This is a genomic window from Bacillus sp. VA13, assembly GCF_055710085.1.
The window spans coordinates 1-57,328 of the sequence record NZ_JBVQPP010000001.1; the positions used below are offsets into that span (position 1 = coordinate 1).

Below are 57,328 nucleotides of genomic sequence, written 5' to 3' on the forward strand. Positions count from 1 at the left end.
TAAGTGTATTGCTTTCCAACAGGCTGTTCGAATCGATGTATATCCCCAGCCTTATGCCATCTAACCCATGTCTGAACCTGTGTCTTATTCTTAATATTCAATTTCTGCATGATCTCTTTCATAGGCACGCCTGCCAATCTCATTTCTACAGCCTGCTGTTTCACTTCAACCGGATAACTCACTCTTGTCCCCATAGAAAAAACACCTCCAAGTCTAATGTCGGATAACAATCATCCGTTTTCAAACTTGAAGGTGTTTTTATTTGTCTCATCTTATGGGGTCAGTCCCTTAAAGCGGGGCTGTTTTTTTATTTTGACAGCACATGCTGCAATGGTTTAATGATGTCTTCTTTCTTTTTCACACATCCCTCTATTTTCACCACGACATGACGCTCATCAACGACCATAAGGGTAGGGACGGTTTCAATCTCATCTTCCCAGCCTTCTTTGTTAGCATAGACCTTCATTTTATCTATTTGCTCGGGATAATCTTTTTCTAAATCAAGCAGTGCATCGTAATATGGCGCTTCCTGGTCAATTTGGTTCTCATCAGAAAAAAACAGGATTTGTGTATGATGAATGTTGTCAATCCGGCTTTTTTTCACCGGATTGATGGTGGAAAGCGTACAGCCCGATAAAGCAAATACTATTATCAGTATGGGGAATACCGCGCGATATCGCATCTATCTTCTCCTCTGTATAAACAATAGTAAACTAGCTTTAGTTTATCATGAGAGGCAGCGTAATCTGCTCCTTGTTACCTAATTGTTATATAATTGAAACCGTTTTTAAAGTGAGATTACATATCATATCCATCGTTTAAAATAGCAATCTGGGGGTATATAGAATTTATTGCTGCGTTCTTTCATAAAAGTTCAAAAAAACATGAAATCATGTTATGTGTTTTGGCATATGTATCGATTAACGCTGCTGTATGAAAAGAAAATATTATATGATGAAAAATGAAAAAATACGCTATATATAACGACATCCAAATTAAATGTGTTATACAGTTTGTTGTTGACATTTTAAATGTGACATATTAATATAATAGCAACAAAAGAAATTAAGCGTTTTCAAATTTCAAAGAAATGGGGAATGAGAGATGGGTACAATTGTTTGCCAAGATTGCAACGAAGCCATTCATTACTTTGAAGATGAGAAAGTGACTACATTATACGGAACATGCTGCGGACAATGTCAATGTCCTGTTGATGAAGAGTAAAAAAAGCATGCGGCTCAAGCCGCATGCTTTTTATTTATTGAATCGCTTTTTGTTCTTTGATGACCCGGATCATGTTTAAAGTTGAGTCTTCAGGTCCTTGAACAGGGAGACCTGCGTCAAGGTTCTTGAAAATGTAGCTGATGTTGTCTTCTGTAATAATTTCACCTGGAATGAAGATTGGAATACCAGGAGGATATACCATTACAAATTCAGCGATAATCCGTCCGGATGCTTCTTTTAAGGGGATGACTTCCGTATTTGCATAGAAAGCATCACGCGGAGTCATTGCCAATAAAGGAATTTCCGGGAGAAGAACTTCAGTTTGCTGATGTGTTACATCTTTTTCTGACATATGATGTGCAATCTCTGTTAAAGCCTCTACAAGCCGGTCTGCATCATTTTGGCTGTCACCAGGGGTGAAAATACACAAAATATTGTACAGATCAGAAAGCTCAACTTCAATATTAAAGGATTCACGAAGCCATTTTTCAACGTCATGACCTGTGAGTCCAAGATTTTTAACAGAGATAATCAATTTTGTCGGATCATAGCTGTAAGCTGCTTTTGAAACAAGAATCTCAGAACCGACACAATAAATGCCTTCAATCTGATTGAGGCGATCTCTCGTCTGGTTGGCAAGCTTCAGTGTCTCCTCAGCAAGCTGATGGCCTTCTGTCGCAAGGCGTTTTCTGGCAACATCCAGAGAGGCGAGAAGCAAATAAGAAGTTGACGTTGTTGTCAGCATGCTCAGAATGGATTGCACTCTGTCTTTGGATACAAGGCCCTCTCTCATGTTTAAAATAGAGCTTTGCGTCAGTGATCCACCCAGCTTGTGTACACTAGTCGCTGCTATGTCTGCTCCTGCCTGCATGGCTGAAAGCGGCAATTCATCGTGAAAGTGAATGTGAACGCCGTGTGCCTCATCAACAAGCACCGGCACATCAAACGAATGAGCGAGTTCTACGATGCTTTTTAAGTCGGCTGCAACACCGAAATATGTCGGGTTGATGACGAGAAGCCCTTTTGCATCTGGATGCTCGGTAAGCGCCCGTTTGGCAGATTCAAGTGTAATGCCGTGGGAGATGCCCAACTCATTGTCAATTTCAGGATGAATAAAGATTGGGATCGCTCCGGAAAATACAATAGCTGTCATAATTGATTTGTGCACATTTCTTGGAATAATAATTTTATCCCCAGGTCCGCAAACAGCCATCACCATTGTCATAATGGCGCCGCTTGTTCCTTGAACAGAAAAAAATGTGTGGTCTGCGCCAAATGCTTCAGCCGCCAGATCCTGTGCCTGTTTAATGATGCCTTTTGGCGCGTGCAGGTCGTCTAATGGTTCAATATTGATTAAATCTATGCTTAACGCGTTTTCACCGATAAATTGTCGGAATTCTGGGTCCATTCCTGCCCCTTTTTTATGGCCGGGAATGTGGAATTGAACAGGCTGTCTGCTTGCATGCTTTTTCAGTCCTGTGTATAAGGGTGTTTCATGTTGCGACAATTGTTTTCCCACCTTTGTAATCATACCTATGCATAATAGTGTGTATTAAAATCAGTTTCTCAACCGTTTTTTAGACGTAAAACAAATGAATTATATTATGAACTTGAAAGAATGTAAAGAACAATTTATGATCAAATGAAGATGCTTTCTCCTAAGGGAAGCAAATCTATAAGGAGTGAAGAAAATGGAATACCAATATCCGATGAATGAAGATTGGACAACCGAAGAAGCAGTGGATGTGATCGCGTTTTTCCAGCAGGTTGAGCTTGCATATGAAAAAGGTGCAGATCGTGAAGAACTGCTTAAAGCTTACCGCCGTTTCAAGGAAATTGTACCGGGAAAGGCTGAGGAAAAAAAGATATGCGGCGAGTTTGAAGAACAAAGTACATATTCTCCTTATCGCACGGTCAAACAGGCGAGGGAATCTGATCAGGCGAAGATTAAGATGTAAGAAAAGAGCCGGGGGATACTCCGGCTCTTTTTTATGCTTGTGATACTTTTTGGGTAAAACGGTACAGAAAAGCAAGCTGCTTAAAGGCATCATCGATACGCTGAAGGAATTCCTGGTTATTCATATTCAGCACTTCTTCTTTTTGAAGCTGGATGCCGCATAACAGCTCAGCTTTTTTTACAGTCTGCAAACGCTCAAACAGCGTCTTCAGCTGTTCCTTGTCCATTTCAGACTGCTTATGTACTCCCGGTTTTGTGTGATCTGCGGACCAAACGAAGCTGTCAGGGATATTCTTAGTAATGGTTTCCTGATTCGCTTCAAGCAATTTGCCGTATTCTTCTTTAATAGGGGATTCATATATAATCGCGAACCACACAAATACGTGGGTTTCCCATAAACCAATCTGAAAATGCGGCAGTTTTTTATAGCCTCTTTTGCTGTTTGCGAATGCGACCCAGCTGTCAGCAGGGGGATTGACGGATCTTCTTGCGTGCTTGGCCACATGAGGAAACATTTCATCTCCGGTTAAAGCTGATAAAGTTGGGGCAAAATGTTCGCCTAGAGCTGTTAGCTTTGGACGGACCGTCTCTTTTAATACCTCCATGCGCGCGTCTAAGCCTTCTATTGTAAATGTGTTAAAGTCTTCTTCCGTAAAACGCATTTGTGTCATGATTTTCCTCCTTCATGCTAAGTAAACATATTTTATCACAGTTCATACGAGCGTCAAAAAGATTGAGCGCGTTTGAAGAAAGGGGAAAAGAGGTAATAAACGAATAGGTAAACACACAATTTTCAGAATCATGTTACGCGTAAATAGAACAATCATACGATATAAGAAGTAATCATTGTTGAATGGCAAAATGGGATGCTTTTTTACAAACAAATGATCTCTGGAAGGGGCGAAAGACAATGAGGCAAGTTGTAAAAGAGGGATTTAAGGAAGAGAAAAACAATCGTGTAGCTGTCTGGAGACTAGAGGTTGATTATGAATTGGCAACCCTATATGAAGCAATGCAAAAAGAAAATGAAGAACAGATTGAACAAAGCAAAAACAAACTTGAGCGACTCAGAAAAGAATGGATTCGTCTTAACGGGTAAAAAGCGATAGTGAAAACGAACCGCATGAATGGTTCGTTTTTACGTGAGAAGGGATATTTTTCATTTTCCTTGCTTTTTCACCGCCGTTATCAGTATCCTATAAAATAAAGGTCTACATAGAAGAGAGGTACGCACGAATGACAAATTGGACGGAAATTGATGAGATTGCAAAGAAATGGGTAAGAGAAGCAGGCACGAGAATTAAACAATCCATGAATGAAAGCCTGACAATTGAAACGAAATCAAATCCGAATGATTTAGTCACCAATATTGATAAAGAAACGGAAAAGTTTTTCATTGAACGCATTCAAGAAACGTTTCCGGGACACCGTATACTCGGCGAAGAAGGACAAGGAGACAAACTCCACTCACTGGAGGGAGTCGTCTGGATTATCGACCCGATTGACGGGACGATGAATTTTGTGCATCAGCAAAGAAATTTTGCGATTTCAATTGGAATTTTTGAAAACGGAGAAGGAAGAATCGGTTTAATTTATGATGTGGTGCATGATGAGCTCTATCACGCATTTAGCGGCAGAGGAGCTTATATGAATGAAACGAAGCTGGCTCCTTTAAAAGAAACTGCCATTGAAGAAGCGATTCTTGCCATTAATGCGACATGGGTAACGGAAAACAGAAGAATTGATCCAAGTGTGTTAGCGCCCCTTGTAAAAAGAGTCAGAGGCACACGCTCCTACGGTTCTGCCGCTTTAGAGCTGGCAAATGTCGCGGCAGGAAGAATAGATGCTTACATCACGATGCGGCTTGCACCATGGGATTATGCAGCCGGATGTGTGCTGTTAAATGAAGTTGGGGGCATCTATACGACCATAGAGGGAGAGCCGTTTACCTTTTTAGAAAATCACAGTGTGCTGGCCGGAAATCCATCCATACATAAAACGATATTTGAAGAGTATCTTCATGCTCAAAAGTAGGCCGTTTGAACAGGATGACCTCTGCTTGTTAGAGAAGCTCGCGGAGGCTCATCCTGTATGGAAAGAGGAGGAGTTTGGGGAGAAAGATGCAGAAAGCTATATGATCTCCTACTCCATGTACAACGGGTCATGGCTTATATGGGAAAAAGACGGTCAGCCTGTTGCCGTCAGCTATCATCTCGAGTGGGCGCCTTCCAACAGAAAGCCGTGGCTTGGAACGGTGCTGATTGACCCGGCTGAAGAAAAAAAGGGGCATGCGAGGATGATCATTGAACAGATCAGCAAATTGCTCGGAGCCAAACATAAAGCGATGTTTGCGGCAGTTCCCATTGACCGGAGTGAATGGATACTGTTTTTGAGCCAATGCGGCTTTGAACAGCTGAAAACGGAGAAAGATGAGACAGGCAAATCATTTATGATCATGGTGAAGCCTTTAGCAGAAGCTGCCGTCTGATAACGGCAGCTTATTTGTTGTATGCCAGTACCATAAAAAGCCTCCCAAAAATTGAGAGGCATCTGATGATAAAAAATTATTTTTTCACCGCATGAATATAATGAATCGTTTCAAACGCTGACAAATCGTCTGTTCGATTGTTGAAGAATTGGTCATTAATATCGTCTGGTGATAGATGTTCATAGATAAGTAAACCTGATGATTCTAACTGAATTTCAATTTCTTGATAAGTGAAACACGATTTCATCGGTTCTCCGCTTGCGGCAGCCATTTTTACCATATGTTCAACTCTATTTGACGTTCCTTTTGCTGTAAAAAGTGTTTCGTCAGCATAATCAAAAACGATAGAGCTTCCTGATGGGACATGAGAAAATAAATTTCTGATCAAGCTTGCATTTTCTTCTCTCGTTAAATAATAAGACACTCCCAGAAGGCTGAAGAATGTTTTTGTGTTTTCAAATCCTTCATCTATAAGAGGCTGATACGAAAACGTTTTGGTAAAATCCATAGGAACAAAGTGAAGATGTCCCGGAATTGTCAGATTTGCATCTTTCAGCTTATTTTTTTTGAATTGCTGTGTAGCCGGATGATCAATCTCGAAAACTTGTAAGCTGTTTTCCAATTCAGGATGCCGAAAACAGAAAGTATCCAGTCCGGCCCCAAGAATGACATACTGTTTTGCCCCCAGCAACAATTCGTTGTGTAAAACTTTTTCACAATACGCAGCACGTGCTAAGGGTGTAGGCGACAGCTGGATTTGGGTAACCCATTTTAATATTTTTTCAGGATTATTCTGCAGACGTTCGGCCATCTCTTTGCTGAAAAACGATATTCCTTGAATCATATTCTCGCTGATGTTTGTAAACTCTTTTTCATTAATGAGGTCTTTTGCAATAAAATCATCAAAAATGAGAGACGTGTCATATCGGCTATGATATGAACGGGCAAAAGCTGAAACCAAAGACGTTAAGCTGGACTCATTATTCCTCATGAAATGATCCTCCCATAAAAAAATAAGATTCCCCTGGCCAGGAGAATCTTATTATACCTACAAATATATTAATAGTAAATTATAGCATAAATAAAAATTTTTGTAAATGTTTTTGCTCTTTCTTCGATCGTGTGATCTTCATTTATTTCACCTGAGCCAAGTGTCTGCCGGAAGAATCTCCCCTTAGCCCGGATTAATATTGTATACTGCAGCGTTGGCTTACTGCTGCTTTCGCATCTTTGCAGCTGAGCGGGGAAGACAGCATCGCTGCTTCCTGTACTGCACGCTTGCGGCTGTGTACTTCTCTTTTGCAAATCAGCAGCGGCTGCTGATTCTCATGGTATCATCCTTTCGGGGTGAATGATGATGCTTACAACGAAGAGAGAAAGCAAAACATGTAACGAAAAAAGCCTGAGGGATCTCAGGCTTTTTTTAACATTACAATCCAACAGCATTCCAGGCTGCTTCAACTTTAGCGGCATCAGTTGACCCGTACAGATCACGGGCAGATTGAATAAGAGCTGCCTTGGCATCTTTGAACGTCGAAGAAGGCGTGAGGTACGTTGTTAACGCACGGTAATAGATCTGCTGTGATTTAGAGACACCAAGCTTTGTTATGGTATTGTAAGCGGCTTTATTTGGAATTCCGCTGTTTATGTGTACGCCGCCATAATCGCCTTCATCTGTATTTGGGAGGTTTCTGTAATTGGCGTAATTGTCAGGCTGATCGTATTTTGTTGGATTGGACAGGCTGCGGAGAGCAGGCTGACTGACTGTAATGTCTTCACCGATATCCCAGTCTTCTGTATCGTTAAAATAACCGAATACGTCAGAGAAAGATTCGTTTAATGCCCCTGGCTGATTTTCATAAATCAGGTTGGCCGTTTCTTGAGTGACGCCATGTGTCATTTCATGTGCTGTCACATCTAATGAGCCGGAAAGCGGAGAGAAGAATGAACCGTCGCCGTCACCGTAAATCATTTGGTCTCCTGTCCATGCAGCATTATTGTACCGAGTGCCGTAGTGAACGGAAGAAACGATTTTACTGCCTTTGTTATCATAGCTGTTCCGTTTAAATGTCGAATAAAAATAATCGTACACTTTACCGAGATTATAGTGGGCGTCAACGGCTGCCCGCTGTGATGAAGATGTGAATGTATTTGTTGTACTTGAGACAAGCGTTCCCGGAAGGCGGCTTTGTCTGTTTTGCAAGTCATATGTAATGATTTGAGTGCCTGTTGGTTTTGAAAGATCTCTTAGAACGTATTTTCCGCTTTCATAAGAGATGTTCAAAGGAACAGTTGCGCCCTTTAGCGTTGTTCCGCTTCCAGTGGCAGCAGCATGTTCTACTTTGTTTTGCTGTTTTAATATACTGCCTGTTTCAGCATCCACTAAGACTTCCCAGTTGGCAGGTTCAGGTTCGATATAGCGAATCGTCACGTCGTAAGCAAGACGGTAGCTGCCGTCCTTTGTTTCTACGGCTTTTAACTCGGCTTTATTGCTGTTTTTGGCTGTTCCGTTAGAAACAGCGTCTGGTGATTTGTCGATGGCTTTGAAAGCGAGTGCCAGCGCTTTTTCAGAAGAGACTTTTTGGCTGTTTTCTGTTTTTGCAGCAGATTGATTTTGTAATTCACCATTGACCGCATAGACATTATCGGATTTATCGACGTGAACGATCACTTGTGAATCTTTAATAGGCACTCCGTTGATTACAGGCGCATATCGAAAGTGCTTGTACCCAAGGGCGTCAGTCGTGCTTTCAACAAGCTTCAACCTTTTGGCAGGATCACCTTTGAAAATGTTGCTGTTCTTTTTCAAAAACTGTTTGACGGCCTTGTCATTTGGTGCAGAGAGCTCTGATTGTGCAATTGCATTTTTGGAGAGGAAATTTGTTTGATTCTCTTTAAGCTGATGACTTTCAGCAGCCTGAACACCAGGAAGGCTGATTGACAAACTCATAAACGAAGCAGCGACAGCAACAGACAATTTCTTACCTAAACCCACAATAAATCCCCCTTTTTGAAAATACTGAAAAATCTTTATATTGTTATATTAAACTAGCATTCTGGAATACTCAACAAAAACTAACATAACTAGACAAAATTGATAGGATTGTCCTGTGTTTGTTTTTGTTAAATAATTTCAAGATGAGTCAAGTGTCATGTGATGGCTCATTGCAAGTGTTGTGTCTATTTACATATCAAAGGAAAGAAAAGAAATGTTTGTTGATTATTGAAACTTTTTGAAAAGCCGGCTGTCTAACCGGATGAGGCCTTAATAAGAAGTAAAGGATTGTTGTTCGTGTTGGAGTTATTCAGTCATTATGTATTGCATTTCGAACGTTATTTTATATTAAGCCGACAAAGCACCTTGCTGGTCCAATGGTCAATTGTTGTTCTGGCGGGCTTATATCTATTGGTGCATCATCCTAAAATAAACCGGTACCGCACAATGTTCTTGGCAGGTGTTATATTGCGAATTTTGTTGCTGACGGGGGTGTCTGTTGAACTCATTCACCAGGTGCAAGCAACAAATTTCACCAGCGCTTACATTAGAGAGGACGGAAATGAACTGCTGCCGCTGCTGCATTTTTTGTTATACGGGTATGTTCTGCTGACGGCTTTTCACTATATGCTGATGCTTCGTGATCATGGCGGAAAAGGCATGTTTTATACATTCGATCTTGCCGTTGTCAGTTTGCCGATCGTACAAATGGTATTCAGTTTCTTTTCGTATTGGAAGGAATATCCTGATGGGATCGAGCCGATTGAATTCGTGTTTCTGTTTTTCATCATCATTCTTCCTATTGTTTTGAATGTACTGTTTTTCAAACTGTATTGGAGAACAAATAAGATTTTATTAGGTTTATTTTATACGATGATTATCGCCCTGCTTGTCCTGCTGCTTGCGCCGTATCCCAGTCAAATCTCGAAAGACTATGGTGCAGTGATGCCATATACAATTTATTTGACAATGGCGGGATTTTTGATGAGTTATCACCTGCTTAATAAGTCGGGAAAGATTTATGTGCGCGTGTATAAGTGGCTGACGATGGCTGTTATTGTATTTTTTATCTTGCTCTTAAATCCAATATATAACTTAGGAACGGCTGCTTTCGCTTTATCAAAGCCAGCAAATGTCCATGATTCATTCAATTTTGTAGGAGAACACATTTCATCTGAAAAAGCGGAACAGATTCTAAAGACATTTTTTCCTGCGGATGAGACATTGTATTTGCACGATACAAACATGGATGTGCATTATTTCTACTCATTTGAAAGTATGAGCTATGAGGCAGACGTCGATGAAGTATCCCAAATGATTCGCAATTATCAGTACTTGAAAAAGCCGAAGGGGAAGACGCTGGCTGATCAGGAGTACGTACGGAAGTCCATCGCTTTCCTTGAGCAACACGGACGTGTGTTAAATAAGGATCATATTGAAACAAAGGTATCTAAAGAAGACGGCCAGACAGTCGTTCGTATATTCCTGAAAAATCAATTTCATAAAAAAGATAATGCTGATGATGGCACAGTATTTTATTGGGAAAAGGAAACCTTAATGGGCTTTAGTGAAGACCCTTCGATTTATCAGCTTGATTCTCTTCGACATGTTCATATCACAGAACAAGATATACACGATAAAGTGAAGGGAATGTTTACAGCTTTAAAAATACCGAAACAGCCTTATCAAATCACAGATATTGAAAGCGACAGCCTGCTTGGAAGCTTAGTTCGAGTTGAAACAAAAGATGGAATTGTTTTGAACTTTGAGACCGACTCCGGCTGTTTACAAAATCTTTCGCTTCCTGTGAAAAAGAATATCTCATTGACAAACGGCCGGCTGCTGCAGCAGATGTTATTGGTCTTCGGTGCTGATGTATCAGAAATCAAGAAAAAAAGTAGGCAGAGTGATAAAGTGGTATATTCTGATTCTTCTAATGCGTATGAGTTTTATGAAGATCAAGGGATGCTAAACGTTTATGTTTACAGCGATACACCCGATAATGCATTTCCGTATACGTATCGTGATGGAAAATTGGCTTATGAAAAAGTAGCTTCTGCATACCAGGATGTTATTTACAAAAAACGAATGCGTCCGATCATCGTTCAAAGAGGGAATGAATGCTATTATGCATGGCTGATCATTATTCAGCCATTTGGCTCAAATCGCCATGATGCTTATGTGGTGGATGGAGAAACACAAGAGGTGAAAAGTCTTTATGAAACATAAAGAAAAGGAGTCTGTATTTTTAGATTTATATGACCTATATAAAGAAGGAGAGCTAGAGGACGAATCAATGGAATGGATGAAACAGCATGAGCCCCTATACCAAAAGAATGCGGAATCCTTAAAGAGTGAATCTTGTTCAGAGAGAAGCCCGGGTGCTGAAGAAGAGAGCCAAATCAGACATATGAAAGTATACCTGTCTTCCATGTATATCTGTTTCATATTATTGGCCATTTGGATGACGGTGTGGTTTTACTTTTAATGAAGCGTAGGGATTCTATTGAAGATTTGTATCGACAGTATTACCAAGAAATTTTAAATTATTTATATAGAAGGACTCATCACCTTGAAACAGCCAAGGACTTAGCGCAGGACACGTTTTTGAAGGCTCTTAACGGCTTGGCTTCGTTTAGGGGACATTCTTCCATCAGAACGTGGCTTTACACCATTGCACATCACACCTTTGTCAATTGGTACCGCAGGGATGTCAAATACCAATTTACTGATATCAGCAAGAATGAAGGATTAACGCAAACAACTTATGAGCAGCCTGAACAGTATCTGTCGCGGACGGTAAAAAGTGAAACCCTAAGGCAGGAACTCCTCCAGTTAAAGGATCAGCATCAATCCGTTTTGATTTTAAGAGAATTCCAAGAGCTTTCTTATGAAGAAATCGCTGAGATATTAGGATGGAGTCTTTCAAAGGTGAAAACCACACTTCACCGGGCCAGATTAGAGCTAAAGAAAAGCATGACGAAAAGAAGAGAGGAGGAGCGGATATGACCTGCTTTCTAGTAAGAGACCTGCTTCCTCTGTATCTTGAAGGTGATTGTAAAAGAGAAACGGAACACGTCATTAAAGAGCATATAAAGACCTGCAGCAGCTGCAGAGAAATGTATGACATGATGGCTGAGCCTTTTGAATTGGAGGGCGGACAGGCCGTTGTGGAGGCTTTTCTGCTGGAAGAAGAAATGCGGTTTAAACAGAGGTACTACGGTTTGCTAATCGTTAAAGCTGCCTGCTGGTTTGGAGCGGCGGTTGCCGTGATGCTCATCATCAAACTGCTGATATAAAGAAAAGCGCTTGTCCGGTTCCGGCAAGCGCCTTTTTAGTTTAAGCTTGAGGATGAATCATGTCGTAGATTGCGGTAAGCTGTTCTTGTGACAGAGCACTGAATAATTTTTCAAAAACGTCAGCTTCCAGAGGTGTTGCCCCTGCTTGTACCGCTGCATCTATATCATAGCTGTACACACCGTCTTGTAATACAATTGCTGCTTGAAGAATGTGAATCTTTAAAGAAACAGCGGAGAAAAATTGTTCAAGTGCGAGTGCTTCTTTTTCTGTGAAGCCAAGTTCAATTGCTTTTTCTGTATCAAATGTGTAATGTCCATCTTCGACATACACACATTGTGAAACAACGCTGAAAAATTCTGATGTCGACTCCCAGAGAGTTGCGATTACTTGAGCCTCTTCTTTTGTCATTCCTAACTCGACAGCTTTTTCACTGTCAAAATAATACACACCGTCTTGTTCGTATATACATTGATTTAATAAATCAATGTATATATTGAGATCTTCATTTGTGATTGTCTGATGCTGCACATGAACATTGGAGTTATCAACCATTGTTTTTGCGCTGGCTGCATCAGGGCCGAACGTTAATAGAGCAGCTGAGGTCATTGCGGCAGTCGTTAGCATCGCTTTTTTTACAAATGTTTTCTTCATGTTTCTTCTCTCCCTTTTATGAATTGTGCTACGAATTCCATTATAGGGATAGAGTGGCGTCGGAAAAATAGGTTTTATGGTATTTTATGTATATCGTTGCCGAACTACTTTTTGCCGGTCACATGTGTCATTGTTAGAACGATTGTCTATGTATGAATGCTGTTTTGCACCTTCCCGACTAAGAAACAGGGGAGATAAGACTTAATGAAATGAAAAACACCGCTTCTTTGCGGTGTTTTTTTGATTACAATGTCTTCAGCGGGGCAATGCTTTTAATCAAGCAAGCCTTGCTCGCGCATTTTCTTTTTTAATGTAAATCCGCCGCCCATTACGGCACAAACAAGCACAATGCTGGCGATAATGCCTGCAGCGCTTTTTTCAGCGATAAAGACGCCGATCAGCATAATACTGAAAACTGCTGCAAATGCAAATAATAGTAAAAGCCAATTCATTTTTTTCATGTTTTCCATCCCCTTTTACGACTTATATTAAGTTTACAGAAAAACGTGACGCTTTTAAAGAGGATGTGTGGTATAATATGAAAGTTATTTAATTTTATTAGGAGATGAAAAAGTGAAACTTCGAAATGATCTTCGCAACATCGCGATTATTGCCCACGTTGACCATGGGAAAACGACTCTAGTCGATCAGCTTTTACATCAGGCTGGTACGTTCCGTGCCAACGAACAGGTTGCTGAACGCGCAATGGACTCTAATGATCTTGAACGCGAACGCGGCATTACAATTTTGGCGAAAAATACTGCGATTAACTATAAAGATACACGCATTAATATTTTGGATACCCCTGGACACGCAGACTTTGGGGGAGAAGTAGAACGAATTATGAAAATGGTTGACGGTGTACTGCTTGTCGTTGACGCATATGAAGGCTGTATGCCTCAAACACGTTTCGTTCTGAAAAAAGCTCTTGAACAAAATCTGAACCCGGTTGTTGTTGTAAACAAAATTGACCGTGACTTTGCCCGTCCTGAGGAAGTTATCGATGAGGTTCTTGATCTGTTCATTGAGCTTGATGCCAATGAAGAGCAGCTCGAGTTCCCAGTGGTATATGCTTCCGCGATTAATGGAACTGCGAGTCTTGATCCGAAACAGCAGGATGAAAACATGGAAGCTTTATATGAAACCATCATTAAGCATGTTCCGGCACCTGTTGATAATGAAGAGGAGCCGCTTCAATTCCAAGTTGCCCTTCTTGACTACAACGACTATGTAGGCCGTATCGGAATCGGACGCGTATTCCGCGGCACGATGAAAGTCGGTCAACAGGTTTCTCTTATGAAGCTTGACGGAACGGCTAAGTCATTCCGTGTAACAAAGATTTTCGGTTTCCAAGGCTTAAAGCGTGTGGAAATTGAAGAAGCAAAAGCAGGAGACCTCGTAGCGGTTTCCGGCATGGAAGATATTAACGTTGGTGAAACGGTCTGTCCTGTAGACCATCAAGATCCTCTTCCAGTGCTTCGCATTGATGAACCGACACTTCAAATGACATTTGTCGTGAATAACAGTCCGTTTGCAGGCCGTGAAGGCAAATATGTAACAGCCCGCAAAATCGAAGAGCGTCTTCAGTCTCAGCTTCAAACGGATGTGAGCTTGCGTGTTGAGCCAACCGCTTCTCCTGATGCTTGGGTTGTTTCCGGACGCGGTGAACTTCACTTGTCAATTTTAATTGAAAATATGCGCCGTGAAGGCTATGAGCTTCAAGTTTCAAAACCTGAAGTTATCATCAAAGAAATCGACGGCGTACGCTGTGAGCCTGTTGAGCGTGTACAAATCGATGTTCCGGAAGAGCATACAGGCTCAGTGATGGAATCAATGGGTGCCCGCAAAGGCGAAATGATTGATATGATCAACAATGGAAACGGCCAAGTCCGTCTCATCTTTACAGTTCCTTCCCGCGGATTGATCGGGTACTCCACAGAGTTCCTATCATTAACACGCGGATTCGGTATTCTGAACCATACCTTTGACAGCTACCAGCCGATGCAGGCGGGCCAAGTCGGCGGACGCCGCCAGGGTGTGCTTGTATCAATGGAAAACGGAAAAGCGACATCTTATGGTATTCAAGGAATTGAAGACCGCGGTGTCATCTTCGTTGAGCCGGGTACTGAAGTATACGAAGGAATGATCGTTGGAGAGCATAACCGTGACAACGACCTTGTTGTTAACGTCAGCAAAATGAAACAGCAGACGAACGTCCGCTCTGCGACAAAGGATCAGACAACTACAATTAAAAAAGCGCGCATCATGTCTCTTGAGGAATCTCTAGAGTACTTAAACGAAGATGAATACTGTGAAGTAACGCCTGAATCCATCCGTTTAAGAAAGAAAATCCTCAATAAAAACGAACGTGAAAAAGCGGCTAAAAAGAAAAAAACAGCAGGATTGTCTTAATCTCTTGCAGAATTTGAAAAGATAGAACCCGCACTTTGCAGGGGAGGGAATCTTTTTGAATGATGTAAGCGAACGCCTGTCGTTCTTCGCCGCTCTATATCAAGTAGACCGGCAGCCTGCGGCAGGCATGTGGCTGCTGTACGGCACGATTTTTGTGTTGGCTGTTATTGTATTTAAGCTTGGATTTGCTAAACGGCTTCCGGTATTAAAATCAGCAGTGGTGTATGTATTTCTGGCTTTGGGCTGCACTGTTTTGACCTTTTTAGGAGTGTTTTTGCCCGTGGCAGAGGGGTTGGTCGTCGCTGCGATGATTTTAATCATTTACAAAATTCGGCTGTATCAGTCGAAAAAGGGACAGTCTGCAAAATCATAAAAAGACTCAGCTGAGAAGCTGAGTCTTTTTTGTGTGTGTATGGTAAAGCGGCTGCTTTATTTTTTGACTTTTTCTTTTTTTTGCTGTCCCGGGTGAAAAGTGAATTTTCCCGTTTTCAGCCGTTCTTCTGTTTTTTGGGCAATCCGGTCGTGGCATTCCTGGCACATATATGTATGGATTGGGCGGTTTCGAAGCCGTTTCGCGATCAGGGTATCATCATCAATTGTTTCAATTTTATCGCAAATAGAACATTGGACCCTCATCATATCACCTCTTTCACTAATATGTATTATAGCACGGATCAGAAGCTGTCCAAAATAAGAAAAAGCTAAAGCGCGAGGCTATAGCTTAATCATTGTTATTCTTTTTCATATGATGATCAGATTGATCGTTTTGCTCCTTTTCCATTTCCTGCTGCTGCTTTCTGTTTAATTGGTCATTTTGCTGCTTTGTTTGCGGCTCGTCTTCATTGTCAATCACATCGTTAGGAACTTCTGGAAGCACTCGGCCGACAATCGCAGCTAATTCATCTAGTATGCCTGTTACCGGACGGCCTTTACTGATTTCTCTGCTCATTTCATTCAGGCGGCTGACCGTATCTGGGTCAGCAATGACAACTGCGTTGGCACCATATCGATCATTTTTTAAAGCCTGTGCCACAGAATATTTAATCGTTTCCACTTTGCTTCTATCCAAAGTATCATCGACATCAATTCCAACAACGGCATAACCTCCAAGCACAACGGCTGTTGCATCCTTGACATCGGGATTTTTTTCAGCAACGCTGACAAGATGCTTGGCAATATCCGTTCTTGTTCCATTGTCTTTTGTCTCCTGAGTTGTGTCCTTTACGTGAATCGGTTTGGTTTCCTGCTGTCTTGTTGATTCTTTTTCAACATTCTGATCCTGTTTTCCTTGTTGGTAGGCACATGCGGACAGGATAAGCGTCAGCTGTATGAGAATGAAAAGAATTCGCACTTGCGGGTTCCCTCCTTGAAATGCATTCATTAATTTTATTGTTGAATTAACCTTCTATCTTTATGCACAAAAACATATATTTTAGCAGGCATTCACCTTTTTTCATCGTAAGAGAAGCAGGAAGAACTTTGACCCTTATATCAGGAGGCTGAGACTTGAGTAAAATTTATGTGTTAGATACGAATGTGTTATTACAGGATCCTAACGCGATATTTTCTTTTGAAGAAAATGAGGTTGTCATCCCTGCTGTCGTATTAGAAGAGGTTGATTCAAAGAAACGGTATATGGACGAAGTTGGGAGGAATGCAAGGCACGTATCTAAGCTGATTGATGCGCTAAGACAAAAGGGCAGGCTGCATGAGCATGTTCCGCTCGACACGGGCGGCACACTGAGAATTGAACTGAATCATCGTTCGTTTCACCAGCTGCAAGAGATCTTTATTGAAAAGACGAACGATAATCGCATATTAGCCGTTGCGAAAAACTTAAGCCTCGAGGAAGAAACGAAGGAGAATGGCAGACCGGTTATCCTCGTCAGCAAGGATGTACTTGTCAGAGTGAAAGCGGACGCAATCGGACTGCTTGCCGAAGATTTCTTAAATGACCGGGTCGTGGACAATGATGAAATGTACAGCGGCTATAAGGATTTATATATCAGCCAGCAGCTGTTCAACTCTTTTTATGGTAAAAATCAAATTTCAGTAAATGATATAAAACAGCACGCGTTTTATCCGAATCAATTCGCATTAATGAAGGATGAGCTGGGAGGATCCTCCTCTGCAGTCGGAATTGCAGATAAAACCGGAACGGTATTAAAAAGACTCGTATTTGATGATGAACATATATGGGGAATCAGGCCGAAAAATGTTCAGCAGACAATGGCATTAGAGCTTTTGCTGCGTGAAGATATTCCGCTTGTCACCCTGATCGGAAAAGCGGGAACCGGCAAGACGCTTTTAGCATTGGCAGCGGGACTATTACAGACAGAAGACTTAGGAATATACAAAAAGCTGGTCGTGGCGAGACCGATTGTTCCTGTTGGCAAAGACATCGGGTACTTGCCGGGCGAAAAAGAGGAAAAGCTAAAGCCTTGGATGCAGCCGATTTTTGACAACTTGGAGTTTCTGTTTAATGCGAAAAAACCGGGGGAGCTTGAGGCCATTCTGGCGGGTATTGGCTCAATTCAGGTAGAGGCGCTGACTTATATCAGGGGGAGAAGCATTCCAGATCAATTTATTATTATTGATGAAGCGCAAAATTTGACCAGGCATGAGGTAAAAACACTGCTGACGAGAGTCGGTGAGGGGAGTAAAATTGTCTTAATGGGCGATCCTGAACAAATTGATCACCCATATTTAGACAGTCTGAACAATGGTTTGGCCTATGTGGTTGAGCGGTTTAAAGGACAACCCATCTCAGGCAGCGTGAAGCTGTTAAAAGGTGAGAGATCAGGCCTCGCCCAGCTTGCAGCTGACTTGCTGTAATACTAAATGATTTCGATTTCTTTTATATCGGTGATGGGCTGTTTGTGATCAACTGGATCTTCAAAGTAAATATGAACGGGGCCGCCTTCTTGAATCGGCTTGCCTGCCTCACTGAAATGAACAATACTGTTCAGAGCGGTTTCCAGAGGAACGGCGGCCTTTCCCGAACTTGTGACAAATACGCATTGTGTCGCAGAGCTGGGCGGCTCGGCATTTTTCAGCACAGTCCCAAGTTTCATTGCAAAGCTGCCGTTCATCAGTTTTTGCTTCTCGTATTGTTTTTCCGTCTTTAATGTCGGCGGCGCAATCCGGCCCTCTCTGATGACGCGTTCAGGATCAAGATCGGATTCATCCCCGGCTGATTGTAAATGTGAGTCTTGACTTGCCCCTTTGCGGTCAAACGAAAATTTGCGATCATCAAAAATCCATACGCTTGGATCAATGGTGATCGGATATGTAACATTGCCTTTTACTTGTATAACGCTCATGATATAACCCCCTTCTCTCAAAATTATAAAAGTTTTCGCATGAATTGTCACTTTGTGTACAAATTATGTATATTGAAATGCTCAGGGAGCGAGGGTGGTTGCATGGTATGCCGGCATAATGACGAGCTTGAAGCCTTAGTAAAAGAGGCGAAAAAGGTGACGGATAAGGGGGAGGTAGCCAGCTATATTCCTGCCTTGGCAAAAGCCGATAAACACGATCTGTCAGTGGCGATTTATTATTCCAATAATATTTGTCTGTCAGCAGGTGACGTAGAAAAAACATTTACACTTCAAAGTATATCGAAAGTCCTCTCACTTGCTTTGGTATTAATGGAACACGGCAAAGATAAGGTCTTCAGCTATGTTGGACAGGAGCCGACCGGTGATCCGTTTAACTCAATTATCAAGCTGGAAACAGTGAATCCGAGTAAGCCGTTAAACCCTATGATCAATGCCGGGGCTTTGGTAGTGACAAGCTTGATTAGAGGGAAAACGGTGAAAGAGAGACTTGATTATTTACTTTCTTTTATCAGAAGACTGACAAACAACCAAGAGATTACTTACTGCCGGGAAGTGGCTCAATCCGAATACAGCACATCAATGATTAATCGGGCAATGTGTTATTATATGAAGCAGTACGGCATTTTTGAGGATGATGTAGAAGCGGTAATGGATTTATACACGAAGCAATGCGCGATAGAGATGAACAGTCTGGATTTGGCGAAAATCGGATCTGTATTTGCGCTGAACGGCAGACAACCTGAGACTGGAGAGCAAATCATCCCAAAAGATGTCGCCAGGATTTGCAAAACATTTATGGTGACGTGCGGAATGTACAATGCAAGCGGGGAATTTGCAATTAAGGTCGGAATTCCTGCAAAAAGCGGCGTATCCGGAGGGATTATGGGCCTTTCACCCTACGATTTCGGGATCGGCATTTTTGGCCCGGCATTGGACGAAAAAGGGAACAGCATTGCAGGTGTAAAGCTTTTGGAAATAATGTCTGAGATGTACAGGCTGAGTATTTTTTAATTTATGTCATCTGCTTAAATCCTCTTGCATTTTCTGCTGATACCCTTTATGATAAATAGAAGAATTAGGTACTCGCCTGGGGAACGGAGGGATACTTTTGGCTTCAGAGATGATAGTTGACCATCGGCAAAAAGCTTTTGAACTCTTAAAAGTAGACGCTGAGAAGATTTTGAAGCTGATCCGAGTACAAATGGATAACTTAACGATGCCTCAATGTCCTCTATATGAAGAGGTTTTAGATACTCAAATGTTCGGGCTTTCGAGGGAAATCGATTTTGCTGTCCGCCTGGGATTGGTTGATGAAAAAGACGGTAAAGACCTTTTATACACATTGGAGCGCGAATTGTCTGCTTTGCATGACGCGTTTACAGGTAAATAAATGATAAAACTCAAACTTATTAACAGTTTGGGTTTTTTTATAACCGCTAATTTTCTCTCATTAAAGACGGTCTTTTTTTACACATTCCTTCCGAATCGTATAGAGATTCTTCGTCTCGTTTGATAAATTGTAGTAAAATAAAAAAGATAAATACATAAAAACCATAGATAATGGAAGTTAGAAGCAGGGAAGAGGATGTTATGTTAAAAAAAATGCTCAAATCTTATGATTACTCACTGATATTCGCAATTGTTTTACTATGCGGATTCGGTTTAGTGATGGTATACAGCTCAAGCATGATTACGGCTGTCTCTCGATACGGGGTAAGCAGTAATTTTTTCTTCATGCGGCAGCTATTTGCTTTAATTGCGGGTGGCGCTCTTTTTATTCTCATGGCTTTGTTTCCTTACAAAGCACTGGCCCATCAAAAGTTTCAGAAGACGATACTGCTTGTTTCTGTTTTTGCGCTTATCTCGCTGTTTGTATTCGGGCATGTCGCCGGAAACGCGCAAAGCTGGTTTAAAATCGGCGGAATGAGTATCCAGCCGGGGGAATTTGTTAAACTGGTCGTGATTTTATATCTTGCAGCCGTATATGCCAAAAAACAAAGCTATATCGACCATCTGTTAACGGGAGTAGCCCCTCCGGTTGTCATGACGCTTGTGATTTGCGGGTTAATTGCCATGCAGCCAGATTTTGGTACAGCCATGATTATCGGCCTAATTGCGACGTGCATGATCTTGTGCTCCGGTTTCAGTGGAAAGACGCTGGTGAAGCTTGTTTTGCTGGGCGGTATTGTTTTAATTTTAGTCAGCCCGATTATTTATTTAAATCAGGACAAAATTTTAACTGAAGGCCGTTTGGCACGTTTTGAGAGTCTTGAAGACCCATTTAAGTATGCAAATTCATCAGGTTTACAAGTGATCAATTCTTATTATGCGATCGGCTCAGGCGGCATTTTCGGTCTGGGGCTCGGTGAAAGTATCCAAAAATACGGATATCTGCCTGAATCACACACTGACTTTATTATGGCTGTCATTGCTGAAGAACTAGGTATTTTTGGGGTATTGTTTGTGATTTTTCTATTGGGCTTTATCGTAATAAAAGGGTTTTATATAGCCAGAAAATGCGAGGACCCGTTTGGGAGTCTTCTAGCGATCGGCATTTCGAGCATGATTGCCATACAATCGTTTATTAACCTTGGCGGAGTCAGCGGATTAATTCCGATTACAGGGGTTACGCTGCCATTTATCAGTTACGGGGGCTCTTCTCTAGTACTGCTGCTAGCGAGTATGGGGATATTAGCGAATATCAGCATGTTTGTGAAATATTCAGAGAATAAGAAAAAGAGAGAGCCCTTGGCGCCGAAGGGAATGAAAAAGAAACAGCTCAAAAAAACTGTTTATCTGTAAAAAACAAGTGTGTACAGGGGAAGGGTATTCCGCTATGATAGATTATATTCCATTCGGGTAAGGGGGAGAAACGTTTGTCACAGCAATCGATACAAAAAGTATTAGTAGCAAACAGGGGAGAAATTGCAATCCGAATATTCCGGGCGTGTACCGAGTTGAATATTCGTACAGTTGCGGTCTATTCAAAAGAAGATTCCGGTTCCTACCATCGGTACAAAGCGGATGAAGCATACCTGGTCGGTGAAGGGAAAAAACCGATTGATGCTTATCTGGATATTGAAGGTATCATAGATATTGCGAAAAGAAACAAAGTCGATGCGATTCATCCGGGATACGGTTTCTTATCTGAAAATATCCATTTCGCGAAACGATGTGAAGAAGAAGGCATCGTGTTCATTGGTCCAAAGTCCGAACATCTAGATATGTTTGGTGACAAGGTAAAAGCGCGTGAGCAGGCAGAAAAAGCTGGAATCCCTGTGATTCCCGGAAGCGACGGCCCTGCAGAAACGCTTGAAGCAGTCGAACAGTTTGGACAAACTAATGGTTATCCGATTATCATTAAAGCTTCACTGGGCGGCGGCGGCCGTGGTATGCGGATTGTCAGATCTGAAAGTGAAGTCAAAGAAGCATATGAGCGTGCAAAATCAGAGGCAAAAGCAGCCTTTGGCAATGATGAAGTGTATGTAGAAAAATTGATTGAAAATCCGAAACATATTGAGGTTCAGGTGATTGGTGACAAGCAGGGCAATGTCGTCCACCTTTTTGAGAGGGACTGTTCTGTTCAAAGACGCCATCAAAAAGTCATTGAAGTGGCGCCGAGTGTCTCCCTGTCACCTGAATTAAGAAACCAAATTTGTGAAGCGGCAGTTGCGCTTGCGAAAAATGTAAACTATATAAACGCTGGTACGGTCGAGTTTCTTGTTGCAAACAACGAATTCTACTTTATTGAAGTAAACCCTCGCGTACAAGTTGAACACACGATTACAGAAATGATTACAGGTGTCGATATCGTTCAAACACAGATCCTTGTTGCCCAAGGGCACAGCCTTCACAGCAAAAAAGTAAATATTCCTGAGCAAAAGGACATTTCTACAATCGGCTATGCCATTCAGTCACGGGTTACGACTGAGGATCCGCAAAATGATTTCATGCCTGATACAGGAAAAATCATGGCTTACCGCTCAGGCGGCGGTTTTGGTGTCCGTCTTGATACCGGAAACAGCTTTCAAGGCGCCGTGATCACGCCATATTATGATTCACTTCTCGTTAAGCTTTCAACTTGGGCTTTAACGTTTGAACAGGCGGCGGCCAAAATGGTCCGAAACCTTCAGGAGTTTAGAATCAGAGGCATTAAAACAAACATTCCGTTCCTTGAGAACGTTGCAAAGCATGAGAAGTTCCTGACAGGGCAATATGATACGTCTTTCATTGATACAACACCTGAATTATTTAATTTCCCTAAACAGAAAGACCGCGGAACAAAAATGCTCACTTACATCGGCAATGTGACAGTGAACGGTTTCCCTGGAATCGGGAAAAAAGAAAAACCGGCGTTTGACAAACCGATAAACGTAAAAGTAGACATAGATCAGCAGCCTGCCAGAGGAACAAAGCAAATTCTCGATGAAAAAGGTGCTGAAGGGCTTGCAAATTGGGTTAAGGAACAGAAATCTGTCCTTTTAACTGATACGACATTCAGAGACGCTCACCAATCATTATTGGCGACGAGATTCAGATCGCATGATTTGAAAAAAATCGCGAATCCGACGGCTGCGTTATGGCCTGAGCTATTCAGTATGGAAATGTGGGGAGGCGCGACCTTCGATGTAGCCTACCGATTCCTGAAAGAAGACCCGTGGAAGCGTTTGGAGGACCTTCGCAAAGAAGTGCCGAATACCTTATTCCAAATGCTGCTTCGTTCATCTAACGCGGTCGGCTATACGAATTATCCGGATAATGTGATTAAAGAATTTGTGAAGCAATCTGCTCAATCCGGTATTGATGTATTCCGTATTTTCGACAGCTTAAACTGGGTAAAAGGGATGACGTTAGCCATTGATGCCGTTCGGGATACCGGCAAAGTGGCAGAAGCTGCGATTTGTTACACGGGAGATATCCTTGACAAGAACCGTACGAAATATGATCTTGCTTATTATACGTCGATGGCGAAGGAGCTTGAGGCTGCCGGAGCCCATATCCTTGGAATTAAAGATATGGCAGGGCTGTTAAAACCGCAGGCTGCATATGAACTCGTTTCTGCTTTGAAAGAGACGATCGACATTCCGGTTCACCTTCATACGCATGATACGAGCGGCAACGGTATTTATATGTACGCAAAAGCTGTTGAAGCCGGCGTTGATATCATAGACGTGGCGGTCAGCTCAATGGCAGGATTAACGTCTCAGCCAAGCGCGAGCGGATTTTATCATGCGATGGAAGGGAACGCCCGCCGTCCGGAAATGAATGTCCAAAACGTTGAAATGCTGTCCCAATATTGGGAGTCAGTTCGTAAATACTATAGCGAATTTGAAAGCGGAATGAAGTCTCCACATACTGAAATTTATGAGCATGAAATGCCTGGGGGCCAATACAGCAACCTGCAGCAGCAGGCGAAGGGAGTAGGCCTAGGCGACCGCTGGAACGAAGTCAAAGAAATGTACAGACGCGTCAACGATATGTTCGGCGACATCGTGAAGGTCACGCCTTCCTCTAAAGTAGTCGGAGATATGGCGCTCTACATGGTGCAAAACAATCTGACTGAAAAGGACGTTTACGAAAAAGGCGAACAATTAGATTTCCCTGATTCTGTCGTGGAGCTTTTCAAAGGAAACATCGGCCAGCCTCATGGCGGATTCCCGGAAAAACTACAAAAGCTGATCTTAAAAGGACAGGAGCCGATTACGGTCAGACCGGGAGAACTGCTTGAGCCGGTATCCTTTGAAGCGATCAAACAGGAATTTAAAGAGCAGCATAACTTGGAGATTTCAGATCAAGATGCTGTGGCGTATGCACTTTATCCTAAAGTCTTCTCTGATTATGTGAAAACGGCAGAAAGCTATGGAGACATTTCGGTATTAGATACGCCGACATTCTTCTATGGCATGACATTAGGTGAAGAAATAGAAGTGGAAATTGAGCGCGGAAAAACACTGATCGTTAAGCTGATTTCAATCGGCGAGCCTCAGCCTGATGCCACTCGCGTCATTTATTTCGAACTGAACGGACAGCCGCGTGAAGTTGTCATCAAAGATGAAAGTATTAAGTCTTCCGTTCAGGAAAGACTGAAAGCGGACCGGACAAACCCAAGCCACATCGCAGCCTCCATGCCTGGAACGGTTATTAAGGTATTGACTGAAGCAGGTACAAAAGTCAATAAAGGTGATCATTTGATGATCAATGAAGCGATGAAAATGGAAACAACGGTTCAGGCGCCTTTCTCAGGAACAATCAAGCAGGTTCATGTGAAAAATGGCGAGCCGATCCAAACGGGAGATCTGCTTCTCGAAATTGAAAAAGCATAAAAAACAAGAGTGTATATCATTTGATATACACTCTTGTTTTTTATGAAAAAAGCGTAGGGAAATGAAAATTGTGTGGTTTAGAAGAGATCTAAGGCTTGAAGACAATACAGCACTGTCACAAGCCATTTCCTATATAAAACAAAAACAGGATTATCTGCTGCCGGTCTTTCAGATACTTTGTAGTATGATATGAGCCATAAATATTTCTTAAAGGCACTATCTTTGTATGAAGCATGGCAAAAGGGCTCTATCTGCACATTTTTATCATGAAGCAATACTTATGTTTCGCAGGCTGTGCGGTTTTTTAGCATGATGACAAAAAATACGGAGCGCAGCGAGCCGCTCAATGATCATCAAGTCCAGCGGAGAGGCTGGCCATTGAAACGTATGAAGCGGCAAAAAACATGATACAAAAAAGACCAAAGCGCAGAAAGCTTTGGTCTAGAGTTATTATGATTGTCTTGATTCATAACGGAAGCGTGCAATCAATAATAAGAAGTAGCATAGAACACCAAACAGGCAGGCAATAAAGAACGAGTGGGCAAGTGCAAAGCCCAGAGCCAGTTCAGAGTATACGATCATAATACCGGACAGCGCCTGTAATGAAATAAAAATAAGACATGAGATCCATCCCCAAAAGATCTGCTTTTGATCTTTATAGGAAGTAATAGCATGAACAGCGGCCACAATAATCCATACAAACAACAGCAATGCTGCTGCTCTATGGCCCATTTGCACCCATTCATGGAATTGGGTCGGAAGTCCATTGTTCAGCGGGCTGCACAGCGGCACATCAGGACATGCCAGACTTGATTCGGTATGTCTTACATATGCGCCTGTATACACAACGATATAGGAGTATATTAAAATCCCTATCATGTGAAATTGCATTTTTTTGCCGATTTGAAGCGGCTTAACCAGTTTTCTAACTGATTTGTCGGCTTCAAATATGAGCAATGTCAAAATGAGCACTGAAGCAAAAGAAATCAATGAGATGCCAAAGTGAAGCGCCATAATCAGCGCGTTTGAACCGAATACGACAGCCAATGCGCCAAGCAGTGCCTGTAAAAATAAAAAGATAATAGACATGATCGCGAGAAACGTTGTTTCACGGAAAATCGGTGTGATTTTTCTCCATGACCAAAACGCAAGGCTTAACACAAGGATAATAGAGATCCCGCTTGCGAACCTGTGGCTCCATTCAATAATTGAAGCCGGATTCATTTCAGGGAAAAAACGGCCGTGACACAGCGGCCACTGTCTGCCGCAGCCTTGGCCGGAACCTGTTTTTGTAACGAGAGCTCCCCCGATTAAAACAATAAGCATGACAAATGTTGTCAGAACACCGAGAGCTTTTAATGCTTTATTCATACAATATTCACCTTCTCAACATACTGCTGCGATTTTATATACGTTCCAAGTGTAAGCGAATATGTGTTTTGTGGCAATTCTTAGAGCCTTTTGTTCACAAAATTATAATAGAATGACGGCTATCGGAAAATGTACACTTGATTATTCATGCCGGGTCTGATAGAAATAAGGTAAACGCACTGCCAATTTGGCGATTGCCTTCATCTTTGGTAAAATTCATAAAAAGTTCACAAATAAATTCCTGTTTGTCGTTTAATATTTAATAGGATGTTTTTTTACAAGATGTTATCTTGTATGATAGAGTTGCAGGTTTTTTTATTCTCCTGCGTTAGGTTTGTAAGGGAGGTTTACGTTATGGCTAACTCCAGAATCTTAAATGATACAGCTATAGACGGACAAATTGAAGAAACAACGGCGTGGAAAGATTTTCTGTCCCTTATTAAAATAGGGATCGTCAATTCTAATCTCATCACGACTTTTACTGGAATGTGGCTTGCACTGCATATTTCCGGTTTGAGTTTTTTAGGCAATATAAACACCGTTCTTCTTACATTAATCGGGTCTTCTCTGATTATTGCGGGCTCCTGCGCGATCAATAACTGGTATGACCGGGACATTGACCATGTTATGGAGCGTACGAAAGTAAGACCGACGGTTACGGGTAAAATTCAGCCGAATCAGGCGTTATGGTCTGGAATTTTGCTGGTTGCTTTAGGGTTGATCATGCTGTTGATGACAACTGTTATGGCTGCTGTTATTGGTTTTATCGGAGTCTTTACGTATGTTGTATTGTACACAATGTGGACGAAGCGCCGCTATACGATTAACACAGTAGTAGGAAGTGTTTCCGGTGCAGTGCCGCCGCTTATTGGATGGACGGCAGTGGAAGGAAATATCGGTGTCGTAGCATGGGTATTATTTATGATTTTATTTATTTGGCAGATTCCTCACTTCTTAGCATTGGCTATTAAGAAAACGGAGGATTACAGAGCTGCAAATATTCCGATGCTTCCTGTCGTATACGGATTTGAAGTGACAAAAAGACAAATTATTGTGTGGGTTGCGTGCCTGATGCCGCTTCCGTTTTTCCTTGGAAGCCTTGGCCTTCCGATTGTCATTCTCGGCTTGCTGTTAAATATCGGCTGGCTGATTCTCGGCTTAATGGGATTCCGCTCCAAGAATATCATGAAGTGGGCAACGCAGATGTTCGTTTACTCGCTTAACTACATGACAATCTATTTCGTTGCCATGGTTGTCTTGACGCTTTTCTAAAAAATAGATATGATGCTTGTTTTATCGCTTCAAAATAAACGATGACAACTAGTAAATGCCGCCTTGACCTCTTGTTTAATCAGGCGGCTTTACTTTTATACATAGATGGCATTTTGAGTAAAAAAACTCATAATTTAAGAGAAGAGGAAATGTAAGTGCTTTATTGGTGATAGGCTGGATTGCGAATCTGCTTTCCGCCTTTGTATTGACCAGAAAAGGGGTTGGGTGAAATGGTAAAGCATTGGCGTCTTATTTTATTATTAGCCTTGGTGCCGCTTCTATTAAGCGGATGTGGAAAACCTTTTTTATCCACGCTCAAGCCTGCTGGCGAGGTGGCTGATAAACAGTATGACCTGACAGTGCTCAGCACATTGATTATGGTGGTTGTTGTTGCAGTAGTATCTGTTATCTTCTTTTATGTAATTGTGAGATTCAGAAGATCACGGGTCGGTGAGAACACGATACCGAAACAGGTAGAGGGGAACAAAATTTTAGAAATCACATGGACCGTGATCCCGATTTTGCTGCTCATTATTCTTGTGATCCCTGTCGTATTATATACGCTTGAGCTTGCGGATACATCACCAATGGATAAGAAAGGCCGAAAAGCCGAGGATGCTCTCGTAGTCAATGTCCGGGCAAATTTATATTGGTGGGAGTTTGAATATCCTGATTACGGCATTATCACAAGCCAGGAGCTGATTGTGCCGACAGACCAGCGTGTATATTTTAATTTAAAAGCTTCAGATGTAAAACATTCCTTCTGGATTCCTTCCGTTGGAGGAAAACTTGATACGAATACGGATAATGAAAATAAGTTTTTCCTGACATTTGATTCAAAACGAAGCAAAGAGGCAGGAGATATGTTTTTTGGGAAGTGTGCAGAGCTTTGCGGCCCTTCACACGCGCTGATGGATTTTAAGGTAAAGACGATGTCTGCAAAAGAATTCCAGGGCTGGACAAAAGAAATGAAAAACTATAAGTCTACAACAGAGAGCGATTTGGCTAAGCAGGGCGAAGAACTGTTTAAAGAGAAGAACTGTCTGAGCTGCCATGCAGTAGAACCGAATGATAAGCGTGCAGAAGCAGCGAGAACGGCCCCAAATTTGGCGACCTTCGGTGAAAGGGCAAAAGTGGCAGGGGTGAAAGACGCCAACGAAGAAAATGTGAAGGCTTGGCTGAAGGATCCTGAGAGCATAAAACCGGGTAACAAAATGACAGGAACCTATCCGAAGCTCTCAGACAGTGAAACAGATGCGCTTTATGAATACTTAAAAGGCTTAAAAACGGAAAGCAAGTAGGGAAGAAAGGGAGATATTGGGGGAGGTCACATATGTTGAATGCGCTTACAGAAAAACGGACGCGCGGATCTATACTTTGGGATTATTTGACGACGGTGGACCATAAAAAAATTGCAATTCTTTACTTAATCGCCGGGGGATTCTTCTTTCTTGTCGGGGGAATTGAAGCGATGTTTATCAGAATTCAGCTTGCAAAGCCGGAAAATGCTTTTCTCAGTGCCCAAGCGTACAATGAAGTAATGACAATGCACGGGACGACAATGATCTTTCTGGCTGCGATGCCGCTTTTATTTGCCTTGATGAATGCGGTCGTTCCCTTGCAGATTGGGGCTCGTGACGTTTCATTTCCATTTTTAAACTCGCTCGGTTTTTGGCTCTTCTTTTTCGGGGGCATTTTCTTAAATCTAAGCTGGTTTTTGGGCGGAGCGCCAGACGCGGGTTGGACGTCATACGCCTCACTTTCGCTTCATTCTGAAGGGCACGGCATAGACTTTTTCGTCCTCGGGCTGCAAATATCGGGGCTCGGGACACTGATAGCCGGGATTAACTTTTTGGCCACGATTATCAACATGAGAGCTCCCGGCATGACGTACATGAGGCTGCCTTTGTTCACATGGACGACATTTGTAGCCTCAGCATTGATTTTGTTTGCATTTCCTCCGCTTACGGTCGGATTGGCTCTGATGATGCTGGACCGGCTGTTCGGCACCAATTTCTTTAATCCGGAGCTTGGCGGAAATACGGTCATTTGGGAGCATTTATTTTGGATCTTTGGCCATCCGGAGGTTTATATCTTAATTTTGCCTGCATTCGGTATATTTTCAGAGGTCATCCCTGTGTTTGCCAGAAAGCGTTTGTTTGGGTATTCATCAATGGTTTTTGCCATCGTGCTCATTGGCTTCCTGGGCTTTATGGTTTGGGTGCACCACATGTTTACGACAGGTCTGGGGCCGATTGCAAATGCGATTTTTGCGGTTGCCACAATGGCTATCGCGATACCGACCGGGATTAAGATTTTTAACTGGCTTTTGACGATCTGGGGAGGAAATGTGAAGTATACGACAGCGATGCTGTATGCCGTCTCATTTATTCCGTCCTTCGTGCTCGGCGGTGTGACGGGTGTCATGCTGGCAGCAGCAGCTGCTGATTATCAGTTCCATGATACGTATTTTGTGGTGGCGCACTTTCACTATGTCATTATTGGCGGCGTGGTATTCGGCCTTTTAGCCGGCGTTCATTTCTGGTGGCCGAAAATGTTTGGTAAAATTCTGCATGAGACGATGGGGAAAATTTCATTTGTATTGTTTTTTATCGGCTTTCACCTCACGTTTTTCATTCAGCATTTTGTCGGTTTAATGGGGATGCCGCGCCGGGTTTATACGTTTTTGCCAGGCCAGGGTCTTGAAACCGGCAACCTGATCAGTACAATCGGGGCGTTTTTTATGGCGGCAGCTGTTATTCTTCTGCTGGTCAATGTCATTTGGACATCGGTAAAAGGCGAATATGTCGGAGCTGATCCATGGCAGGATGGACGTACCCTTGAATGGACCGTTTCTTCACCGCCGCCTGAGTATAACTTTAAACAGCTTCCTTTTGTCAGAGGGCTTGATCCGTTTTGGATCGAGAAGCAGGCAGGACACAAATCAATGACGCCGGCTGAACCGGTTGATGATATTCATATGCCAAACGGCTCAATCCTGCCGTTCATCATTTCCTTCGGCCTTTTTGTCGCAGCGTTCGGGCTGTTGTACAGAACCGATCACGCTTGGGGGCTGCCGGTGATCTTTATCGGACTCGGCATCACATTTATTACGATGCTGCTTCGTTCAGTAATTGATGATCACGGCTATCATATTCATAAAGAGGAACTGCCGAATGATGATAAAGGGGTGAAGGCATAATGCAAATTGAAGAAAAATTCACCGCAGAAACCTTTCCAGCTTCTCCCGAAAAAGTAACGCTGGAAGGGAAAAATAAATTTTTAGGCTTTTGGCTTTTTCTTGGGGGAGAGACAGTTTTGTTCGCGTCTCTCTTCGCAACGTTTCTTGCACTCCGGAATTCAAATGCCGGTGATCCGCCTACGACGGAAATGTTCGATGTAACACTTGTGTTTATCGCCACAATGCTGCTATTAACGAGCAGTTTAACGAGTGTGTACGCGATGTACCACATGAAGAACTTTTCTTTCGGCAAAATGCAGCTTTGGCTGGGAATTACGATCTTATTGGGGGCTGGCTTTTTAGGATTGGAAATTTATGAGTTTAAGCATTACACCCATGAGTTTGGCTTTACGATCACAAGCTCTGCGCTCGGTTCCGCGTTTTACACGCTTGTCGGTACACACGGCGCCCACGTGGCATTTGGGCTTATGTGGATCAGCACGCTGATGATCCGTAATGCCAAGAGGGGGCTGAACTTGTATACGGCGCCTAAGTTTTATGTTGCCAGTCTATATTGGCACTTTATTGATGTCGTGTGGGTCTTCATCTTTACCGTTGTATATTTAATGGGGATGGTGGGATAAACATGGTCGGTAAAAAAAGCAGAGGGCAAATCAACAGCGACCTTGAATTTAAGAAAAAGAAGCACGCTCAGGAGATGAAATATCAGGTTCTGTCTTTTGGTTTAATGATCGGTCTTACGATTGTTGCATTTCTGACAGTGGCAACGGACGGTGTAGGCAGCTGGTTTACGATTCCTTTCATTATTTTGCTAGCTGCAATTCAAGTCATTTTCCAGCTGTATTATTTCATGCATATGAATCAAAAAGGGCATGAGGCGCCGGCAATGTTTTTGTATTCAGGCATGTTTGTCGCGTTCATCACTGTGCTTGCGTTTGTCACAATTATATGGTGGTAATTTGAACAGCCGCCGGAGGTGAAGAAATGAATCAGCTAGAGGTATTTGGGTTTCGCGCGATGTGGAGCCCTTATCTTTTTTGTATCCTGTTGGGCATTACAGTGCTTTATCTCTATTTTTACAGGCGAATGTCTTCAAAGCCAAATCGAATAACGGGTAAACAGATGGTGTGCTTTCTATCGGCGATGCTGTTTTTATATGCAGCCGAGGGAAGTCCGGTTGATCTGCTCGGACATATTATGTTCAGCGCGCATATGGTGCAGATGGCTGTCCTGTATTTGGTCGTCCCGCCGCTATTGATCGCGGGAATTCCTGCATGGCTTTGGGAGAAAATCATTTTCAGGCCTGCCATTAAACCGGTTTTTTCATTTTTCACGAAGCCTTTAATTGCTTTGCTTTTGTTTAACGGCATTTTTTCTTTATATCATGTTCCGCTTATATTTGATACTGTCAAAACAGATTCGTTATACCATACATTAATGACTTGGCTTATCTTTGTGCTTGCGTTTTTGATGTGGTGGCCGCTTGTTCATAAGGTCGAGCGTCTCGGGCAGCTCAGCGGCTTGATGAAGCTGGGATATATTATGGCGGACGGTATGCTGCTTACGCCTGCTTGCGCGCTGATCATGTTCAGCGGCGCGCCGTTATATGCCACCTATACAGATCCGTCTGCGTGGGCTGAGGCAATGAAGCTTTGTGTGCCTGCGGATATGATGGGGCAGGTCCCATTAACAGGACCAGAGATGTTAAATACACTGCCTTTATTAGAGGATCAGCAGCTCGGAGCAGTTATGATGAAAATCATTCAGGAAATTGTGTACGGTACTTTTTTGGCGATTGTTTTTTTCCAATGGGTGAAGAAAGAAAGGGAAAAGGACGGGCAGGAGGAGCCACCGTATATTCAGCAAACGATATCATAAAAGGTACAGCGAAAATGCTGTACCTTTTCATTACATTTGAACTGTTTTTAACATGTCGGATATGTCCTGAATCAGTGCTTTGCTTTTTGTCACAACCTGTACGGGAAACTCTTCCGTTTCTCCATATTCTACTCCGTGCGGGTAGTAATGCTTGCCTAAGAGAGGGGACATTAATTGAATCACGGCGCGGCCGCTTCCAACATCGCCCTCTGCCGCAATGCCCTGTATCCGCAGGTAAAACGTACCCTCAATCGTCGAAAACTTCTTGTCATAGGTGACTCTTTCGTAATCCCATTGACCCGCTCTGACGAGGCCTTTGCTTTCCATCAAGTCGTCTAGCCAGCTGAGCTCAGCCTTTACCCCTTCAAGTCCGCTTTCAGTAAACTTCAACACTGACCCCTCCTTATAAAAATTACCTTTCCTGACAATCATAGTATGAAAGCGTTAAACTTTCAATGAATCTTCTTCTTTTGAAAGTATGCAAAAATTAAATTTTGACGACAATAGCACTAGACTAAAGGAGGTTATACGGATGACAAAAATAAAAGATCTGATGACAGCCGACTTGCAATATTGCACGGTATTAGATAATGTATATGAAGCTGCGGTAAAGATGAAAGACGCGAATGTAGGGGCGATTCCAGTAGTTGATGAGGATGGAGAAACACTGGTCGGCATCGTGACCGACCGCGATCTCGTGTTAAGAGGAATTGCCATAAAAAAACCAAACTCGCAAAAAATCACTGACGCGATGACCGAAAAACCTGTCAGCGTAGATGAAGATGCTTCAGTCGATGAGGTTCTTCATTTGATGGCATCCCATCAGCTCAGAAGGATACCTGTTACAAAAAACAAAAAGCTGACTGGAATTGTCACGCTTGGTGATCTTTCTTTATCTGAGCAAACGAATGAACGTGCCGGCAGCGCCTTATCGGATATTTCCGAGGGGGATAATAGAGAAGAAGGCTTTTTTCATTAACACATAAATCTTTGACATGTTAAATAGGCTGTATTGTAATGAGATGTAAGGCAAGACATAGTGATTCGCTACGGGGGTGATAGATTGAAAAATATCTTGAGAGCGATGGTTATCCTCTTGATTATCTGCGGAACTTATGTTCTGTTTATTCAATATGGATCTGTTCCTGAAAAAAAATCAAATGACAGCGAGCCTCAAGTGTCTAACGAGGAAGCGCAAAGCGGCAAACGAATACATATGCCGACCTCAGGATTATTGTCCTTTATGGGCAAGTCCGCCGATGATGTAATGAAAAAGCTTGGGGAACCAGAACGCATTGACCCTTCAGCTTATGATTACGATTGGTGGGTATACAATCAGGGAAAGGACCAGTATGTCCAAATTGGGGTATTAAACAATAAAGTGGTCACATTATTTGCTACTGGGAATGATATTAACGCGAAGCCTTTCAAAATTGGTGAAACAACCGGAGAAGTATTCAAGACGACCCAGGTGGCACCGTTTGTGAATGTAGAGTATAAAGGAAATTCCTATCGGTTTGAGTTTTCTGAAGAGGATATCAATACCAGGCCGACTGTTAAGGTAGGAAAGATGTATGTCCAGCTGTATATGGACAAATTTGAGGGGAAGCTATCCAGCATCAGGGCGTTTGATGCGCAAACCTTTGTAAAGCAAAGACCTTATGAGGTTGTGTACCGCGGTGAATTAATGAAACCGGAATCTGTTTCAGATGATAAGTGGAAAAAGATCCAAACGACGAGTGAAAAGCAAATACTTGATTTGACGAATGTCATACGCGTCAAACATGGGCTTGCAAAGCTTGAGTGGGATCAGCCGACGGCGGAAGTGGCCTTTGGACATAGCCAGGATATGAAGGAAAATAATTATTTCTCCCATGTCTCTAAAAAATACGGCACGCTGAAAGACCGCTTAGAAGAAGGGCATGTTGACTTTCAGCAAGCGGGAGAAAATATTGCATATAATTATGTGGACGGCCCGGCTGCTGTAGAAGGCTGGCTGAATAGTGAGGGCCATCGAAAAGCGCTTCTGAATTCAGATTATACGCATCTCGGTGTCGGAGTAGACCGAAAATATTACACTCAAAATTTTATTAAGCGATGGTAATGAAAAGCCGCGGAGGAATGGTTCCGCGGTTTTTCTAATTTTCACAAAAGCTTAATGATCTGAATGCATGTGTCGTTGCGTGCATAAGAGCTGCAGCGGAATAAATGTGTTGTTTTCCTTTTCTGACAACATGGCTGCTGAGGAGGCAGATTCCCATTCCTTCAGTAAGGCTCTTTCACGAGTGTATGGGGCAAAGCTGAAAATTCATTCGGGAACGAATATAGGCGAACACAATGCCTGACAAAACGATACATTGTAGTAGGTATCGATTTTCGGAGGGGGTGAGGATTGTGGCGAATCAACATGCCAATCATTCAATCAATGACTTTAAACAATTCGTCAAAAAGCATCCCAAGCTGATAAAAGAAGTACGCAAAGAACAAAGAAGCTGGCAGGACGTATATGAAAATTGGGTCCTCTTCGGGGAGAGCGACCCGATTTGGGATCCGTATCGGGAACCGGAAGAAGCTGCAGAAGCTGTGCCTGAAACAGAGCAAAAAAATGATTTTGTCTCTAAAATGGTGACTGCGGTGAAAAAGATGGATGTCAACCAAATGAACGAACAAATCAATAAAATGAGCCAGTCGATCTCATCGTTGCAAAGTCTTCTTCATACATTTTCCGGGAGCAGCCAGAAGCAATCTCAGCCAGGCTCTGGACAGCATCCTTTTTCTTTTCGAAAGGATTAAAAAAGGGGAGCTCATATGCGCAAAGAGGTTCAGGAATTTATTTTAGCAAACGAAGAACGGAAACGATTCATCAGAGAACAGCCGATATGGTACCGCAGACTTTCGAGAAAACCGGATGATCTGTCCTCCTTTCAGCTTGAGATGATGAACTTTTATGAAAAAACCATACCGCACCGGGTGAACCAATTTACGAACGGGATTCAAATGGCGCAAATGATGATGCAAATGTTTCAAGCGATGCGGACAAAAGATTAAAAGGCCCGAAAGAGGGTCTTTTTTCATGCTGTAAATGCAGGGAGATTGTTTTCGGGCTGCGGTTAAGCATTTTCCAATTGGCTGGTTTCGTGGTAAACTAACAACTGGAGGTGCGTGCTATGTATGCGACGATGGAATCCGTGCGGCTTCAAAGTGAAGCTCAGCAGCTTGCCGAGATGATTCTGCAGTCGGAGACGGCTGAGAACTACCGCAATTGTTACAAGCGTCTCCAAGAAGATGAAGAGGCAGGGCGGATTATTCGTTCTTTTATCAAAATAAAAGAGCAGTATGAGGATGTACAGCGTTTTGGCAAATATCATCCTGACTATAGAGAAATATCCCGGAAAATGAGGGAGATCAAGCGGGAGCTGGACCTGAACGATAAGGTGGCTGACTTCAAGAGAGCTGAAAATGAGCTTCAGTCTATTCTTGATGAGGTTAGCGTCGAGATTGGGACAGCTGTTTCGGAGCATGTTAAAGTTCCGACTGGGAACCCTTATTTTGACGGTTTGTCTTCATGCGGAGGCGGCTGCGGTTCAGGCGGAAGCTGCGGATGCAAAGTGTCCTGACGAGACTGGCCGTCTCGTCTTTTACATATAAGAGAAATCAGGCAGGTGATTGTATTGGAGAATAGGCGCCAGGGCATGATTGTGTATCTGCATTCCCTAAAGCAAAGCAAAATGCTGAGGAAGTTCGGAAATGTGCACTATGTATCAAAACGCTTAAAATATGTCGTGCTGTATTGCGATATGGACCAAATTGAAAAAACAATGGACAAGATTGCGTCTTACTCTTTTGTGAAAAAAGTAGAGCCTTCTTATAAACCGTTTTTAAAATTGGAATTCGAGTCAAAGCTTGATAAAGCAAAAGAATACGATTATAAAATCGGCATATAGCTGTATAAAAAAATCCCCGCAGACTTCTGCGGGGTCCTTCTATTCCTTAACATGTTAAGGAGAAGGCAAAGGGAGAGGAGAAACCGGAGGAAGAACTTATGGGGAAACGTAAGTCTTCTCCGCGGTTGGCAACAACATCCTCTAGATGCTGTTGCTTATATTATGGACAAGGATCAGTCCGCCTATACACCTGTTTATTAGAATTAGCATTCATTGTTTGAAAGAATGCTTTATGTTAAGATAGGATTGATTTTTTTCTGTGTACATAGCGGCGTCCGGCCGAACAAAGAAACAAAATAGCTTTTAGAAAAAGTGGTGTGGAACATGAGAGTAATTTCTGGATCAAAAAAAGGCCGTTCACTAAAGGCTGTGCCGGGAACATCAACTAGACCGACAACCGACAAAGTGAAGGAATCCATTTTCAATATGATCGGCCCTTATTTTGATGGGGGCAGGGGACTTGACTTATTCGCAGGGAGCGGAGGTCTTGGAATCGAAGCGCTTTCACGCGGGTTTGAGCATTGTATATTCGTTGACCGTGATTTTAAAGCGATTCAAACGATAAAATCAAATTTAAAAACGCTGGAGCTTACAAAACATGCCCAGGTATACCGGAATGATGCGGAACGGGCTTTGCACGCTGCTGCAAAAAGAGAAACAGGCTTTCGCGGAATTTTTCTTGATCCGCCGTACAAGGAACAAAAGCTAAAAGCGCTTTTAACGATGATTGATGAATATCAAATGCTGGAAGAAGACGGCTTTATCGTTGCTGAGCATGACAGAGAGGTCGAGCTTCCCGAAACCGTAGGAGATCTTGTGATGGCAAGAAAAGAAACCTATGGACTTACAGGTGTAGCGATTTATAAAAAGAGGGGGTAGTGATGTGGCGAGTATAGCTGTCTGTCCCGGCAGTTTTGATCCGGTGACCTATGGGCATCTGGATATCATCAGACGCGGGGCGCATATTTTTGAACAAGTGTATGTATGTGTGCTGAATAATTCTTCGAAAAAGCCTTTGTTCAGTGTAGAAGAGCGGTGTGAGCTCCTGAGAGAAGTGACAAAAGACATTCCGAACATAACAGTTGAAACGTCGCAGGGACTGTTAATTGATTATGCAAAAAGAAAAAAGGCGAAAGCGATTTTAAGAGGCTTGAGAGCGGTATCTGATTTTGAATACGAGATGCAGGGGACTTCCGTAAACCGTGTGCTTGATGAATCCATTGAGACGTTTTTTATGATGACCAACAATCAATATTCGTTTTTAAGTTCAAGCATCGTAAAAGAAGTGGCAAGATACAATGGATCGGTCTCAGAGTTTGTGCCGCCGGAAGTAGAGCTGGCGCTTCAACAAAAATTTAGACAAGGATGAGGGTTTTGACTCATCCTTTTTTTGTTCCGTTTGTCAGTCTGTAAGAAAAAATGATAATGTACGTAAACAGCGCGCATAATGTGACAGCGGGTCCAATCTGCACAAGCAGATTCCAGCCGTTTATAAATGCAGTTGGCATTTCGCTGCTATTAAGAGATTTAAATACATACTGATACGGATCATGCCATGCCGTGTAAAGCGGTTTCCATAAAAGCATGACGAAGACGGCGGCATAAACGCCCTGCAGCAAACGTGCGATAAAGAATGGTTTAAATCTGATATCGGTTTCCGATAAAATACCTGCCACCTGAGCTTGAACGGAAAAGCCGCTAAACCCGAGAATAAAACTGACGACAATGGCTTTTTGAAGAAGAGAGACATCTGCCTCGCTGACAAGCTTGCTACCTAACGTGATTTCAAACATCCCTGATAAAAGGGGAATGTCCAATTGAGCCGGAAGCTGAAACAAAGTCAGCACGCCTTTTGTGAAAACAGACAGAATATCAGTCAGCTGCACCACGGACAACAGCCGGTTAAAGACAGAAAATAAAATAATAAAGCCGCCAACCATAAGAAGGGTTTGAACAGAAGAGGTCACGGCGTCGCCTAAAATTTTGCCCAGAGGCCGTTTTTCCGCAAGTCTGGCGGTATGCAGAGCGTATAAAGCATCTTTGATCGAAGGAAAAGGTATTGTTTTCTTCCCCCTGAGATGCTGCTCTTCCTTGCGGCCATAGGAACGCATCGTTAAACCGACAGCCAGATTCCCCAAATAGTGTGCAGAAGCCAATAAAATGCCCAATGACGCGTTTTGAAAGAAACCGACGGCAACAGCGCCGAAAATAAAGAGCGGGTTTGAAGAATTGGTAAACGACGCAAGCCGTTCTGCTTCTACTCTTGAAATCTGTTTTTCCTGCCGCAGACGGGCAGTGAGTTTTGCTCCCGCTGGGTTTCCTGATGCCATTCCCATAGCAAGAACAAAGCCGCCAACACCGGGCACGCGAAAGATCGGACGCATAAAAGGTTCAAGCAAAACACCGACAAACCGCACAATGCCAAAACCAATTAAGAGTTCAGACAGAATAAAAAATGGCAGCAATGACGGAAATACAACCTCCCACCACATAGAAAGCCCGGTTTTAGAGGCTTCGAATGAGGCCTGCGGATGTGAGATGACAGTCGCTGTTAAAAAAAGAAAAAACGAAGCAATCAAAAGTGTATTAATCTTCGACAAGTTCATTCTTACCTCCCCGATGCTAAAAATGCCCAATGACATGTATTCATGATAAAATAATGTATGACACGAAACGGCCAAGCAGTACCTGTCCTCTTGATTCTTTGTACTAATATACGAGCATAGGGGTTCAGTTTAGACCATAGAATTCGGTATACAGGGAATTCAGGCAGGAGGTTAACGCGTTGGCCAAACCTAAAATCGGGTTAGCGTTAGGATCGGGAGGGGCCAGAGGGCTCGCTCATCTCGGTGTGCTTTCCAGTTTACATAAGCACCAAATTGAAGTAGATATGATTGCGGGGAGCAGCATGGGCGCTTTGGTGGGCAGTTTCTATGCCGCCGGCCATGATGTGGCAACGATGAGAAAAGTCGCCAAAGCCTTTAAACGGCGGCTTTATGCTGATTATACGATGCCCAGACTCGGTTTTCTAAAAGGTGATCGCGTCAGGCAGCTTGTACATGCTTATACATTCGGAAAACCGATCGAAGAGCTCCAAATCCCGCTGGGTATTGTTGCGTGTGATTTACAGACAGGAGAAAAGATTGTGTTCCGTAAAGGGTCAGTATCAGATGCGGTGCGGGCCAGCATCAGCATACCGGGTATTTTTATTCCGCAGAGGCTGGACGGACGCCTTCTTGTAGACGGCGCGGTCGTCGACCGAATTCCGGTTTCTGTTGTAAAAGACATGGGGGCTGATATCATCATCGCCTCGGATGTCTCTAGGGTTCGAAAAACCGAAACGGCGGCGCATATTTTTGATGTGATTATGCAAAGTATGGATATACTGCAAAATGAATTGGTGCGACATCAAACGATCGCCGCAGATATCATGATTCGCCCTTCTCTTGAAACATACAGCTCAAGCTCGTTTGCCAATATTGAAGCAATGATATCGGCAGGCGAGGAGGCGACAAACCGAATGATCAGCAAGATAAGAAAAGAAATAGAGAATTGGGAGGGCTCATAACTTGCTACGTAAAAAACATTTTAGCTGGATGCTTGTCATCCTCATTCTGATTGCCGTTTTATCATTTATAAAACTTCCATACTATATTACAAAACCGGGAGAAGCGACAGAACTTGCTTCACTGATAAAAGTGGAGGGAGGCTACCCGGAAACAGGGAGTCTGTCCTTAATGACTGTCAAAGTGGGGCCGGCTAATCCGTTTACATATGTGTGGGCAAAGATGCACCCTTATTATGAAATTGTTCCTGATGAGAGCATCAAGGAAGAAGGTGAATCAGATAAGGAGTATATGAAAAGGCAGCTCCAAATGATGCAAAGCTCGCAAGAAAACGCGGTTATAGCCGCCTATCAACAGGCAGGAAAAAAAGTCACCTATTCCTTTAACGGCATATACGCAAGCTCGGTTGTGGAAAACATGCCTGCAAAAGGGAAAATAGAAGTCGGTGATAAAATCATCAGTGCAGACGGCAAAAACTATCAGTCTGCTGAAAAGCTGATTGATTATATCAGCAGCAAAAAAGCGGGAGATAAAGTCACGTTAAAAATCGAAAGAGAAGAAAAAGTAAAGCGTGTCGCCCTTACGTTAAAACAATTTCCTGATGAGCCGGATCGGGCAGGAATCGGAGTTTCGCTCTATACGGACAGAAACGTCAAAGTGGAACCTGATATTGATTTTGAAATCGAAAATATCGGCGGCCCGTCAGCAGGTTTAATGATGTCACTTGAAATCTATAATCAGCTGACAAAAACAGATGAAACAAAAGGCTACGATATTGCGGGAACAGGTACGATTGATGTTGACGGAAAAGTAGGCCCGATCGGCGGCATTGATCAAAAAGTCGTCGCCGCAGACAAAGCTGGAAAAGACATTTTCTTCGCGCCAAATCAAAGCGGCGCCAGCAATTCCGATTATAAAAACGCAGTAAAAACAGCAAAAGATATTGACTCAGATATGAAGATTGTGCCTGTTGATACGATGCAGGATGCGATTGATTATTTGAATAAGCTGAAAGCGAAAAGCACCTGATCCGCAGGTGCTTTTTCTATATATTTAAAAAACGTTGTTCATCCTCGTCATATCGAATCGGTGCATGTCCGTATTCTTGCAGGTCAAACTCAGTTCTTAGCGGCTCTTCTATCGGCATGCTGTAGATTCTGCTTGCTTTTATGTCCAGATCGAGAGCTGGATGGGAGAAAGAGGACAGTTTGCTGACAAGCGGAACAGACAGCGCTTTTTTCTTTTCCGATAAATAAGCCTGTCCTTTTTTCGTCATGCCGAGCAGCCTGATATAAGGCACCTCTTCGTCTTTAAGCAGCTTGTGCATATCCTGTTTTTTCGTTCTGGTTAAAATGTGAGTGTTCATCCGCTGGAGTCTTGTCCACGTATAACGTTTTGTTTTCAGCAGCTCCATAAATTCCTGATAGGAGCTGGCTTTTCTGATCGAACGTAGAATTCTGTGCTCTAAGCCTTCCTCCACCTCGTATACTTGCTGTAATTCCTGTGATGTTACAGTTGAAAGGCTGTATTTTAAGTAAGAAAAATAGCTTTCAGGTGTATGCCACAGTCCGAAAGATTTGCGGTAATGTGCTAATTCACGTGCAGATGCAGCAGGAAGAAAACGAAGGCAGGCATCAAAACTCTGTTCAATCATCGCTTTTCTGATGCTTGTGGCACTTGCGATATAGTTTTCGCCTTCAGGAAGGTCGGCATCATGATAGTCCGAGGAGATGCGTGCTGTAGTACTAGGTTTCATCGAATATCCCCCGGAAAGAATAGAAGTTACATAATGATATCCCAGAATGTTATTTGGTTTTGACAAATCAAGTGCACTTTCGGTATGTAAAATGGAGCTGAATGCGATAGCTGCCGCGGCTGGATAACTGGCACCCTTTTTAAGTTCTTCTTTAATACGCTGATCAAATGTATGTTTATGCTCATCAATAAGCTTTGCTGTTTCTAAAAACGGCTCAATATCACCATTTTCACTCCCGAAAAACAGCGCTTCGCATCCAAGTTTGTTCAGGATGGAAACACTGCCGCGTGCAAAAATGTCCGCTTTTTGCACCGCATAAAGATATGGCAGCTCAATGACAACATCGACCCCGTTTTGCAGCGCCATTTTTGTTCGGGCCCATTTTGATACTACAGCCGGTTCTCCGCGCTGTAAAAAATGTCCGCTCATTACCGCAACAGCCGTGTCGCATCCGGTTTGCCGCTTTGCTGTTTGGGCATGATAAAGGTGACCGTTATGAAAGGGATTATATTCAACCACCAATCCGACAGCTTTCATATTTTTCCCGCCTTTCTTGCTATGTTTAAAAACGTATGGTACATTTGCAAATGAAAACTCTTACGTCTTATTTTTATTTTAAGTGTATGCATCGTATATTCCGCTGTCAACGATACTTCAATGGCAGCATTATGCTGTAAAGAAAAAATATTGACAAAAACAATCTTAAAAGCTATAATCATGTTTGTTGCTTTCATGAGGTGATACAAATGAAATGGACGATTTATCAGCTGCATCAAATGCCGAAACAAAGTTTTGAGTTTGATGAAACAGTTGAGTTAAATGAGCTGACAAAGGTGAATTCTGACATTCGCCGCATTTCTCCCGTTCGGGTGAAGGGCAGAGCGGATATCAAATCCAAACAGGTTTCGTTTGATTTTACAATTTCAGGCGAAATGATTTTGCCATGCTCAAGAACACTCGTTGATGTTCCGTATCCATTTGAAATTTCAACAAAAGAACTGTTTATATTTCATCAGACGGATGATATAGAAGATGATGACGTTCACATTGTTGAGGACGATACTATCGACTTAACTCCGATCGTGAAAGAAGAAATTCTTTTAGAAATCCCTATGCAAATCTTTTGTGAATCTGAACAAGAAAAAGGAGCTGCTCCTCAAGAAGGAAAGGACTGGCAAGTCATTTCGGAGGAAGACAAGAAGAAACAAGTTGATCCGAGACTTGCAGCCCTAGAAAAGCTCTTAAAACAAGATGATGAATCTTAACTCTTTAAGGAGGTGGGAATAATGGCTGTACCTTTTAGAAGAACTTCTAAAATGAAGAAAAGATTGCGCCGTACACATTTCAAACTTAATGTACCTGGTATGACAGAATGTCCGTCATGCGGAGAGATGAAATTGTCTCACCGTGTATGCAAAGCATGCGGATCATACAACGGCAAAGACATAAATGTAAAAAGTAACTAATAAGAAAAGCGCAGGGTGAAAGCCCTGCGCTTTTTCTTTTTTCTCCCTGCCAGCTTGCGGAAAATTTGTGAGTGCAAATAGTCTATCTAATCTATTACCGGCATATGTATGAGATAAATAAGCTGACATGGAGGGAGATTGAATTTGACCATTACAAGACAAGATGCTTGGACTCAGGATGAGGATTTGCTGCTGGCAGAAGTGGTGCTTCGTCATATTCGAGAGGGAGGAACACAGCTTTCCGCCTTTGAGGAGGTTGGTAGGGCTCTGACCAGAACCGCGGCAGCTTGTGGTTTCAGGTGGAACTCGTATGTGAGAAAACAATACCAGTCAGGCATAGAGCTTGCGAAAAAGCAGAGGAAAGAACTGAGAAAGCAAATCGGCGTTCATTCGGTCAATATGCCGAATTCCGTCAAGCAGACTGCTGCGGCAGCGTCAGAAGGAAAACGAGATTTGTCCATTCAGGATGTGATTCAATTTCTCGAACAATTCAAAGAAGCGCCGTCTGCACAAGAATTTCAGCTCGAAAGGGAAAAATTGAAGGAGCAAATCCAATCGCTGCAAAAAGAGCTTGAGGATTTACGGAGTGAAAATCAAACATTGAGGAACCAGCTAGAGATGACAGAAGAGGATTACAAGGCACTGATCGATATCATGGATCGGGCGAGAAAAATGGTTGTTTCAAAAGAAGACGGAAGAATGAAAAAAGCGGCTCAAGAAACGTAATGAAACGGCTTGAAATGAACCGGCCCTAGAGTAAGAATAGGCCGGTTGTTTTTATTTCTATGCAGATTCTCCGGGTGTCATTTCATGATCCATATCAGGATGCCAGATGAGCGGGTTTTCCCCTTTGTCCCGCGCCATATCATATTTAACAGTTTCAAAGTTCATTTTATTCCAAAATTCCGCTGATTTCATTCGCGGATTTGTCCGAATCGGCATTTTGAATGATTTAGCGAATTCAACCAGCGCTGTCCCGTATCCTCTGTTCTGGTAGCCCGGAAGAACCTCAAGCTTCCACAGTTCCAAGTAATCCTGGCGGTTGTCGAAATAAGGATTCGATTTGCCGTTAACTTGATATAGACTCATTCGCGCTACAAGTTTATCCCCGAAATAAATCCCGTAAAAAGGCGAGGTGCTGTCATTTTCAATAATATTATCCTGAAGATCTTCAAGCATTGAAAGCTCCTGAATGCCGTATTCTTTGAATTTCTTGAATTCTTCAAGTGTTTTATAGTTGATGAGCAGACGTTCTACCTTTACCAAACCAATCTCCCCCTTTGTTGTTTCTACATATATTGTAAACGCTTTATTTAAAAAATCCAAATATTTAAACTTTAATTTTAAGCACCGATATCTTTGAGCAGTAATTTCTTCGTACTTCTGCTATGATAATACGTAAATGCTAAATTGGGTGTGACATCATGAAAATTGGAATTATCGGCGGAGGTTCCGTCGGTCTTTTATGCGCCTATTATTTGTCACTTCATCACGAGGTGACTGTTGTGACAAGGCGGAAAGAACAGGCTGCGGCCATTCAGTCTGAAGGGATCCGGCTTTATAAAGGCGGAGAAGAATTCAGCGCTGATTGCAGTGCGGACACGAATATCAATTCGGATTTTGATCTTCTTGTCGTGACAGTGAAGCAGCATCAGCTTCAGCCTATTTTTCCGTTGCTTGAACGGATCGGGAAAACGAACATATTATTTTTGCAAAACGGCATGGGACATATCCACGACCTAAAAGATTGGCGCGTTGGCCATTCCATTTATGTTGGAATCGTTGAGCACGGAGCTGTAAGAAAATCAGATACAGCTGTTGATCATACTGGCTTAGGTGCGATAAAATGGAGCGCGTTCGACGAAGCTGAACCAGATCGGCTGAACATCTTGCTTCAGCATAACCACTCGGATTTTCCAATTCGTTATGAGACGGATTGGTACCGCCTGCTGACGGGCAAGCTGATTGTAAATGCTTGTATCAATCCGTTAACCGCGTTATTGCAGGTGAAAAATGGAGAACTGCTGACAACGCCAGCATATCTGGCTTTTATGAAACTGGTTTTTCAGGAGGCTTGCCTCATTTTAAGGCTTGAAGACGAAGCTGAGGCTTGGGAGCGGGTTCGGGCCGTTTGCGGGCAAACGAAAGAAAATCGCTCTTCTATGCTGGTTGACGTCATTGAAGGCCGGCAGACAGAATCTGACGCCATTATCGGATATTTATTGAAGGAAGCAAGCCTTCACGGCCTTGATGCCGTCCATCTGGAGTTTTTATACGGCAGCATTAAAGCTTTGGAGCGAAATACAAACAAAGTCTTTTGAGCTTTTTCTGTAACATGCTATACTCATTTCGGATAACTAACTATTTATTGGAGAAAGGAAGTTCTAGAAGATGCAGCTAACTGAACTTTCCATCAAAAATCAGAATGTGTTTGTACAGCACTATATAGATGGCAAAGAAGAAATGTCTTCTTTTTTTGATTACAGCATTCATAATAAGGACATCTGGCGCGAAAGACTGAAAGACTTATCCTCCCGGTTTTTCGCAAGAGAGGAATTGGCGGCGTACTTAACCTCATACCATAACAAATTCGGTTCAAGTGCCATGCAGTCTGCTATTGAGAAGCTGAAGGACCCGTCAAGTGCCGCTGTTGTCGGCGGACAGCAGGCCGGACTTTTAACAGGACCGCTTTACACGATACATAAAATCATTTCAATCATTGTGTTAGCAAAGGAACAAGAAAAGCAACTGCAAGTGCCTGTCATACCGATTTTCTGGGTGGCCGGAGAAGACCACGATTTGGATGAGATTAATTTTGTTCATACATCTGAAGAGAACGGGCCTGTGAAAAAAAAGCTGCCTCAGTCTTATTGGAAGAAATCTTCGGCAGCGAGCACATCGCTTGATCAGGAAAAATGTGCCGCGTGGATAGATGATGTATTTGCCGCTTTTGAGGAAACTGACCACACGAATGCACTTCTCGACAATGTAAAACGATGTTTAAGGGAATCTGTTACATTCACTGACTTCTTTGAACTGTTGATCGCGGATCTGTTCCAAGAGGAGGGTTTAGTTTTATTAAATTCTGGAGATCCAGGGATTAAAAAGCTGGAAACGGCCATGTTCCAAAAGATTCTTCGGGAAAATGATGAACTCGCCCGCGCGGTTTCAGATCAGCAGGCCTTCATGCGTGAAGCAGGCTACAAGCCGATTATCGAGTCCGGAAAAGAACAGGCGAATCTGTTTTATGAATATGAAGAAGAGCGTTTTTTAATTGAAAAAGACAACGGCCGTTTTGTCGTCAATGAGCTTGATCTCGGATGGACGATGGATGAACTTTATACACATATGGAAGAGCATCCTGAGCGCTTCAGCAACAATGTTGTGACGAGGCCGTTAATGCAGGAATACCTCATTCCGACTTTAGCATTTATTGCAGGGCCCGGAGAAATCAACTATTGGGGTGAGCTCAAACAGGCCTTTGCGGTGATGGGCTTTAAAATGCCTCCTGTTATGCCAAGGCTGAACATTACGATACTTGAACGGCATATTGAGAAAAAACTGCTTGAACGGAATATCCCATTACAAGACGCGATTGAACGCGGAACGGAGAATCAAAGAGAGACATACTTTGAGCATCAGATTCCGGAAGAGTTTACCGCAGTGATGGATCAGGCGAAAAGCCAAATTGAAGCGATTCACAAAACGGTCCGGCAGGAGGCGTTAAAGGTTGATCAAAGCATGGAACCTTTACTCCTGAAAAATGCCGCCTTTATTCAGGATCAGCTTCAGTTCTTAGAGCGTACTGTGACGAAGCGAATTGAAGAAAAAGAAGGCTACGTCTTGAAGGATTATGAGAGAATCCAAAATAGTATTAAACCGCTTCTTGCACCGCAAGAACGAATTTGGAATATTATGTATTATTTAAACAGGTACGGTCCAAAATTCTTCACATCATTCAAAAATCTGCCATTTTCTTTTCAAAATCAACATCAAGTTGTCAAACTTTGAAATAAAGTTTTAAAGAACCCTGACTAGTTCAGGGTTTTTTTTTATGGGTAAACAGTGTAAAATGAAGTTGTGGAGAGAAGTGGTGAATAGTGGTGAGTTAAGGAGAGAAAGTGGGGCAAGAGATCATGTTTATGGGTGAATATCAGCATACCATCGATGCGAAAGGCCGCATGATCGTACCCGCTAAATTCAGAGAAGGCCTGGGTGAGCAATTTGTGCTGACTAGAGGGCTTGACCAATGTCTCTTCGGCTACCCTATGCACGAATGGAAACAAATTGAAGAGAAACTAAAAGCACTTCCTCTCACTAAAAAAGATGCCCGCGCTTTTACCCGTTTCTTCTTTTCAGGGGCGACTGAATGCGAACTGGACAAGCAAGGCAGGGTAAATATCGCATCATCTCTATTGAATTACGCCAAACTGGAAAAAGAATGTGTTGTTATCGGGGTTTCTAATCGAATTGAATTGTGGAGTAAAGTAATTTGGGAACAATACACAGAAGAGCAAGAAGATTCATTTGCTGAAATTGCTGAAAACATGATTGGGTTTGATATATAATGATTCTTCGTGTATAACACTCTAAAAACAATTTCAATTCATCCTGATAAAAGGTGGGACCAACACATTATGTTTCAACACAAGACAGTACTTCTTCGTGAAACCGTAGACGGGCTCAATATTAAACCGGACGGTACATATGTAGACTGCACACTCGGCGGAGCTGGGCACAGTACATACTTATTGCAGCAGTTATCCGAGAAGGGGCGTTTAATCGCTTTTGACCAAGACGATATGGCATTACAGCATGCGAAAGAAGCGTTGTCCGATTATAAAGGGCAGCTTATTCTGATTAAAAGCAATTTCAGGTATTTAAAAGAATGTTTGAATGAACAAGGCATTACTGAAGTAGACGGTATTTTATTTGATTTAGGGGTGTCTTCTCCGCAGCTGGATACACCGGAACGCGGATTCAGTTACCATCATGACGCACCGTTGGACATGAGGATGGACCAGTCGGCCACACTTACGGCGAAAGAAGTCGTTAATGAGTGGCGCTATGAGGATCTCGTTCGTATCTTCTTTAAATACGGCGAAGAAAAGTTCAGTAAACAGATCGCCAGAAAGATTGAGGAGGCAAGAATCAAATCTCCTATTCAAACTACGGGCCAACTGGTCGATCTAATAAAAGACGCGATTCCCGCTCCAGCGAGAAGGAGCGGAGGACATCCTGCTAAACGCGTGTTTCAGGCAATCAGAATTGCCGTGAACGATGAACTTAAGGTGTTTGAAGAGGCTTTGGAGCAAGCAATTGAGGTTCTGAAGCCAGGGGGAAGGGTATCAGTCATTACCTTCCACTCGCTTGAAGACAGAATTTGCAAATCCACTTTTAAAGAAAAGTCGTCACTTCCGGAACTTCCTCCGGGTCTTCCAGTCATACCGGAAGAGTTTGAACCGGAGTTAAAGCTCATCACACGAAAACCGATTACGGCATCTCAAGAAGAGCTTGAAGAAAACAACCGGGCTCGTTCTGCAAAGCTTCGGATTGCCGAAAAAAGAAAATAACAAAACGCGAAAGCAAAATTAAAAGGAGGTCATCAGCCTATGAGCAATTTAGCTTACCAACCAGAGAAACAGCAGCGGCATGCGATCAGTCCTGAGAAAAAAGTGATTGTCAAGAAAAGGGCTTCCATTACTCTCGGAGAAAAAGTGCTCCTTGTCCTCTTTGCTGCGGCGGTGCTCAGCGTATCGCTTTTGATTGTATCGAAGGCGTATGCGGCATATCAAACCAATATTGAGGTGCAAAAACTTGAGGAGCAAATTTCAGCCGAAAACAAGCAAATTGGTGACCTCGAAAAAAATGTTGCTGATTTAAGCAAACCGCAGCGCATTATGGACATTGCGAAAAAGAACGGATTGAATTTAAAAGATAAAAAAGTGAAAAACATACAGGAATGATTCAAATGCCAAAAAAGAATAAATTTATGAATAGAGGAGCAGCGATTCTAAGTATTTGTTTCGCTCTCTTTTTCTTTGTCATCCTGGGCAGAATGGCATATATTCAAATAACCGGAAAAGCGGACGGCGAAGTGCTTGCGACAAAAGCGACAGAGCAGCATGAAAAGAAACGGACCATTGAGGCGAGCCGCGGCTCGATTTTAGACCGAAAAGGAAAAGTGATTGCGGAGGACACAGCGACGTATAAGCTGATTGCCATTCTCGATAAAAAAATGACGACTGATGTTAAGCATCCTCAGCATGTCCAAAACAAAGAAAAAACCGCGGAAGCGCTGTCTAAAGTGATAAAGATGGACAAGGCTGACATCCTTGATATCTTAAATAAGGATGCGAAACAAGTTGAGTTCGGCTCAGCGGGCCGGGATATTACGTATTCGCAAAAGCAAAAAATCGAAAAGCTGAACCTTTCGGGTATTTCATTTTTACGGGATACAAAACGCTACTATCCAAACGGAGTATTTGCGTCTAATCTAATCGGCTATGCCGAGGTTGATCAAGAAACAAATGAAATTTCCGGCGCGATGGGATTAGAAAAAGTGCTGGATAAGTATTTGAAGGAGCGGGACGGATATGTGACATATGAAAGCGACAAATCCGGCTGGGAGCTCCCGAACAGCAAAAATAAAATTACAGCGCCAAAAAATGGTGACAATGTATATTTAACCATTGATCAGAAAATTCAAACCTTTTTGGAAGACAGCATGACAAAAGTAGCGCAAAAGTATAATCCGAAAAAAATCATGGCCGCAGTCGTCGATCCGAAAACGGGCAAAGTGCTTGCTATGGGACAGCGCCCAAGCTTTGATCCGAACACGCGCGATGTGACGAACTACTATAATGATTTAATTTCATATGCGTATGAGCCTGGATCAACGATGAAGATCTTTACACTCGCTGCTGCCATACAGGAGAATGTGTATAACGGCAATGAAAAGTACAAGTCCGGAACATATAAAGTAGGCGGAGGAATAGTAAAAGACCATAATGACGGGGTAGGCTGGGGGGCAACAACATACCATGATGGTGTAGTAAGGTCTTCTAATGTGGCTTTTGCCAAATTGGCTAATGAAAAGCTGGGCTATACCCGTCTTGATGAATATCTTCATAAATTCAATTTCTATCAAAAAACAGGTGTTGACTTGCCGAATGAAGTATCAAGTAAAATAAACTTTAAATATGAATTTGATAAAGCATCGACTGCATATGGTCAAGCTTCTGCTGTTACACCAATTCAACAGCTGCAGGCTGCGACTGCAATAGCAAATGACGGTAAAATGATGAAACCTTACGTCATAGACCATATTGTTGATCCTGATACGAAGAAAACCATTTATCAAAATAAACCTCAGTCAGCTGGTACGCCAATCTCTGCAGGCACCGCTAAAAAGGTTCGTAATATTTTAGGTGATGTTGTTACATCTGATATCGGTACTGGACAGCCTTATAAAATTGAAGGTTTTGATGTAGCTGTTAAAACTGGAACCGCACAAATTGCCGGACAAAACGGTTATCTATCTGGCCGCGATAATTACGTATTTTCTGTAATGGGAATGGCGCCTAAAGATGATCCTCAACTGTTGATCTATGTTGCAGTGCAGCAGCCGCAATTAGAGAATGATGAAACAGGTTCAAATCCAGTTTCTGAAATCTTCAATCCAACAATGAAAAACAGCCTGCACTACCTGAACATCGAACCAACTGAAAAATCTGACTCAGATAAGGAAGAAACAAAAGCGCAGACGATGCCTGATTTAACAGATCAAACGGTTACTGCTGCTCAAAAGAAAGCAAAAGAAGAGAATCTCACACCGATTGTCATCGGCAGTGATGTCGCTGTAAAAGAACAGTATCCGAAAGCGGATGAGGAAGTTCTCACCAATCAGAAGGTCTTTCTGAAAACGGGCGGTAAAATCAAAATGCCTGATATGACAGGCTGGTCGAGAAGAGAGGTTCTTCAGTACGGCGAGCTGGCGGGAATTCATATTGAAGTAAGCGGACAAGGCTACGCTGTTAGCCAAAGCGTCAAGAAGGACAAAGAAATAAAAGGAAAAAACGTTATCAAGGTTAAGTTTAAAAACCCTGATTAAAAAGAAAGAAAGCTTGCCGGGAATTTTCCCCATTATGCAGGCTTTCTTTTTTATACCTTCAGAGGAGCATCGTTCTACCTGTCCAATTACAGGCATAAAATGAAACAAGCCTAAATAAGGAGTGAACGGTCTCTTGCGCGTCTCGAATGTAACGGTTAGAAAACGTTTATTATTTGTTTTGCTTTTTGGCGTGATCGTGTTTCTGATCATTGATACTAGGCTGGGGTATGTTCAGTTTGTGATGGGCGAGAAACTGACTTCGCTGGCGAAAGATTCCTGGAGCAGGAACTTGCCGTTTGAGCCGGAGAGAGGCGAGATTCTGGATCGGAACGGTGTGAAACTCGCAACAAACAAAAGTGCGCCGACCGTATTCGTCGTGCCGCGCCAAGTTCAGAATCCAATGAAAACGAGCAAGCAGCTTGCGGCCGTTTTAAACATGTCAGAAGAAAAAGTATATAAGCATGTGACAAAAAAAGCGTCAATCGAAAAGATAACTCCTGAAGGAAGAAAGATTTCAAATGAAAAGGCGAAAGAAATCAAAGCGCTTGATTTAAAGGGAGTGTATGTAGCGGAGGATAGTATCCGCCATTACCCGTTCGGCAGCTTTTTATCTCATGTGCTTGGATTTGCCGGGATTGACAACCAAGGGCTCCTTGGACTTGAAGCCTATTACGACGATGATCTAAAAGGGGAAAAAGGTTCTGTTAAGTTTTATACAGATGCCAAGGGGAAGAAAATGCCTGATGAAGCGGATGACTACACACCGCCTAAGGACGGGCTTGATATGAAGCTGACAGTTGATTCAAAGGTTCAAACGATAATGGAAAGAGAGCTTGATAACGCTGAGGCCAAATATCATCCTGACGGTATGATTGCTGTGGCCATGAATCCGAAAAACGGAGAAATATTGGGAATGGCTAGCAGGCCTGACTTTGACCCGGCTGATTATCAATCGGTCGATCCGTCCGTCTACAATCGGAATCTGCCGGTATGGAGCACGTATGAGCCGGGATCTACCTTTAAAATTATTACACTTGCAGCAGCACTTGAGGAGCAAAAAGTAAATTTAAAACGTGATCAATTTTATGATAAAGGGCATGCGGAAGTGGACGGAGCGAGACTGCGGTGCTGGAAAAGAGGCGGGCATGGGCTGCAGACGTATCTAGAAGTTGTACAGAACTCCTGCAACCCGGGGTTTGTTGAATTAGGCGAGCGCTTAGGAAAGGAGAAGCTTTTCAAATATATCAAAGACTTTGGTTTCGGCCAAAAAACGGGAATTGATCTGCAGGGCGAGGGAACAGGAATCTTATTCCCGCTTGACAGAGTAGGTCCGGTGGAGCAAGCAACGACGGCTTTCGGACAGGGGGTATCTGTCACGCCGATTCAGCAGGTTGCAGCCGTATCTGCCGCTGTAAACGGAGGAACGCTCTACACACCTTATATTGCAAAGGAATGGATTGATCCTGTAACGAAAAAAACCGTTAAAAAACAATCACCAATCGCAAAGAAACAAGTTATTTCTGAGGGGACATCAAAACAAATCCGCTATGCATTAGAGAGCGTCGTCGCAGAAGGCACGGGCCGCAATGCATTTGTTGAAGGGTATCGTGTCGGCGGAAAAACGGGAACTGCACAAAAGGTTAAAGATGGAAAATACCTTGAAAACAACCATATTGTATCATTTATCGGTTTCGCGCCGGCTGACGATCCGAGTCTTGTCGTCTATGTCGCGGTGGATAATCCGAAAGGCACGATTCAGTTTGGCGGAACGGTTGCAGCGCCAATTGTCGGGAATATTATGAGAGACAGCCTGCCGGAGCTTGGTGTGAAGCCTCGGAAAAATCAAATCGAGAAAAAATACCAATGGAACGACACAAAAACAGTAGAAGTTCCGAATGTTGTAGGGATGTCTGTCTCAGATCTTGAGTCACTTTTGGTGAATCTCAATGTGGATGCTTCCGGGAAAGGAAGCAAAATCGTTAAACAATCGCCAGCTGCCGGAACGAAAGTAAAAGAGGGCTCAAAGATACGCGTTTATTTGACTGAAGAAGATGAAAAGGAGGCAGCCGATTAATTCGGGCTGCCTTTTATTTTATTGCAGAAAAAATGCTGATATCTTTCAAGATTAGCTGGATGTATCCTTTTATTTACGCTAAAATATGAACTGTATGCTTAAAATCATTATCACATCAGTTGACGTGACTTTAATGATAAAAAGAACGAACTAGAATGTTGAGAGGTTTGATACGATGAAACTTACAAAGCTGCTTACATATTTAACAACCGAACCTTCTGTAAACGACTCACAAGACCCTGAAATAACTTCAATTGAGATGGACTCCAGAGAAGTAAAGAAAGGGAGTCTTTTTGTATGTGTAAAAGGGTATACGGTGGATGGCCATGATTTTGCGCAAAAAGCAGTAGAAAGCGGCGCAGCGGCTATTGTGGCAGAAAAAGAGCTCGATGTGGATGTGCCTGTCATTATTGTCCGGCGGTCACTGCGTGCGCTAAGCGTTTTGTCTGATGCGTTTTACGGACAGCCGACAAAGAAGCTTCAGCTGATCGGAATCACAGGCACAAACGGCAAAACTTCAACGACCCATATGGTCGATGAGATTCTGAAAAAAGCGGGAAAACGCACAGGCTTGATCGGTACCATGTACATGAAAATCGGTGATGAAACACTTCCCGTTAAAAACACGACTCCGGAAAGCGTCACGCTGCAGAAAACGTTTAAGAAAATGAATGACAAGCAAGTAGACACTGCCATCATGGAAGTTTCTTCTCACGCTTTGTCTTTAGGACGTGTTCATGGGTGTGATTATGATATTGCCGTGTTTACGAATTTAACGCAGGACCATCTGGACTATCATAAAACGATGGATGAGTACCGACAGGCAAAAAGCCTGCTCTTTTCTCAGCTTGGCGGGGCTTTCAACCACGAACACCCAAAGCGTGCCGTACTGAATGCTGACGATGCGGCGAGCGCTTATTTTGAAAAGGTGACCGCAGCGCATATCTCTACATACGGAATTAAAAACAACGCTGATGTGATGGCGAAGAACATCACGATCACTGCACAGGGAACAAGCTTTGATCTTGTGACAAACAAAGGCACTAAGCACATTACAATGTCGCTTGTCGGACAATTTAATGTGTATAATGTGCTGGCAGCTGTTGCAACATGTATCGCAGCAGGCATTCCGTTTGAAACCATCACTGCAGCTGTTGAAGAATTGCATGGCGTAAGAGGCCGATTTGAATTGGTCAATCAGCAGCAGGAGTTTCCGGTTATCGTTGATTACGCACACACGCCGGACAGCCTTGAAAATGTGCTGAAGACTTGCAGAGATATGACGGAAGGAAAGCTTTTTGTCGTTGTTGGCTGCGGGGGAGACAGAGATAAGACGAAACGCCCGAAAATGGCTAAAATCGCTGTGGAGCTGGCTGACGAACCGATTTTCACTTCGGATAATCCGAGAAGCGAAGATCCCCGCGCGATTTTAAGAGATATGGAAGCTGGAGTAGAGAACGAATACTATCACAGCATTGCAAACCGCGAGCAGGCGATCTTTTTCGCGATTGCCAATGCCAAAAAAGGCGACGTTGTTCTCATTGCCGGAAAAGGGCATGAAACCTATCAGCAGATTGGAAGCGAAACTTTCGATTTTGACGATGCTGAAGTGGCGGCGAGAGCCATTGTCGAACTCAATAAAAATAAGACGAATTCATAGGAAAGAGATGTTATGGAATAATGGAGCTTGAAAAGATGTTTCATATGGAAAAAAATCATGAATATGATAACTACGTATGTCGTTTGAAAGAAACAGGAGGAGAAAAGGACAATGCTTGAGCAAGTCATTCTATTTACAATTTTAATGGGTTTTTTAATTAGTGTTCTGCTCTCTCCGATTCTTATTCCGTTTTTAAGAAGATTAAAATTCGGCCAGAGTATTAGAGAAGAAGGACCGAAATCACATCAGAAAAAATCAGGGACGCCGACAATGGGCGGGGTCATGATCATACTTTCTATCATTGTGACAACAATTGTTATGACACAGAAGTTTTCAGAAATAAGCCCGGAAATGGTGCTGCTTCTGTTTGTTACGCTAGGCTACGGTTTGCTTGGCTTTTTAGATGATTACATCAAGGTCGTCATGAAGCGCAACCTTGGATTGACGTCAAAGCAAAAGCTGATCGGACAAATTATCATTGCGGTTGTATTTTATGCCGTTTACCATTACTACAATTTTGCGACGGACATTCGCGTGCCTGGAACTGACTTATCATTTGATCTTGGCTGGGCTTACTTTATCCTGGTGCTCTTTATGCTTGTCGGCGGATCAAATGCAGTTAATCTGACTGACGGTCTTGACGGTTTATTATCCGGTACGGCTGCGATTGCTTTTGGCGCCTTTGCTATCCTGGCATGGAATCAGTCTCAATATGACGTAGCCATTTTCTCAGTTGCCGTTGTCGGTGCAGTGCTGGGCTTCCTCGTATTTAATGCTCATCCGGCCAAAGTCTTTATGGGAGATACGGGATCGCTTGCATTGGGAGGAGCTATCGTTACCATTGCCATTTTAACGAAATTAGAGATCCTGCTGGTTATCATCGGTGGTGTATTCGTTATCGAGACATTATCCGTTATTCTGCAGGTTATCAGCTTTAAAACGACAGGTAAACGAATCTTTAAAATGAGTCCGCTTCATCACCATTATGAGCTTGTAGGCTGGTCTGAATGGAGAGTAGTCGTGACGTTTTGGGCTGCGGGACTTTTGCTTGCCGTTTTAGGAATTTACATCGAGGTGTGGTTATAAGTGGAAAACGATCAATTTTTACAGAATCAGCATTTTTTAATCCTTGGGCTCGCGAAAAGCGGGTATGCGGCGGCATCCATTCTTCATGACAAAGGCATTTACGTTGCAGTCAACGACCAAAAGCCTTTTGAAGAAAACGAACCAGCCCAAAAGCTTTCTGAAAAAGGAATCGAGGTTGTTTGCGGAGAGCATCCAGTTTCTCTGTTCGATCAGCATCAAATCACAGTTCTGATCAAAAACCCGGGAATTCCTTATGAAAATATTATGGTTCAGGAAGCGGAAAAAAGAGGCATCCCGGTTTGGACGGAAATTGAGCTCGCTTACTACCTGACAAACGCCAAGTTTATCGGGATTACCGGATCGAACGGAAAAACGACCACGACAACGCTGATTTATGAAATGCTCAAAGCTGACTCGCAAAAGGCACTGATTGCCGGAAACATCGGCACAGTCGCAAGTGAGGTTGCCTATCATGCTGATGGGGATGAATGGATCGTTACTGAACTGTCTTCGTTTCAGCTGATGGGAACACACGCTTTTAGACCGGAAATCAGCCTGATCTTAAACGTGTTTGACGCTCATTTGGATTATCACCATACGCGAGAAAACTATGAAAAAGCGAAACAGAAAGTGTATCTTCATCAGGTTGCTTCAGATAAAGCCATTGTCAACCAGGATGATGAAACTGTCGTGCGTCTGGCTGAAGCAGGAAAAGCCGAAATCATCCCATTTTCAGTTAGCAAAACGCTTGAACAGGGCGCTTATGTAAAAGACGGTATGATTATGTTCAGCGGCGAAGCCATTATTCCTCTGGAAGAGGTTGTGCTGCCCGGCGCTCATAATTTGGAGAACATTTTAGCTGCCATTGCAGTTGTGAAAACGGCAGGAGCGTCCAGCGAAGCAGTTAAAAAGGTGCTGACAAGCTTTACTGGCGTGAAGCACCGTCTGCAATATGTCACAACAGTGAAAGACCGCAAGTTTTATAATGATAGTAAAGCGACAAACATTTTGGCGACAAGCAAGGCGCTTTCAGCTTTTGACAAACCGGTCATTCTGCTTGCGGGCGGACTGGATCGCGGAAATGGTTTTGACGACTTAAAACCGTATATGAAACATGTCAAAGCAGTGCTTACATTTGGCCAGACAGCGCCGAAACTTGAGAAGCTCGGCAATGAGATGGGAATACAACATGTCAAACGTGTCGATAATGTTGAACAAGCAGTATCTGCGGCGTTTGCGCTCTCAA

At 42.8% G+C, this 57,328-nt stretch carries 63 protein-coding genes (1 of these 63 cut by a window edge); 46 read left to right on the top strand and 17 right to left on the bottom strand.

The genetic code is table 11. The features are described 5' to 3' along the window. The coding region (locus AC0C66_RS00005; protein ID WP_472973462.1) for a helix-turn-helix domain-containing protein at positions 1-194 on the bottom strand (194 nt) is incomplete at its 3' end. A gap of 113 nt (positions 195-307) precedes the next feature. After that, positions 308-682, bottom strand: a complete 375-nt coding sequence (gene slp / locus AC0C66_RS00010; RefSeq protein WP_061187393.1) for a peptidoglycan-associated lipoprotein Slp — start codon at positions 680-682, stop codon at positions 308-310. Between the two features lie 422 nt (positions 683-1,104). On the opposite strand from slp, the gene AC0C66_RS00015 reads away from it, so the two are divergent. Beyond that, the gene (locus AC0C66_RS00015; protein ID WP_003232305.1) at positions 1,105-1,224 is read left to right on the top strand and encodes a GapA-binding peptide SR1P; all 120 of its coding nucleotides are present in this window, start codon (positions 1,105-1,107) and stop codon (positions 1,222-1,224) included. 34 nt (positions 1,225-1,258) lie between these two features. Here AC0C66_RS00015 and speA read toward each other — a convergent pair whose 3' ends face one another. Next, the gene (gene speA, locus AC0C66_RS00020; RefSeq protein WP_014113664.1) at positions 1,259-2,731 is read right to left on the bottom strand and encodes an arginine decarboxylase; all 1,473 of its coding nucleotides are present in this window, start codon (positions 2,729-2,731) and stop codon (positions 1,259-1,261) included. A 184-nt stretch (positions 2,732-2,915) separates the two neighbouring features. Here speA and AC0C66_RS00025 point away from each other — a divergent pair, with 184 nt between their 5' ends. Beyond that, the gene (locus AC0C66_RS00025) at positions 2,916-3,182 is read left to right on the top strand and encodes a UPF0223 family protein (RefSeq protein WP_003221303.1); all 267 of its coding nucleotides are present in this window, start codon (positions 2,916-2,918) and stop codon (positions 3,180-3,182) included. A 31-nt stretch (positions 3,183-3,213) separates the two neighbouring features. On the opposite strand, the gene AC0C66_RS00030 is transcribed toward AC0C66_RS00025, so the two are convergent. Next, a complete protein-coding gene (locus AC0C66_RS00030; RefSeq protein ID WP_003221304.1) occupies positions 3,214-3,852 on the bottom strand; it encodes a YktB family protein in 639 nt (212 codons plus the stop codon). Between the two features lie 239 nt (positions 3,853-4,091). On the opposite strand from AC0C66_RS00030, the gene AC0C66_RS00035 reads away from it, so the two are divergent. The 3 genes from AC0C66_RS00035 to AC0C66_RS00045 all read left to right on the top strand — a co-directional run bounded on the left by AC0C66_RS00035 (position 4,092) and on the right by AC0C66_RS00045 (position 5,669). Continuing rightward, the gene (locus AC0C66_RS00035) at positions 4,092-4,280 is read left to right on the top strand and encodes a hypothetical protein (RefSeq protein ID WP_009967148.1); all 189 of its coding nucleotides are present in this window, start codon (positions 4,092-4,094) and stop codon (positions 4,278-4,280) included. 137 nt (positions 4,281-4,417) lie between these two features. After that, complete coding sequence (suhB, locus tag AC0C66_RS00040) at positions 4,418-5,215, top strand: inositol-1-monophosphatase (protein ID WP_014113666.1); 798 nt, start codon at positions 4,418-4,420, stop codon at positions 5,213-5,215. A gap of 25 nt (positions 5,216-5,240) precedes the next feature. Next, positions 5,241-5,669, top strand: coding sequence for a GNAT family N-acetyltransferase (locus AC0C66_RS00045; RefSeq protein ID WP_461845546.1), 429 nt, complete (start codon positions 5,241-5,243; stop codon positions 5,667-5,669). A 76-nt stretch (positions 5,670-5,745) separates the two neighbouring features. Here the strand turns inward: AC0C66_RS00045 and AC0C66_RS00050 are convergent, their stop codons facing one another. Both AC0C66_RS00050 and nprE read right to left on the bottom strand, forming a co-directional pair. Beyond that, positions 5,746-6,660, bottom strand: coding sequence for a class I SAM-dependent methyltransferase (locus AC0C66_RS00050; RefSeq protein WP_088679062.1), 915 nt, complete (start codon positions 6,658-6,660; stop codon positions 5,746-5,748). A gap of 438 nt (positions 6,661-7,098) precedes the next feature. Continuing rightward, positions 7,099-8,664 (bottom strand): neutral metalloprotease NprE, encoded by a 1,566-nt coding sequence (nprE, locus tag AC0C66_RS00055; RefSeq protein ID WP_072183576.1) that lies wholly within the window; start codon positions 8,662-8,664, stop codon positions 7,099-7,101. Between the two features lie 288 nt (positions 8,665-8,952). Here nprE and AC0C66_RS00060 point away from each other — a divergent pair, with 288 nt between their 5' ends. Genes AC0C66_RS00060 through AC0C66_RS00075 form a run of 4 tightly spaced genes read left to right on the top strand, consistent with a single transcriptional unit; the run spans position 8,953 to position 11,963 of the window. Continuing rightward, entirely contained in the window at positions 8,953-10,893 is a 1,941-nt protein-coding gene (locus tag AC0C66_RS00060; RefSeq protein WP_072183302.1) for a hypothetical protein, read from the top strand. Beyond that, entirely contained in the window at positions 10,883-11,152 is a 270-nt protein-coding gene (locus tag AC0C66_RS00065) for a hypothetical protein (protein WP_072183303.1), read from the top strand. Before AC0C66_RS00060 ends, AC0C66_RS00065 begins: the two co-directional genes overlap by 11 nt. After that, positions 11,152-11,673: an RNA polymerase sigma factor YlaC gene (gene ylaC, locus AC0C66_RS00070; protein WP_041521160.1), complete on the top strand. Its 522-nt coding sequence runs from the start codon at positions 11,152-11,154 to the stop codon at positions 11,671-11,673. The genes AC0C66_RS00065 and ylaC overlap by 1 nt, the downstream gene beginning before the upstream one ends. After that, positions 11,670-11,963 carry a zf-HC2 domain-containing protein gene (locus tag AC0C66_RS00075; protein WP_072183304.1) on the top strand — a complete coding sequence of 98 codons (294 nt, stop codon included), beginning with the start codon at positions 11,670-11,672 and terminating at the stop codon, positions 11,961-11,963. Before ylaC ends, AC0C66_RS00075 begins: the two co-directional genes overlap by 4 nt. 40 nt (positions 11,964-12,003) lie before the next feature. On the opposite strand, the gene AC0C66_RS00080 is transcribed toward AC0C66_RS00075, so the two are convergent. Further along, positions 12,004-12,615: a hypothetical protein gene (locus AC0C66_RS00080; protein WP_088679064.1), complete on the bottom strand. Its 612-nt coding sequence runs from the start codon at positions 12,613-12,615 to the stop codon at positions 12,004-12,006. A 272-nt stretch (positions 12,616-12,887) separates the two neighbouring features. Beyond that, entirely contained in the window at positions 12,888-13,076 is a 189-nt protein-coding gene (locus AC0C66_RS00085; RefSeq protein WP_003221324.1) for a YlaF family protein, read from the bottom strand. Between the two features lie 112 nt (positions 13,077-13,188). On the opposite strand from AC0C66_RS00085, the gene typA reads away from it, so the two are divergent. Both typA and AC0C66_RS00095 read left to right on the top strand, forming a co-directional pair. Then, on the top strand, positions 13,189-15,027 hold the full coding sequence (typA, locus tag AC0C66_RS00090) for a translational GTPase TypA (protein WP_014113675.1): 1,839 nt from the start codon (positions 13,189-13,191) through the stop codon (positions 15,025-15,027). A 55-nt stretch (positions 15,028-15,082) separates the two neighbouring features. After that, positions 15,083-15,400, top strand: coding sequence for a YlaH-like family protein (locus AC0C66_RS00095; RefSeq protein WP_014113676.1), 318 nt, complete (start codon positions 15,083-15,085; stop codon positions 15,398-15,400). Between the two features lie 56 nt (positions 15,401-15,456). Here the strand turns inward: AC0C66_RS00095 and AC0C66_RS00100 are convergent, their stop codons facing one another. Together AC0C66_RS00100 and AC0C66_RS00105 are read right to left on the bottom strand one after the other, a co-directional pair. Continuing rightward, complete coding sequence (locus tag AC0C66_RS00100) at positions 15,457-15,666, bottom strand: YlaI family protein (protein ID WP_072183306.1); 210 nt, start codon at positions 15,664-15,666, stop codon at positions 15,457-15,459. 82 nt (positions 15,667-15,748) lie between these two features. After that, positions 15,749-16,378: a YhcN/YlaJ family sporulation lipoprotein gene (locus AC0C66_RS00105; RefSeq protein WP_014113677.1), complete on the bottom strand. Its 630-nt coding sequence runs from the start codon at positions 16,376-16,378 to the stop codon at positions 15,749-15,751. 155 nt (positions 16,379-16,533) lie between these two features. Here AC0C66_RS00105 and AC0C66_RS00110 point away from each other — a divergent pair, with 155 nt between their 5' ends. After that, on the top strand, positions 16,534-17,862 hold the full coding sequence (locus AC0C66_RS00110) for a PhoH family protein (protein WP_014113678.1): 1,329 nt from the start codon (positions 16,534-16,536) through the stop codon (positions 17,860-17,862). Positions 17,863-17,864: 2 nt separating this feature from the next. Here AC0C66_RS00110 and AC0C66_RS00115 read toward each other — a convergent pair whose 3' ends face one another. Beyond that, positions 17,865-18,350, bottom strand: a complete 486-nt coding sequence (locus AC0C66_RS00115) for a hypothetical protein (RefSeq protein WP_014113679.1) — start codon at positions 18,348-18,350, stop codon at positions 17,865-17,867. Between the two features lie 102 nt (positions 18,351-18,452). Here AC0C66_RS00115 and glsA point away from each other — a divergent pair, with 102 nt between their 5' ends. From glsA to AC0C66_RS00140, 5 genes are all read left to right on the top strand, one after another. Next, positions 18,453-19,382, top strand: coding sequence for a glutaminase A (gene glsA / locus AC0C66_RS00120; protein WP_072566224.1), 930 nt, complete (start codon positions 18,453-18,455; stop codon positions 19,380-19,382). A gap of 97 nt (positions 19,383-19,479) precedes the next feature. Then, positions 19,480-19,761: an Fpa/YlaN family protein gene (locus AC0C66_RS00125; protein WP_003221339.1), complete on the top strand. Its 282-nt coding sequence runs from the start codon at positions 19,480-19,482 to the stop codon at positions 19,759-19,761. Between the two features lie 200 nt (positions 19,762-19,961). Next, on the top strand, positions 19,962-21,173 hold the full coding sequence (gene ftsW / locus AC0C66_RS00130; RefSeq protein WP_072183310.1) for a cell division protein FtsW: 1,212 nt from the start codon (positions 19,962-19,964) through the stop codon (positions 21,171-21,173). A gap of 74 nt (positions 21,174-21,247) precedes the next feature. Further along, the gene (gene pyc, locus AC0C66_RS00135; protein ID WP_088679065.1) at positions 21,248-24,694 is read left to right on the top strand and encodes a pyruvate carboxylase; all 3,447 of its coding nucleotides are present in this window, start codon (positions 21,248-21,250) and stop codon (positions 24,692-24,694) included. 61 nt (positions 24,695-24,755) lie between these two features. After that, positions 24,756-24,887: a deoxyribodipyrimidine photo-lyase gene (locus AC0C66_RS00140; RefSeq protein WP_080376122.1), complete on the top strand. Its 132-nt coding sequence runs from the start codon at positions 24,756-24,758 to the stop codon at positions 24,885-24,887. A 257-nt stretch (positions 24,888-25,144) separates the two neighbouring features. Here AC0C66_RS00140 and ctaA read toward each other — a convergent pair whose 3' ends face one another. Then, positions 25,145-26,065, bottom strand: coding sequence for a heme A synthase CtaA (gene ctaA, locus AC0C66_RS00145; protein WP_072183312.1), 921 nt, complete (start codon positions 26,063-26,065; stop codon positions 25,145-25,147). A 354-nt stretch (positions 26,066-26,419) separates the two neighbouring features. Here ctaA and cyoE point away from each other — a divergent pair, with 354 nt between their 5' ends. The 6 genes from cyoE to ctaG all read left to right on the top strand — a co-directional run bounded on the left by cyoE (position 26,420) and on the right by ctaG (position 32,417). Further along, positions 26,420-27,337, top strand: coding sequence for a heme o synthase (gene cyoE / locus AC0C66_RS00150; protein WP_003221348.1), 918 nt, complete (start codon positions 26,420-26,422; stop codon positions 27,335-27,337). 230 nt (positions 27,338-27,567) lie between these two features. Continuing rightward, a complete protein-coding gene (coxB, locus tag AC0C66_RS00155; protein WP_014113685.1) occupies positions 27,568-28,638 on the top strand; it encodes a cytochrome c oxidase subunit II in 1,071 nt (356 codons plus the stop codon). A 32-nt stretch (positions 28,639-28,670) separates the two neighbouring features. Beyond that, positions 28,671-30,539 carry a cytochrome c oxidase subunit I gene (ctaD, locus tag AC0C66_RS00160; RefSeq protein ID WP_003238747.1) on the top strand — a complete coding sequence of 623 codons (1,869 nt, stop codon included), beginning with the start codon at positions 28,671-28,673 and terminating at the stop codon, positions 30,537-30,539. After that, positions 30,539-31,162, top strand: a complete 624-nt coding sequence (ctaE, locus tag AC0C66_RS00165; RefSeq protein ID WP_003221354.1) for a cytochrome c oxidase subunit III — start codon at positions 30,539-30,541, stop codon at positions 31,160-31,162. Before ctaD ends, ctaE begins: the two co-directional genes overlap by 1 nt. A gap of 2 nt (positions 31,163-31,164) precedes the next feature. Continuing rightward, entirely contained in the window at positions 31,165-31,497 is a 333-nt protein-coding gene (gene ctaF, locus AC0C66_RS00170) for a cytochrome c oxidase subunit IVB (RefSeq protein ID WP_061187406.1), read from the top strand. Positions 31,498-31,523: 26 nt separating this feature from the next. Continuing rightward, positions 31,524-32,417, top strand: a complete 894-nt coding sequence (gene ctaG / locus AC0C66_RS00175; protein WP_014113687.1) for a cytochrome c oxidase assembly factor CtaG — start codon at positions 31,524-31,526, stop codon at positions 32,415-32,417. A 30-nt stretch (positions 32,418-32,447) separates the two neighbouring features. Here ctaG and AC0C66_RS00180 read toward each other — a convergent pair whose 3' ends face one another. Further along, complete coding sequence (locus AC0C66_RS00180; RefSeq protein ID WP_014113688.1) at positions 32,448-32,810, bottom strand: YugN family protein; 363 nt, start codon at positions 32,808-32,810, stop codon at positions 32,448-32,450. A gap of 139 nt (positions 32,811-32,949) precedes the next feature. On the opposite strand from AC0C66_RS00180, the gene AC0C66_RS00185 reads away from it, so the two are divergent. The 8 genes from AC0C66_RS00185 to coaD all read left to right on the top strand — a co-directional run bounded on the left by AC0C66_RS00185 (position 32,950) and on the right by coaD (position 37,730). Beyond that, on the top strand, positions 32,950-33,396 hold the full coding sequence (locus tag AC0C66_RS00185) for a CBS domain-containing protein (protein WP_014113689.1): 447 nt from the start codon (positions 32,950-32,952) through the stop codon (positions 33,394-33,396). Between the two features lie 84 nt (positions 33,397-33,480). After that, positions 33,481-34,521 (top strand): CAP domain-containing protein, encoded by a 1,041-nt coding sequence (locus AC0C66_RS00190; protein WP_014113690.1) that lies wholly within the window; start codon positions 33,481-33,483, stop codon positions 34,519-34,521. A gap of 290 nt (positions 34,522-34,811) precedes the next feature. Further along, entirely contained in the window at positions 34,812-35,210 is a 399-nt protein-coding gene (gene ylbD / locus AC0C66_RS00195; RefSeq protein WP_014113692.1) for a YlbD family protein, read from the top strand. A 15-nt stretch (positions 35,211-35,225) separates the two neighbouring features. After that, positions 35,226-35,465 (top strand): YlbE-like family protein, encoded by a 240-nt coding sequence (locus tag AC0C66_RS00200; protein ID WP_014113693.1) that lies wholly within the window; start codon positions 35,226-35,228, stop codon positions 35,463-35,465. Between the two features lie 119 nt (positions 35,466-35,584). Continuing rightward, complete coding sequence (gene ricF / locus AC0C66_RS00205) at positions 35,585-36,034, top strand: regulatory iron-sulfur-containing complex subunit RicF (protein ID WP_003221370.1); 450 nt, start codon at positions 35,585-35,587, stop codon at positions 36,032-36,034. 54 nt (positions 36,035-36,088) lie between these two features. Beyond that, positions 36,089-36,361 carry a YlbG family protein gene (locus tag AC0C66_RS00210; RefSeq protein WP_003221373.1) on the top strand — a complete coding sequence of 91 codons (273 nt, stop codon included), beginning with the start codon at positions 36,089-36,091 and terminating at the stop codon, positions 36,359-36,361. Between the two features lie 324 nt (positions 36,362-36,685). Continuing rightward, positions 36,686-37,240 (top strand): 16S rRNA (guanine(966)-N(2))-methyltransferase RsmD, encoded by a 555-nt coding sequence (rsmD, locus tag AC0C66_RS00215; RefSeq protein ID WP_014113694.1) that lies wholly within the window; start codon positions 36,686-36,688, stop codon positions 37,238-37,240. A gap of 4 nt (positions 37,241-37,244) precedes the next feature. Next, a complete protein-coding gene (gene coaD, locus AC0C66_RS00220) occupies positions 37,245-37,730 on the top strand; it encodes a pantetheine-phosphate adenylyltransferase (RefSeq protein ID WP_003221378.1) in 486 nt (161 codons plus the stop codon). A gap of 10 nt (positions 37,731-37,740) precedes the next feature. Here coaD and spoVV read toward each other — a convergent pair whose 3' ends face one another. After that, on the bottom strand, positions 37,741-38,967 hold the full coding sequence (spoVV, locus tag AC0C66_RS00225) for a dipicolinic acid transporter SpoVV (RefSeq protein WP_072183052.1): 1,227 nt from the start codon (positions 38,965-38,967) through the stop codon (positions 37,741-37,743). A 179-nt stretch (positions 38,968-39,146) separates the two neighbouring features. On the opposite strand from spoVV, the gene AC0C66_RS00230 reads away from it, so the two are divergent. Next, complete coding sequence (locus AC0C66_RS00230) at positions 39,147-39,929, top strand: patatin family protein (protein WP_061187409.1); 783 nt, start codon at positions 39,147-39,149, stop codon at positions 39,927-39,929. 1 nt (position 39,930) lies between these two features. After that, positions 39,931-40,956 carry a protease DdcP gene (gene ddcP, locus AC0C66_RS00235; RefSeq protein WP_072183051.1) on the top strand — a complete coding sequence of 342 codons (1,026 nt, stop codon included), beginning with the start codon at positions 39,931-39,933 and terminating at the stop codon, positions 40,954-40,956. Between the two features lie 16 nt (positions 40,957-40,972). Here the strand turns inward: ddcP and AC0C66_RS00240 are convergent, their stop codons facing one another. Further along, positions 40,973-42,220 (bottom strand): nucleotidyltransferase, encoded by a 1,248-nt coding sequence (locus tag AC0C66_RS00240; RefSeq protein WP_072183050.1) that lies wholly within the window; start codon positions 42,218-42,220, stop codon positions 40,973-40,975. Beyond that, positions 42,217-42,402: a hypothetical protein gene (locus AC0C66_RS00245; protein ID WP_072183049.1), complete on the bottom strand. Its 186-nt coding sequence runs from the start codon at positions 42,400-42,402 to the stop codon at positions 42,217-42,219. Before AC0C66_RS00245 ends, AC0C66_RS00240 begins: the two co-directional genes overlap by 4 nt. Positions 42,403-42,429: 27 nt before the next feature. On the opposite strand from AC0C66_RS00245, the gene AC0C66_RS00250 reads away from it, so the two are divergent. The 3 genes from AC0C66_RS00250 to gerR all read left to right on the top strand — a co-directional run bounded on the left by AC0C66_RS00250 (position 42,430) and on the right by gerR (position 43,875). After that, positions 42,430-42,948 (top strand): YceD family protein, encoded by a 519-nt coding sequence (locus AC0C66_RS00250; RefSeq protein WP_072183048.1) that lies wholly within the window; start codon positions 42,430-42,432, stop codon positions 42,946-42,948. A gap of 21 nt (positions 42,949-42,969) precedes the next feature. After that, positions 42,970-43,149: a 50S ribosomal protein L32 gene (gene rpmF / locus AC0C66_RS00255; RefSeq protein ID WP_003154457.1), complete on the top strand. Its 180-nt coding sequence runs from the start codon at positions 42,970-42,972 to the stop codon at positions 43,147-43,149. Positions 43,150-43,293: 144 nt separating this feature from the next. Continuing rightward, positions 43,294-43,875 (top strand): sporulation specific transcriptional regulator GerR, encoded by a 582-nt coding sequence (gene gerR, locus AC0C66_RS00260; protein WP_061187413.1) that lies wholly within the window; start codon positions 43,294-43,296, stop codon positions 43,873-43,875. A gap of 57 nt (positions 43,876-43,932) precedes the next feature. Here the strand turns inward: gerR and AC0C66_RS00265 are convergent, their stop codons facing one another. Continuing rightward, positions 43,933-44,415 (bottom strand): N-acetyltransferase, encoded by a 483-nt coding sequence (locus AC0C66_RS00265; RefSeq protein ID WP_014113703.1) that lies wholly within the window; start codon positions 44,413-44,415, stop codon positions 43,933-43,935. Between the two features lie 158 nt (positions 44,416-44,573). Here AC0C66_RS00265 and AC0C66_RS00270 point away from each other — a divergent pair, with 158 nt between their 5' ends. The 10 genes from AC0C66_RS00270 to murD all read left to right on the top strand — a co-directional run. After that, positions 44,574-45,470 (top strand): 2-dehydropantoate 2-reductase, encoded by an 897-nt coding sequence (locus tag AC0C66_RS00270; RefSeq protein WP_088679067.1) that lies wholly within the window; start codon positions 44,574-44,576, stop codon positions 45,468-45,470. A 70-nt stretch (positions 45,471-45,540) separates the two neighbouring features. Continuing rightward, positions 45,541-47,160, top strand: a complete 1,620-nt coding sequence (gene bshC / locus AC0C66_RS00275) for a bacillithiol biosynthesis cysteine-adding enzyme BshC (RefSeq protein ID WP_072183046.1) — start codon at positions 45,541-45,543, stop codon at positions 47,158-47,160. A gap of 125 nt (positions 47,161-47,285) precedes the next feature. Further along, positions 47,286-47,717 (top strand): division/cell wall cluster transcriptional repressor MraZ, encoded by a 432-nt coding sequence (gene mraZ / locus AC0C66_RS00280; RefSeq protein WP_003221402.1) that lies wholly within the window; start codon positions 47,286-47,288, stop codon positions 47,715-47,717. Between the two features lie 69 nt (positions 47,718-47,786). Further along, positions 47,787-48,722 carry a 16S rRNA (cytosine(1402)-N(4))-methyltransferase RsmH gene (rsmH, locus tag AC0C66_RS00285; protein ID WP_014113706.1) on the top strand — a complete coding sequence of 312 codons (936 nt, stop codon included), beginning with the start codon at positions 47,787-47,789 and terminating at the stop codon, positions 48,720-48,722. 39 nt (positions 48,723-48,761) lie between these two features. Further along, on the top strand, positions 48,762-49,115 hold the full coding sequence (gene ftsL / locus AC0C66_RS00290; protein ID WP_003221405.1) for a cell division protein FtsL: 354 nt from the start codon (positions 48,762-48,764) through the stop codon (positions 49,113-49,115). Between the two features lie 5 nt (positions 49,116-49,120). Further along, positions 49,121-51,262, top strand: a complete 2,142-nt coding sequence (pbpB, locus tag AC0C66_RS00295; protein WP_441296432.1) for a penicillin-binding protein 2B — start codon at positions 49,121-49,123, stop codon at positions 51,260-51,262. A 133-nt stretch (positions 51,263-51,395) separates the two neighbouring features. Further along, positions 51,396-53,336, top strand: a complete 1,941-nt coding sequence (locus AC0C66_RS00300; RefSeq protein WP_014113708.1) for a stage V sporulation protein D — start codon at positions 51,396-51,398, stop codon at positions 53,334-53,336. A 175-nt stretch (positions 53,337-53,511) separates the two neighbouring features. Then, positions 53,512-54,996 carry a UDP-N-acetylmuramoyl-L-alanyl-D-glutamate--2,6-diaminopimelate ligase gene (locus AC0C66_RS00305; RefSeq protein WP_072183044.1) on the top strand — a complete coding sequence of 495 codons (1,485 nt, stop codon included), beginning with the start codon at positions 53,512-53,514 and terminating at the stop codon, positions 54,994-54,996. Positions 54,997-55,107: 111 nt separating this feature from the next. Beyond that, positions 55,108-56,082 carry a phospho-N-acetylmuramoyl-pentapeptide-transferase gene (gene mraY, locus AC0C66_RS00310; RefSeq protein ID WP_003238695.1) on the top strand — a complete coding sequence of 325 codons (975 nt, stop codon included), beginning with the start codon at positions 55,108-55,110 and terminating at the stop codon, positions 56,080-56,082. Beyond that, positions 56,083-57,328 carry the 5' portion of a UDP-N-acetylmuramoyl-L-alanine--D-glutamate ligase gene (murD, locus tag AC0C66_RS00315; RefSeq protein WP_088679068.1) on the top strand. 110 nt of this gene lie beyond the right edge of the window, so only the first 1,246 of its 1,356 coding nucleotides appear in the window; its start codon is at positions 56,083-56,085; its stop codon lies off the right edge, out of view. It abuts the gene before it with no gap.

Excerpts from the sequence above, each read along its gene's own strand:
- slp (WP_061187393.1), bottom strand. The coding sequence starts at position 682 with ATGCGATATCGCGCGGTATTCCCCATACTGATAATAGTATTTGCTTTA.
- AC0C66_RS00015 (WP_003232305.1), top strand. The coding sequence starts at position 1,105 with ATGGGTACAATTGTTTGCCAAGATTGCAACGAAGCCATTCATTACTTT.
- AC0C66_RS00025 (WP_003221303.1), top strand. The coding sequence starts at position 2,916 with ATGGAATACCAATATCCGATGAATGAAGATTGGACAACCGAAGAAGCA.
- AC0C66_RS00030 (WP_003221304.1), bottom strand. The coding sequence starts at position 3,852 with ATGACACAAATGCGTTTTACGGAAGAAGACTTTAACACATTTACAATA.
- AC0C66_RS00035 (WP_009967148.1), top strand. The coding sequence starts at position 4,092 with ATGAGGCAAGTTGTAAAAGAGGGATTTAAGGAAGAGAAAAACAATCGT.
- suhB (WP_014113666.1), top strand. The coding sequence starts at position 4,418 with ATGACAAATTGGACGGAAATTGATGAGATTGCAAAGAAATGGGTAAGA.
- AC0C66_RS00050 (WP_088679062.1), bottom strand. The coding sequence starts at position 6,660 with ATGAGGAATAATGAGTCCAGCTTAACGTCTTTGGTTTCAGCTTTTGCC.
- AC0C66_RS00065 (WP_072183303.1), top strand. The coding sequence starts at position 10,883 with ATGAAACATAAAGAAAAGGAGTCTGTATTTTTAGATTTATATGACCTA.
- ylaC (WP_041521160.1), top strand. The coding sequence starts at position 11,152 with ATGAAGCGTAGGGATTCTATTGAAGATTTGTATCGACAGTATTACCAA.
- AC0C66_RS00075 (WP_072183304.1), top strand. The coding sequence starts at position 11,670 with ATGACCTGCTTTCTAGTAAGAGACCTGCTTCCTCTGTATCTTGAAGGT.
- AC0C66_RS00080 (WP_088679064.1), bottom strand. The coding sequence starts at position 12,615 with ATGAAGAAAACATTTGTAAAAAAAGCGATGCTAACGACTGCCGCAATG.
- AC0C66_RS00085 (WP_003221324.1), bottom strand. The coding sequence starts at position 13,076 with ATGAAAAAAATGAATTGGCTTTTACTATTATTTGCATTTGCAGCAGTT.
- AC0C66_RS00100 (WP_072183306.1), bottom strand. The coding sequence starts at position 15,666 with ATGATGAGGGTCCAATGTTCTATTTGCGATAAAATTGAAACAATTGAT.
- AC0C66_RS00115 (WP_014113679.1), bottom strand. The coding sequence starts at position 18,350 with ATGAGCGTTATACAAGTAAAAGGCAATGTTACATATCCGATCACCATT.
- glsA (WP_072566224.1), top strand. The coding sequence starts at position 18,453 with ATGGTATGCCGGCATAATGACGAGCTTGAAGCCTTAGTAAAAGAGGCG.
- ftsW (WP_072183310.1), top strand. The coding sequence starts at position 19,962 with ATGTTAAAAAAAATGCTCAAATCTTATGATTACTCACTGATATTCGCA.
- AC0C66_RS00140 (WP_080376122.1), top strand. The coding sequence starts at position 24,756 with ATGAAAATTGTGTGGTTTAGAAGAGATCTAAGGCTTGAAGACAATACA.
- ctaA (WP_072183312.1), bottom strand. The coding sequence starts at position 26,065 with ATGAATAAAGCATTAAAAGCTCTCGGTGTTCTGACAACATTTGTCATG.
- cyoE (WP_003221348.1), top strand. The coding sequence starts at position 26,420 with ATGGCTAACTCCAGAATCTTAAATGATACAGCTATAGACGGACAAATT.
- coxB (WP_014113685.1), top strand. The coding sequence starts at position 27,568 with ATGGTAAAGCATTGGCGTCTTATTTTATTATTAGCCTTGGTGCCGCTT.
- ctaD (WP_003238747.1), top strand. The coding sequence starts at position 28,671 with ATGTTGAATGCGCTTACAGAAAAACGGACGCGCGGATCTATACTTTGG.
- ctaE (WP_003221354.1), top strand. The coding sequence starts at position 30,539 with ATGCAAATTGAAGAAAAATTCACCGCAGAAACCTTTCCAGCTTCTCCC.
- ctaF (WP_061187406.1), top strand. The coding sequence starts at position 31,165 with ATGGTCGGTAAAAAAAGCAGAGGGCAAATCAACAGCGACCTTGAATTT.
- ctaG (WP_014113687.1), top strand. The coding sequence starts at position 31,524 with ATGAATCAGCTAGAGGTATTTGGGTTTCGCGCGATGTGGAGCCCTTAT.
- AC0C66_RS00185 (WP_014113689.1), top strand. The coding sequence starts at position 32,950 with ATGACAAAAATAAAAGATCTGATGACAGCCGACTTGCAATATTGCACG.
- AC0C66_RS00200 (WP_014113693.1), top strand. The coding sequence starts at position 35,226 with ATGCGCAAAGAGGTTCAGGAATTTATTTTAGCAAACGAAGAACGGAAA.
- ricF (WP_003221370.1), top strand. The coding sequence starts at position 35,585 with ATGTATGCGACGATGGAATCCGTGCGGCTTCAAAGTGAAGCTCAGCAG.
- rsmD (WP_014113694.1), top strand. The coding sequence starts at position 36,686 with ATGAGAGTAATTTCTGGATCAAAAAAAGGCCGTTCACTAAAGGCTGTG.
- spoVV (WP_072183052.1), bottom strand. The coding sequence starts at position 38,967 with ATGAACTTGTCGAAGATTAATACACTTTTGATTGCTTCGTTTTTTCTT.
- AC0C66_RS00240 (WP_072183050.1), bottom strand. The coding sequence starts at position 42,220 with ATGAAAGCTGTCGGATTGGTGGTTGAATATAATCCCTTTCATAACGGT.
- AC0C66_RS00245 (WP_072183049.1), bottom strand. The coding sequence starts at position 42,402 with ATGATTATAGCTTTTAAGATTGTTTTTGTCAATATTTTTTCTTTACAG.
- AC0C66_RS00250 (WP_072183048.1), top strand. The coding sequence starts at position 42,430 with ATGAAATGGACGATTTATCAGCTGCATCAAATGCCGAAACAAAGTTTT.
- rpmF (WP_003154457.1), top strand. The coding sequence starts at position 42,970 with ATGGCTGTACCTTTTAGAAGAACTTCTAAAATGAAGAAAAGATTGCGC.
- AC0C66_RS00270 (WP_088679067.1), top strand. The coding sequence starts at position 44,574 with ATGAAAATTGGAATTATCGGCGGAGGTTCCGTCGGTCTTTTATGCGCC.
- bshC (WP_072183046.1), top strand. The coding sequence starts at position 45,541 with ATGCAGCTAACTGAACTTTCCATCAAAAATCAGAATGTGTTTGTACAG.
- mraZ (WP_003221402.1), top strand. The coding sequence starts at position 47,286 with ATGTTTATGGGTGAATATCAGCATACCATCGATGCGAAAGGCCGCATG.
- rsmH (WP_014113706.1), top strand. The coding sequence starts at position 47,787 with ATGTTTCAACACAAGACAGTACTTCTTCGTGAAACCGTAGACGGGCTC.
- ftsL (WP_003221405.1), top strand. The coding sequence starts at position 48,762 with ATGAGCAATTTAGCTTACCAACCAGAGAAACAGCAGCGGCATGCGATC.
- pbpB (WP_441296432.1), top strand. The coding sequence starts at position 49,121 with ATGCCAAAAAAGAATAAATTTATGAATAGAGGAGCAGCGATTCTAAGT.
- AC0C66_RS00305 (WP_072183044.1), top strand. The coding sequence starts at position 53,512 with ATGAAACTTACAAAGCTGCTTACATATTTAACAACCGAACCTTCTGTA.
- mraY (WP_003238695.1), top strand. The coding sequence starts at position 55,108 with ATGCTTGAGCAAGTCATTCTATTTACAATTTTAATGGGTTTTTTAATT.